General features: G+C 36.1%; 50 protein-coding genes and 2 tRNA genes. 51 read left to right on the top strand and 1 reads right to left on the bottom strand.

Annotated features, from left to right (window positions below; all coding sequences use genetic code 11):
- The first annotated feature begins 242 nt into the window (after positions 1–242).
- The 9 genes from ACODS7_RS15625 to rsmI all read left to right on the top strand — a co-directional run bounded on the left by ACODS7_RS15625 (position 243) and on the right by rsmI (position 6704).
- On the top strand, positions 243–422 hold the full coding sequence (locus tag ACODS7_RS15625) for a sigma factor G inhibitor Gin (RefSeq protein ID WP_000776279.1): 180 nt from the start codon (positions 243–245) through the stop codon (positions 420–422).
- A 71-nt stretch (positions 423–493) separates the two neighbouring features.
- A complete protein-coding gene (locus ACODS7_RS15620; protein WP_043935442.1) occupies positions 494–1915 on the top strand; it encodes an aminotransferase class I/II-fold pyridoxal phosphate-dependent enzyme in 1422 nt (473 codons plus the stop codon).
- Position 1916: 1 nt separating this feature from the next.
- Positions 1917–2543: a dTMP kinase gene (tmk, locus tag ACODS7_RS15615; protein WP_016079527.1), complete on the top strand. Its 627-nt coding sequence runs from the start codon at positions 1917–1919 to the stop codon at positions 2541–2543.
- A 35-nt stretch (positions 2544–2578) separates the two neighbouring features.
- Positions 2579–3562 (top strand): DNA polymerase III subunit delta', encoded by a 984-nt coding sequence (holB, locus tag ACODS7_RS15610; protein WP_016079526.1) that lies wholly within the window; start codon positions 2579–2581, stop codon positions 3560–3562.
- 5 nt (positions 3563–3567) lie between these two features.
- Positions 3568–4395: a PSP1 domain-containing protein gene (locus tag ACODS7_RS15605; RefSeq protein ID WP_000272429.1), complete on the top strand. Its 828-nt coding sequence runs from the start codon at positions 3568–3570 to the stop codon at positions 4393–4395.
- A gap of 14 nt (positions 4396–4409) precedes the next feature.
- The gene (yabA, locus tag ACODS7_RS15600) at positions 4410–4760 is read left to right on the top strand and encodes a DNA replication initiation control protein YabA (protein ID WP_000412063.1); all 351 of its coding nucleotides are present in this window, start codon (positions 4410–4412) and stop codon (positions 4758–4760) included.
- A gap of 82 nt (positions 4761–4842) precedes the next feature.
- Positions 4843–5583 (top strand): tRNA1(Val) (adenine(37)-N6)-methyltransferase, encoded by a 741-nt coding sequence (locus ACODS7_RS15595; protein WP_043935441.1) that lies wholly within the window; start codon positions 4843–4845, stop codon positions 5581–5583.
- Positions 5570–5860, top strand: coding sequence for a GIY-YIG nuclease family protein (locus ACODS7_RS15590; protein WP_043935440.1), 291 nt, complete (start codon positions 5570–5572; stop codon positions 5858–5860). The genes ACODS7_RS15595 and ACODS7_RS15590 overlap by 14 nt, the downstream gene beginning before the upstream one ends.
- Positions 5829–6704, top strand: a complete 876-nt coding sequence (gene rsmI / locus ACODS7_RS15585) for a 16S rRNA (cytidine(1402)-2'-O)-methyltransferase (RefSeq protein ID WP_043935439.1) — start codon at positions 5829–5831, stop codon at positions 6702–6704. The genes ACODS7_RS15590 and rsmI overlap by 32 nt, the downstream gene beginning before the upstream one ends.
- A gap of 20 nt (positions 6705–6724) precedes the next feature.
- Here the strand turns inward: rsmI and abrB are convergent, their stop codons facing one another.
- Positions 6725–7009, bottom strand: a complete 285-nt coding sequence (gene abrB / locus ACODS7_RS15580) for a transition state genes transcriptional regulator AbrB (protein WP_000843036.1) — start codon at positions 7007–7009, stop codon at positions 6725–6727.
- 491 nt (positions 7010–7500) lie between these two features.
- Between abrB and metG the strand changes: the two genes are divergently transcribed.
- The 42 genes from metG (at position 7501) to lysS (ending at position 47971) form a co-directional block, all read left to right on the top strand.
- Positions 7501–9483 (top strand): methionine--tRNA ligase, encoded by a 1983-nt coding sequence (metG, locus tag ACODS7_RS15575; RefSeq protein WP_243168579.1) that lies wholly within the window; start codon positions 7501–7503, stop codon positions 9481–9483.
- A 166-nt stretch (positions 9484–9649) separates the two neighbouring features.
- Positions 9650–10417 carry a TatD family hydrolase gene (locus ACODS7_RS15570; RefSeq protein WP_043935438.1) on the top strand — a complete coding sequence of 256 codons (768 nt, stop codon included), beginning with the start codon at positions 9650–9652 and terminating at the stop codon, positions 10415–10417.
- Positions 10418–10632: 215 nt separating this feature from the next.
- Positions 10633–11190: a ribonuclease M5 gene (gene rnmV, locus ACODS7_RS15565; protein ID WP_000692837.1), complete on the top strand. Its 558-nt coding sequence runs from the start codon at positions 10633–10635 to the stop codon at positions 11188–11190.
- On the top strand, positions 11187–12065 hold the full coding sequence (gene rsmA, locus ACODS7_RS15560; RefSeq protein WP_016079522.1) for a 16S rRNA (adenine(1518)-N(6)/adenine(1519)-N(6))-dimethyltransferase RsmA: 879 nt from the start codon (positions 11187–11189) through the stop codon (positions 12063–12065). The genes rnmV and rsmA overlap by 4 nt, the downstream gene beginning before the upstream one ends.
- Positions 12066–12175: 110 nt before the next feature.
- Positions 12176–13039, top strand: coding sequence for a sporulation peptidase YabG (gene yabG, locus ACODS7_RS15555; RefSeq protein WP_001173734.1), 864 nt, complete (start codon positions 12176–12178; stop codon positions 13037–13039).
- A gap of 226 nt (positions 13040–13265) precedes the next feature.
- Positions 13266–13526 carry a biofilm formation stimulator Veg gene (gene veg, locus ACODS7_RS15550; RefSeq protein WP_016079521.1) on the top strand — a complete coding sequence of 87 codons (261 nt, stop codon included), beginning with the start codon at positions 13266–13268 and terminating at the stop codon, positions 13524–13526.
- A gap of 91 nt (positions 13527–13617) precedes the next feature.
- Complete coding sequence (gene sspF / locus ACODS7_RS15545; RefSeq protein ID WP_002094215.1) at positions 13618–13797, top strand: acid-soluble spore protein SspF; 180 nt, start codon at positions 13618–13620, stop codon at positions 13795–13797.
- 196 nt (positions 13798–13993) lie between these two features.
- Positions 13994–14863, top strand: a complete 870-nt coding sequence (gene ispE / locus ACODS7_RS15540) for a 4-(cytidine 5'-diphospho)-2-C-methyl-D-erythritol kinase (RefSeq protein ID WP_140163885.1) — start codon at positions 13994–13996, stop codon at positions 14861–14863.
- 54 nt (positions 14864–14917) lie between these two features.
- Positions 14918–15766, top strand: coding sequence for a pur operon repressor (purR, locus tag ACODS7_RS15535; RefSeq protein WP_016079519.1), 849 nt, complete (start codon positions 14918–14920; stop codon positions 15764–15766).
- A 120-nt stretch (positions 15767–15886) separates the two neighbouring features.
- Positions 15887–16261 (top strand): RidA family protein, encoded by a 375-nt coding sequence (locus ACODS7_RS15530; RefSeq protein ID WP_016079518.1) that lies wholly within the window; start codon positions 15887–15889, stop codon positions 16259–16261.
- Positions 16262–16413: 152 nt separating this feature from the next.
- Entirely contained in the window at positions 16414–16707 is a 294-nt protein-coding gene (spoVG, locus tag ACODS7_RS15525) for a septation regulator SpoVG (RefSeq protein ID WP_000454041.1), read from the top strand.
- A 319-nt stretch (positions 16708–17026) separates the two neighbouring features.
- Positions 17027–18406 (top strand): bifunctional UDP-N-acetylglucosamine diphosphorylase/glucosamine-1-phosphate N-acetyltransferase GlmU, encoded by a 1380-nt coding sequence (gene glmU / locus ACODS7_RS15520; protein ID WP_000071039.1) that lies wholly within the window; start codon positions 17027–17029, stop codon positions 18404–18406.
- A gap of 18 nt (positions 18407–18424) precedes the next feature.
- Positions 18425–19378: a ribose-phosphate diphosphokinase gene (locus ACODS7_RS15515; protein ID WP_000107420.1), complete on the top strand. Its 954-nt coding sequence runs from the start codon at positions 18425–18427 to the stop codon at positions 19376–19378.
- Between the two features lie 72 nt (positions 19379–19450).
- Entirely contained in the window at positions 19451–20011 is a 561-nt protein-coding gene (gene pth / locus ACODS7_RS15510; RefSeq protein ID WP_080117268.1) for an aminoacyl-tRNA hydrolase, read from the top strand.
- A 70-nt stretch (positions 20012–20081) separates the two neighbouring features.
- On the top strand, positions 20082–20306 hold the full coding sequence (locus ACODS7_RS15505; RefSeq protein WP_000399438.1) for an anti-sigma-F factor Fin family protein: 225 nt from the start codon (positions 20082–20084) through the stop codon (positions 20304–20306).
- 105 nt (positions 20307–20411) lie between these two features.
- Positions 20412–23942: a transcription-repair coupling factor gene (gene mfd / locus ACODS7_RS15500; protein WP_243168578.1), complete on the top strand. Its 3531-nt coding sequence runs from the start codon at positions 20412–20414 to the stop codon at positions 23940–23942.
- Positions 23943–24078: 136 nt separating this feature from the next.
- Entirely contained in the window at positions 24079–24615 is a 537-nt protein-coding gene (gene spoVT, locus ACODS7_RS15495; protein WP_000648306.1) for a stage V sporulation protein T, read from the top strand.
- 230 nt (positions 24616–24845) lie between these two features.
- Positions 24846–26447 (top strand): putative polysaccharide biosynthesis protein, encoded by a 1602-nt coding sequence (locus tag ACODS7_RS15490; RefSeq protein WP_016079514.1) that lies wholly within the window; start codon positions 24846–24848, stop codon positions 26445–26447.
- A 12-nt stretch (positions 26448–26459) separates the two neighbouring features.
- Positions 26460–27920 (top strand): bifunctional methyltransferase/pyrophosphohydrolase YabN, encoded by a 1461-nt coding sequence (yabN, locus tag ACODS7_RS15485; RefSeq protein WP_016079513.1) that lies wholly within the window; start codon positions 26460–26462, stop codon positions 27918–27920.
- A gap of 14 nt (positions 27921–27934) precedes the next feature.
- Positions 27935–28210 (top strand): RNA-binding S4 domain-containing protein, encoded by a 276-nt coding sequence (locus ACODS7_RS15480; protein WP_001234876.1) that lies wholly within the window; start codon positions 27935–27937, stop codon positions 28208–28210.
- Positions 28211–28268: 58 nt separating this feature from the next.
- Positions 28269–28577 carry a sporulation protein YabP gene (yabP, locus tag ACODS7_RS15475; RefSeq protein ID WP_001059105.1) on the top strand — a complete coding sequence of 103 codons (309 nt, stop codon included), beginning with the start codon at positions 28269–28271 and terminating at the stop codon, positions 28575–28577.
- Entirely contained in the window at positions 28574–29227 is a 654-nt protein-coding gene (gene yabQ, locus ACODS7_RS15470; RefSeq protein WP_000059773.1) for a spore cortex biosynthesis protein YabQ, read from the top strand. The genes yabP and yabQ overlap by 4 nt, the downstream gene beginning before the upstream one ends.
- Positions 29224–29583: a cell division protein DivIC gene (gene divIC / locus ACODS7_RS15465; RefSeq protein ID WP_001208739.1), complete on the top strand. Its 360-nt coding sequence runs from the start codon at positions 29224–29226 to the stop codon at positions 29581–29583. Before yabQ ends, divIC begins: the two co-directional genes overlap by 4 nt.
- Positions 29584–29670: 87 nt before the next feature.
- The gene (locus tag ACODS7_RS15460) at positions 29671–30156 is read left to right on the top strand and encodes a S1 domain-containing RNA-binding protein (RefSeq protein WP_000021451.1); all 486 of its coding nucleotides are present in this window, start codon (positions 29671–29673) and stop codon (positions 30154–30156) included.
- A gap of 160 nt (positions 30157–30316) precedes the next feature.
- A tRNA-Met gene (locus ACODS7_RS15455) sits at positions 30317–30390 on the top strand.
- Between the two features lie 13 nt (positions 30391–30403).
- Positions 30404–30475, top strand: a tRNA-Glu gene (locus tag ACODS7_RS15450).
- 259 nt (positions 30476–30734) lie between these two features.
- The gene (gene spoIIE / locus ACODS7_RS15445) at positions 30735–33206 is read left to right on the top strand and encodes a stage II sporulation protein E (protein WP_001123551.1); all 2472 of its coding nucleotides are present in this window, start codon (positions 30735–30737) and stop codon (positions 33204–33206) included.
- A gap of 230 nt (positions 33207–33436) precedes the next feature.
- The gene (tilS, locus tag ACODS7_RS15440) at positions 33437–34867 is read left to right on the top strand and encodes a tRNA lysidine(34) synthetase TilS (protein WP_243168577.1); all 1431 of its coding nucleotides are present in this window, start codon (positions 33437–33439) and stop codon (positions 34865–34867) included.
- Positions 34864–35406, top strand: coding sequence for a hypoxanthine phosphoribosyltransferase (gene hpt, locus ACODS7_RS15435; protein ID WP_000981846.1), 543 nt, complete (start codon positions 34864–34866; stop codon positions 35404–35406). Before tilS ends, hpt begins: the two co-directional genes overlap by 4 nt.
- An 85-nt stretch (positions 35407–35491) precedes the next feature.
- Complete coding sequence (ftsH, locus tag ACODS7_RS15430; RefSeq protein ID WP_243168576.1) at positions 35492–37402, top strand: ATP-dependent zinc metalloprotease FtsH; 1911 nt, start codon at positions 35492–35494, stop codon at positions 37400–37402.
- A 244-nt stretch (positions 37403–37646) separates the two neighbouring features.
- A complete protein-coding gene (locus ACODS7_RS15425; RefSeq protein WP_016079509.1) occupies positions 37647–38435 on the top strand; it encodes a type III pantothenate kinase in 789 nt (262 codons plus the stop codon).
- 6 nt (positions 38436–38441) lie between these two features.
- The gene (gene hslO / locus ACODS7_RS15420; protein WP_243168575.1) at positions 38442–39317 is read left to right on the top strand and encodes a redox-regulated molecular chaperone HslO; all 876 of its coding nucleotides are present in this window, start codon (positions 38442–38444) and stop codon (positions 39315–39317) included.
- Positions 39318–39421: 104 nt separating this feature from the next.
- Positions 39422–40345 (top strand): cysteine synthase A, encoded by a 924-nt coding sequence (gene cysK, locus ACODS7_RS15415; RefSeq protein ID WP_016079507.1) that lies wholly within the window; start codon positions 39422–39424, stop codon positions 40343–40345.
- Between the two features lie 222 nt (positions 40346–40567).
- On the top strand, positions 40568–41965 hold the full coding sequence (pabB, locus tag ACODS7_RS15410) for an aminodeoxychorismate synthase component I (protein WP_016079506.1): 1398 nt from the start codon (positions 40568–40570) through the stop codon (positions 41963–41965).
- A 5-nt stretch (positions 41966–41970) separates the two neighbouring features.
- Positions 41971–42558 carry an aminodeoxychorismate/anthranilate synthase component II gene (gene pabA, locus ACODS7_RS15405; RefSeq protein WP_016079505.1) on the top strand — a complete coding sequence of 196 codons (588 nt, stop codon included), beginning with the start codon at positions 41971–41973 and terminating at the stop codon, positions 42556–42558.
- Positions 42552–43424 (top strand): aminodeoxychorismate lyase, encoded by an 873-nt coding sequence (gene pabC / locus ACODS7_RS15400; RefSeq protein ID WP_043935433.1) that lies wholly within the window; start codon positions 42552–42554, stop codon positions 43422–43424. The genes pabA and pabC overlap by 7 nt, the downstream gene beginning before the upstream one ends.
- Positions 43399–44259: a dihydropteroate synthase gene (folP, locus tag ACODS7_RS15395; RefSeq protein ID WP_016079503.1), complete on the top strand. Its 861-nt coding sequence runs from the start codon at positions 43399–43401 to the stop codon at positions 44257–44259. Before pabC ends, folP begins: the two co-directional genes overlap by 26 nt.
- Positions 44260–44622 carry a dihydroneopterin aldolase gene (folB, locus tag ACODS7_RS15390; RefSeq protein WP_016079502.1) on the top strand — a complete coding sequence of 121 codons (363 nt, stop codon included), beginning with the start codon at positions 44260–44262 and terminating at the stop codon, positions 44620–44622.
- The gene (gene folK, locus ACODS7_RS15385; RefSeq protein WP_016079501.1) at positions 44619–45134 is read left to right on the top strand and encodes a 2-amino-4-hydroxy-6-hydroxymethyldihydropteridine diphosphokinase; all 516 of its coding nucleotides are present in this window, start codon (positions 44619–44621) and stop codon (positions 45132–45134) included. Before folB ends, folK begins: the two co-directional genes overlap by 4 nt.
- Positions 45086–45289 (top strand): helix-turn-helix domain-containing protein, encoded by a 204-nt coding sequence (locus ACODS7_RS15380; RefSeq protein ID WP_000387030.1) that lies wholly within the window; start codon positions 45086–45088, stop codon positions 45287–45289. The genes folK and ACODS7_RS15380 overlap by 49 nt, the downstream gene beginning before the upstream one ends.
- Positions 45290–45312: 23 nt before the next feature.
- Positions 45313–46311, top strand: a complete 999-nt coding sequence (dusB, locus tag ACODS7_RS15375) for a tRNA dihydrouridine synthase DusB (protein ID WP_243168574.1) — start codon at positions 45313–45315, stop codon at positions 46309–46311.
- A gap of 160 nt (positions 46312–46471) precedes the next feature.
- Positions 46472–47971 carry a lysine--tRNA ligase gene (gene lysS / locus ACODS7_RS15370; protein WP_016079499.1) on the top strand — a complete coding sequence of 500 codons (1500 nt, stop codon included), beginning with the start codon at positions 46472–46474 and terminating at the stop codon, positions 47969–47971.
- Positions 47972–48323 lie beyond the last annotated feature (352 nt).

Below are 48323 nucleotides of genomic sequence, written 5' to 3'. Positions count from 1 at the left end.
AGCGCCGATGGTAGTTGGGACCTTGTCCCTGTGAGAGTAGGACGTCGCCAAGCAAGCGAAAACACGAGTCATTTGACTCGTGTTTTTTTGTATTGTTAAAAAGAATGGAAAAGAAGTAATGGTAATACAAACACGTTGCCCAAGAGTTAATCATATTATATAAGAGATGGGTGTATATTTTTCTGTGAATTGTTAAGGATTAGAAGTATAAAATAAGTTCACTTAAATAGGGAGGGAAGGTTATGAAATTACAAAGTGAAGTTTGTATTGTTTGTGAGACAAAAAGAAAAGAAGGCATATATGTTTATAATAATTTAATATGTTATGAATGTGAAAAGGATATGGTGAATACAGAGACAGATGATCCGAAATATATACATTATTTAAAGCAACTTCGAAAATTAGAAGTATCATATTTTTAAATAGGCATATGCCTATTATTTTTTTTGTTCTGTATAATAGATAGAGAATGAATAATAAGGAAGAGATGTAGATGAATCAAAATCATATGCCTTTATATGAGGCGTTAATAGAGTTTAAAGAAAGAGGGCCGTTATCCTTTCATGTTCCAGGTCATAAGAATGGTTTAAACTTCCCTCAGGAGGCAATAAGAGAGTTTAAAGATATTCTATCTATTGATGTAACTGAGTTAGCAGGACTAGATGATTTGCATAGTCCGTTTGAATGTATAGATCAGGCACAACAATTATTGGCTGAAGTGTATGATACAAAGAGAAGTTATTTTTTAATTAATGGTTCAACAGTTGGGAACTTAGCAATGATTTTGTCTTGTTGCGGGGAACATGATATTGTTCTTGTACAAAGAAATTGTCATAAATCAATTATTAATGGTTTAAAGCTAGCGGGAGCAAATCCCATTTTTTTAGATCCATGGATTGATGAAACTTATAGCGTACCAGTGGGAGTTCGTAATGAAATTATTAAGAAAGCAATTGGAAAATATCCAAATGCGAAAGCACTCATTTTAACGCATCCTAATTATTATGGTATGGGGATGGATTTAGAGGGAAGCATCGCTTTTGCACATGCACATAAAATCCCTGTTTTGGTAGATGAGGCACATGGAGCACATCTTTGTTTGGGAGAACCATTCCCGAAATCAGCGTTAACATATGGTGCAGATATTGTAGTTCATTCTGCACATAAAACATTACCCGCAATGACAATGGGTTCCTATTTACATATAAATAGTCACTTAGTAGACGAAGAGAAGGTTACTACGTATTTAAGTATGCTACAATCTAGTAGTCCATCGTATCCAATTATGGCTTCCTTGGATATAGCACGCTTTACAATGGCACGTATAAAAGAAGAAGGTCATGGTGAAATTGTTGAGTTTTTACGGAGATTTAAGGAACGGTTACGTTCTATTCCCCAAATCGCCATTTTAGAATATCCGTTGCAAGACGAGTTAAAGGTTACCGTGCAAACTCGTTGTCAGTTATCAGGCTACGAATTACAGTCCGTATTTGAAAAGGTCGGTATATATACAGAGATGGCTGATCCGTACAATGTTCTATTTATTTTACCCCTGCAAGCAAATGAGGGGTATATGAAGGTTATAGAGATGATTCGAGTAGCATTGCAACATCATGACGTGAAAGACAAGAGGGAATCTATTCGTTATACTTATAAAGATGAATTCTCTCCTTTGCCGTATACGTATAAACAACTAGAAGGATATGGAACAAAGATCGTATCTATAGAAGAGGCTGTTGGAATGATAGCGGCGGAAATGGTAATTCCGTATCCACCTGGAATTCCATTGGTTATATATGGAGAGAGAATTACTTCAGAGCATAAAGAGCAAATTATGTATTTAGAGAGAGCAGGAGCTCGTTTTCAAGGTAATACGAAATATATGAAAGTGTATGATATAGAAAGTAGGTTTTAGGATGAAGGGATTATTTGTAACAATTGAGGGCCCAGAAGGTTCAGGTAAAACAACGTTAATTAAAAGCTTATTGCCATATTTTGAACAAAAAGCACAAAAGGTAATGGCGACAAGGGAACCAGGTGGTATTGCAATTTCTGAGGACATTAGGACGATTTTACATAAACAAGAATATACGATGATGGAAGCACGTACAGAAGCGCTTCTTTATGCTGCTGCGCGCAGACAACATTTAGTAGAAAAAGTTATGCCAGCACTTAATGAGAACTATCTCGTGTTATGTGATCGTTTTATAGATAGTTCTTTAGCATATCAAGGCTATGCAAGAGGATTGGGTATGGATAAGGTATTTGAAATAAATCGTTTCGCAACAGAGGACTGTATGCCTAGTTTAACAATTTATCTAGACATTGAGCCTGAGGTTGGTTTGGCTCGGATTGAAAAAGATGCAGGACGCGAAGTAAATCGATTAGATATGGAAGATATCTCTTTCCATAAACGTGTGCGCGAAGGGTATTTAAAAGTTGTAGAACGTTTCTCGGATCGTATTGTATTGGTAAATGCTGATCAGCCGATGGAAAAACTTATAGAAGAAGTTGTTCAGATTATAGAAGATAAATTGTTATAATAGAAGGAAAGAATGAAATAAGTGAGGTATGCATTATGACGAAGACGTGGGAGCAGCTTTCTGCTATACAACCCATCGGTGTAAAAATGTTGATGAATAGCATTGCAAAAGAGCGTATATCCCACGCTTACTTGTTAGAGGGAGGGAAAGGTACGGGAAAGTTTGCGACAGCAATTCAAATGGCAAAGAGTTTCCTCTGTTCTCAGCGGAATGGAGTAGAGCCCTGTCATGTATGCACAAATTGTAAGCGAATTGATTCAGGTAACCACCCTAACTTACATATTGTAAAACCAGACGGATTATCTATTAAGAAGCAGCAAATTCATGATTTACAAGAAGAGTTTTCAAAAACAGGATTAGAGGCAAATAAAAAATTATATATTATTGAGCACGCAGATCGTATGACAGCAAATGCGGCAAATACACTTTTGAAATTTTTAGAAGAACCAAGTAGTGATACAACCGCTATTTTACTTACTGAACAAAGTCATCAAATTTTAAATACGATTTTATCTCGCTGCCAAGTTGTTACGTTTAGACCGTTACCTACGGAATCTTTAATTAGAAGATTACAGGATGAAGGTATTACAGCATCTTTATCGACACTTGCTGCCCAACTCACAAATAGTTTTGATGAAGCTTTAGCTTTATGTAGTGATGAATGGTTTGCACAAGCACGAGCTTTAGTGATAAAATTATGTGAAGCGCTCGAAAAAGATAAAACCTCTATTTTTTTTGTACAAGAAAAATGGGGAAAACACTTTGGAGAGAAAGAACAATTACAGCAAGGGTTAGATATGTTACTCCTTATTTATAAGGATTTATTATATGTTCAACTTGGAGAAGAAGATCGTCTTGTTTTTCATGAGCAGAAAGAGATGTTTGAATCGTTTTCCTATGCTCAGAAGCGCATTGTATCAGCTCTCTTTAATATATTAGAGGCAAAAAATAGAATCAACGCTAATGTAAATGCGCAGCTTGTGTTCGAACAGTTAGTGTTGCGGTTGCAGGAGGGATGACCGTTTTGTATGATGTAGTAGGTGTTCGCTTTAAGAAGGCCGGAAAGGTATATTACTTTGATCCAAATCAGTTCGATATCTCTGAAAATGAGTTTGTCATTGTAGAAACGGTAAGAGGTATTGAATACGGAAAAGTAGTTATTACCAAAAAGCAAGTTGATGAAAACGACGTTGTATTACCGCTAAAAAAGGTTATTCGTATTGCAAATGAAAATGATCGTACCATTGTTGAAGAGAACAAACATGCTGCAAAAGAAGCATATCAAGTCTGTCAACAAAAGGTAGTAGAGCATAATCTCGATATGAAACTTGTAGATGTAGAGTATACATTCGATCGTAATAAGATTATTTTCTATTTTACTGCGGATGGTCGGATCGATTTCCGCGAACTAGTGAAGGACTTAGCGGCAATTTTTAGAACAAGAATTGAACTAAGACAAATTGGTGTTCGTGATGAAGCGAAGATGCTAGGTGGTATTGGTCCATGTGGTCGTATGCTTTGTTGTTCTACTTTTTTAGGAGATTTTGAACCTGTATCCATTAAAATGGCAAAGGATCAAAATTTATCATTAAATCCTGCAAAAATCTCTGGTTTATGTGGTCGCTTAATGTGTTGCTTAAAATATGAGAATGATGAATATGAGGCAGCAAAGGAACAACTTCCTGATTTAGATCAACGTATACAAACCCCGCATGGTACTGGCCGTGTTATCGGATTAAATATTTTAGAAAGATTAATTCAAGTGGAACTAGTAGACAAGGAACGGATAGTAGAATATACGTTAGATGAGTTAGTGAATAAAGGGGTCGTTTCGAGTCAAACCACAGATTAATGAGGTGGGTGCTTGTGGAGAAAAAAGATATTTTTGAATCGGTTTCTAGTATGGAAGAGCAAATTGGACATTTATACAAACAGTTGGGAGAGTTAAAACAGCATCTTGCAGAGTTGTTGGAAGAAAACCAGCATATAAAAATGGAAAATAACAATTTGCGACACCGTTTTGAAGAAGTGCAGAATAAAGAAAAACAAAAAACTCAAAAACGTAAAGAAGTGAAGCCGAAAACAGATATTGGTGAAGGCTATGACAATTTAGCAAGACTGTATCAAGAAGGTTTTCATATTTGCAATCTACATTATGGAAGTGTACGTAAAGAGGGAGATTGTTTGTTCTGTCTGTCATTCTTAAATAAAAAGTGAAATTACCTTTCCAATTATAATTGGAAAGGTAATTTTTTATACATGAAATAGGGTAGGTTAAGGGTAAGAAAAGGAGCAGTATATGAATTTATATGAAGATGAACGTTTAGATTACTTATTAGCGCAAGACATGAAGATTATACAAAGCCCATCAGTATTTAATTTTTCTTTAGATGCTGTTTTACTGGCAGATTTTGCATGGGTACCAATTCAAAAGGGGAATTTACTTGATTTGTGTACAGGTAACGCAGTTGTCCCCCTTCTATTAAGTACAAGAACAAAAGGAAAGATTACTGGTGTGGAAATTCAAGAACGCTTATATGATATGGGAGTAAGAAGTGTTCAATACAATGGGTTGGAAGAAAGAATTCACCTCATACATGGAGACTTGAAAGATATGCCAGAGAAACTCGGGCGTCATCAATATGATGTTGTTACATGTAATCCGCCATATTTTCAAACACCTCAAACTTCAGAGAAAAATATGAATGAACATTTAGCAATAGCTCGTCATGAAATTATGTGTACATTAGAAGATGTTGTATCTGCAAGTAGTCAGTTAGTAAAACAAGGCGGGAAAGTAGCGTTTGTACATCGTCCAGGACGATTACTCGACATTATCACATTAATGCGTAAATATAAAATTGAACCAAAGCGTGTGCGATTTGTTTATCCTAAGATTGGAAAAGAAGCAAATACATTGTTAATTGAAGGAATTAAGGATGGAAATGCAGATTTGAAAATTTTACCACCACTCGTTGTATATGAGAACAATAACGAATATACAAAGGAGATACGTTCAATTTTATATGGAGAAGAATAAGCATTTTTTTTATGTAGTAGAGTGCTCTGATGGAAGTTATTATGCTGGATATACAAACCATATCGAAAAACGAATTCAGACTCATAATAGCGGCAAAGGAGCTAGGTATACACGTGCGAGGCTTCCTGTCGTTTTAAAATATGTAGAGACTCACGAAGATAAGCGTACAGCTATGCAAGCGGAGTATTATTTTAAGCAATTAACGAGAAAACAAAAAGAGGCATATATGCAAAAAGGAGAACGCTATGTGGCAACAAAAAAGCTTTCAACAAAATGAAAAGGGAGTTTTATATTTAGTACCAACTCCTATTGGGAATTTAGAAGATATGACATTTCGTGCAATCCGAATTTTAAAAGAAGTTGATTTAATTGCTGCTGAAGATACGAGACAAACGAAAAAACTTTGTAATTACTTTGAAATTGAAACACCTGTCACGAGTTATCATGAGCATAATAAAGAAGTAAGTGGAAAGAGAATATTAGAGAAGTTAGAGGATGGAAAGAATGTAGCACTTGTTAGTGACGCTGGTATGCCGTGTATTTCCGATCCAGGTTACGATATTGTTGTTGAGGCAGTAGCTGAGCAATATCATGTAATTCCGCTTCCTGGAGCAAATGCAGCCCTTACAGCATTAATTGCATCCGGTCTTGAAACAAAGCAGTTTTATTTCTATGGTTTCTTGCAGAGAAACAAAAAGGAACGGAAGATGGAGTTAGAAAAGCTTCGTTATGTACAAACTACAATGATGTTTTATGAAGCGCCTCATCGTTTAGATGATACTTTAATTTCGATGCAGGAAGTGTTGGGAAATAGAGAGATTGTATTATGTCGAGAGTTAACGAAAAAATTTGAGGAATTTATTCGAGGGACAATCGAAGAAGCAATTGAGTGGACGAAGCAAAATGAAGTACGTGGTGAGTTTTGTATTTTAGTAGCTGGTTCAACAGAAGAACCTGCTCCAGAAGAACAATGGTGGGAATCTCTTTCAGTATATGATCATATTGAACACTATATAAATGAAAAAGGTATGAATTCAAAAGAAGCGATTAAAACAGTCGCTAAAGATCGAGATTTGTCGAAAAGAGATGTATATCAAATCTATCATGTCGATAAAAAATAAGCTTCTCATAATTGAGAAGCTTATTTTGCTGTTTCGATATAATCTTGAAGTTCGTTTAAGATTTGCTCAGCGCCTTCTTTGCTTAAGATGATTTTACCTTCAGCTAAAGAAAGGTTACCGTCAGATACTTCACCAGTTACTTGGCAAGTCATGTTTGGTTTATATTTCTTTAAGATGATTTTTTCGTCATCAACATAGATTTCAAGAGCGTCCTTTTCTGCAATACCTAAAGTACGGCGTAATTCGATTGGAATTACTACACGACCTAATTCATCAACTTTACGAACAATACCAGTAGATTTCATAATTTTTTTCCTCCTAAATAAATAGTTTATAAGTTTCGAGTCTATTTTTAGATTCGTCATTTTTCGACAAAATACCCTATGGACATATGATACCAATCATTTACATTTCCGTCAATTCTTAAATTCTATATTTTTTAAAAAGATTTATAGATTTCTTATTTCTTATTTCTTATATATAATAGATTGAGAGGAAATTCCATAATTATTTACATTTTTTTCTGAAAAATTAACAAATTTAAGTGGAGATTGTATATTTTTTGAAATATGAGCAATAGATGATAAAGATATCGAGCATTAAGACCCAAAATTCAAAATTAGGTTGGCGTAAAGAAGATAAGTTAGATTCGGGCTGCTCGTAAAAGCCCGATTGATGTGGGCTAATAATCAGTGGGGATGAAGAAAAACCCCACTGATTAAAGTTTCACTTTATATATGAGTTTTTGATATACTGTTTATAAATACATATGAGGTTATTCGGGAGGTCCAAAACAATGACAGAGGAAAATAAGTCCTTTTATATTACTACCCCAATTTATTATCCAAGTGGAAAATTACACATTGGACATGCTTATACGACAGTAGCAGGAGATGCGATGGCACGATATAAGCGTATGCAAGGATATAATGTGCATTATTTAACAGGAACTGATGAGCATGGACAGAAGATCCAAAAGAAAGCAGAAGAGTTACATATTACGCCACAGGCATATGTTGATAATATTGTTGCAGGAATTAAAGAGCTTTGGGAGAAGATGGATATCTCTTATGATGATTTTATTCGTACAACTGAAGATCGTCATAAAGATGTTGTCGAAAAAATCTTTAAGCAATTAGTAGATCAAGGTGATATTTATCTTGATGAATATGAAGGTTGGTATTCTGTACAAGATGAGACGTTCTATACAGAGCACCAATTAGTAGATCCAATTATGGAAGGCGACAAAGTAGTTGGAGGAAAAAGCCCAGATAGTGGTCATGATGTAGAACTTGTTCGTGAAGAATCTTATTTCTTTAGAATGGGTAAATATGTCGACAGACTATTAAAGTTCTATGAAGATAATCCACATTTCATTCAGCCGGAGTCTCGTAAAAATGAAATGATTAATAATTTTATTAAACCAGGATTAGAAGATTTAGCAGTTTCTCGTACTTCATTTGACTGGGGGGTTCGTGTTCCTGGTAACCCAAAACACGTTATTTACGTATGGGTTGACGCATTATCTAACTATATTACGGCATTAGGTTATGGTACAGCAAATGAAGAGAAATATAAAAAATTCTGGCCTGCAGATGTGCATTTAGTCGGGAAAGAAATTGTTCGTTTCCATACAATTTATTGGCCGATAATTTTAATGGCATTAGATTTACCTCTTCCGAAGAAAGTCTTTGCTCATGGCTGGATTTTAATGAAGGATGGAAAGATGAGTAAGTCAAAAGGAAACGTAGTAGATCCAGTTACATTAATCGATCGTTACGGATTAGATGCATTACGTTATTACTTACTTCGTGAAGTTCCATTTGGATCTGATGGCGTATTCACACCAGAAGGATTTGTGGAGCGTATTAATTTCGACTTAGCAAATGACTTAGGTAATTTATTAAATCGTACAGTAGCTATGATTGATAAGTACTTTAACGGAGAAATCCCTGCATTTAAAGCAAATGTAACGGAATTTGATGAAACGTTAGTAATGTTTGCACAAGATACTTTGAAAAAAGTAGAAGAAGCAATGGAGAATATGGAGTTCTCTGTAGCGTTAGGATCTATTTGGCAATTGGTTAGTCGTACGAATAAATATATTGATGAAACGCAACCATGGGTATTAGCGAAAGATGAGAATGATCGTGAAAAGTTAGCTTCTGTAATGGCTCATTTAGCAGAAGTACTTCGTCAAACAGGTATTATGCTTATGCCGTTCTTAACAGTAGCACCAAGCAAGATGTTTGCTCAGCTTGGCCTTACTGAAGAAGCTTATAAATCTTGGGAAAGTCTATCTACAATTGGCTGCATTCCAGCTGGAACAAAAGTAGAAAAAGGAAACCCAATTTTCCCTCGTTTAGAAATAGAAGTGGAAGTAGAGTACATTAAAGAACAAATGAAAAGCTCTGCTCCTAAAGTAGAAGAGAAAAAAGAAGAAGAACCGAAGGCAGAAGAAATTACAATTGATGATTTCTTTAAAGTAGAATTACGCGTAGCTGAAGTACTATCTGCTGAACCTGTGAAAAAAGCAGACAAGTTGTTAAAAATTCAACTAGACTTAGGCACAGAAAAGCGTCAAGTTGTTTCTGGAATTGCAAAATTCTATTCGCCGGAAGACTTAAAAGGTAAAAAGGTTATTTGTGTAACAAACTTAAAACCTGTAAAATTACGCGGTGAATTATCGCAAGGCATGATTTTAGCGGGTGAAGAGAATGGCGTATTGTCATTAGCATCAATTGACCAAAATCTACCAAATGGTACAAAAATCAAGTAATTAAGACAAGAAAAGAGATGTTTCACGTGTAACATGTGTGAAGCGTCTTTTTTCTTTTTACACTCTCTATTTTTGCATTAAGATTGTAGTATTGTTATCGTTAAGTTATTAAAGAACTTATTTTTGTAGAATAAACTTGATTTCAATATAAAAGGAGTTATGTATTATGTTGTTTGATACACATTCACATTTGAATGCAGAGCAATTTGAAGAAGATTTGCAAGAAGTTATTGTCCGAATGAAAGAAGCGGGAGTTACTTATACAGTTGTTGTTGGTTTTGATGAAGTAACGATAAAAAAGGCGATGGAATTAGCTGAATCCTATGATTTTATTTACGCTGCGGTTGGATGGCATCCAGTTGATGCAATTGACATGACAGAAGAACATTTAGCTTGGTTAGAAGAACTTGCTTCTCATCCTAAAGTCGTTGCACTTGGAGAAATGGGCTTAGATTATCACTGGGATAAGTCTCCAAAAGAAATACAGAAAGAAGTATTTCGTAAACAAATTGCATTAGCTAAAAAAGTGAAATTGCCGATTATTATACATAACCGCGATGCAACTCAAGATATTGTTGATATTCTAGAAGAAGAGAATGCAGCTGAAGTAGGAGGCATTATGCATTGCTTTAGCGGCAGCGTAGAAGTAGCAGAGCGATGTGTTGATATGAACTTTTTAATTTCATTAGGCGGACCAGTTACATTTAAAAATGCTAAGAAGCCGAAAGAGGTTGCTACGGAGATTTCATTAGAGAAATTGTTAATAGAGACGGATTGTCCGTATTTAACGCCGCATCCATTTCGAGGGAAACGAAATGAACCGAGTTATGTAAAACTCGTAGCAGAAGAAATTGCGAATTTAAAAGGAATTTCTTATGAGGAAGTAGCAGAAGTGACAACCAAAAATGCAAAAGTTTTATTTGGTATTGAATAAAAAAGAATGGGGAAACCTGTTCTTTTTTGTTTTGAGAAAACACTAGTAGAAGTGATGAAGAAAATAAATGTGAATGATGAAGTGTTACAATAAGGACAGAGAACAAAGATTTTTCTATTCTATTTTTTAAAATATAAGAATGGGGAAAATAATAATGGAAAAGTCGTCATTTTTTTGTTTTACTAAGTAGAGACGAAACGAGTGTGGAGGCAAGCATGAAAATAAAAGAGATTATCGTTGTAGAAGGTAAAGATGATACAGTTGCGATTAAGCGTGCTGTTGATGCGGATACAATTGAAACGAACGGTTCAGCAATCGGTGATCATGTTATTGAGCAAGTTAAATTAGCGCAGCAAAAAAGGGGCGTTATTATTTTCACAGATCCGGATTATCCTGGAGAGCGTATTCGAAAAATTATTTCTGACAAGGTTCCCGGCTGTAAGCATGCCTTTTTACCGAAGGAAGAAGCGCTTGCTAAAAGGAAAAAGGGTGTTGGGATCGAACATGCTTCTAATGAGTCGATTCGCCGTGCTCTAGAGAATATACATGAAGAAATGGAAGCTTACACAAGTGAAATTAGCTGGAGTGATTTAGTCGATGCAGGCTTAGTGGGCGGAGAAATGGCAAAGAGCCGCAGAGAAAGAATGGGTAAGCTATTAAAGATTGGTTATACAAATGCAAAACAGTTACATAAACGATTACAGATGTTTCAAGTTTCAAAGGAATCATTTGGAGAAGCTTATAAGCAAGTAATACAGGAGGAAAAAAAATGAAGGATATCGCAACGCCAAATCGTACTAAAGACATCGTTGAAAAGTATGGATTTTCATTCAAAAAAAGTTTAGGGCAAAACTTTTTAATTGATACAAATGTATTAAATCGTATTGTCGATCATGCAGAAATTGATTCAGAAAGTGGTGCAATTGAAATTGGACCAGGTATTGGTGCATTAACAGAGCAATTAGCGAAGCGTGCTAAAAAAGTAGTGGCTTTTGAGATTGATCAAAGACTATTACCAATTTTAGATGAGACGTTAGCGCCATATGGTAACGTTACAGTTATTAATAAAGACGTACTAAAAGCGGATGTACATGAAGTATTTAATGAGCAATTTGAAGAAGGGCAAGATGTAATGGTAGTAGCTAACTTACCATACTATATAACAACGCCAATTTTATTTAAATTGCTTGAAGAAAAGTTACCAGTTCGTGGGTTTGTTGTTATGATGCAAAAAGAAGTTGGAGATCGTTTAGCTGCTAAACCTGGAACGAAAGAGTATGGTTCTTTATCGATTGCCATTCAGTATTATACAGAAGTTGAAACAGTTATGACTGTACCGCGTACAGTGTTTGTACCACAGCCAAATGTTGATTCTGCAATTATTCGCCTTCTAAAGCGCCCTAAACCGGTTGTAGAGGTGAAGGATGAAACGTTCTTCTTTGAAGTAGTACGAGCGAGTTTCGCACAGCGCCGTAAAACTTTAATGAATAATTTATCAAATAATTTAAATGGTTTCCCGAAAGATAAGGAGTTATTGGATCAAATTTTAACAGAAGTAGGAATTGATCCAAAGCGAAGAGGCGAAACGCTATCTATTGAAGAGTTTGCAACATTAAGTAATGCATTAGTTATTCATAAATTATCATAAGAATATGCAAGGGACAGTTCAACTTGAACTGTCCCTTTTGTCACCTTTCGCCCTCTAAATTCATATTTTAAAAACAGGTAAGATGGCCTAATGAGTTTGGAGGTAGGAGAATGGCTTTACATGTTGGAGAATTAGTGGAACGATATTCTCATAAGAGGGATATTCTTTTTCGTATTATAGAAATAAAAGGCGAGATAGCTATATTGTTTGGAGAGGAAATTAGACTGGTGGCGGATGCGCCACTTGAAGATTTAATTAGTATAGATCAACGAGAACATAAAAAAAGGGTGAAGCGTGAGAAAGAAACAATGGAGCGCACGTATCGTTTGTTTCAACAAGATTATGTATTAATGAAACAAAGGCATGAACATACTTCAACTGGTGGATACACAAGTGAGGTGAATTATTTTCAAATGCCGGGACGTGTATTGCATATAGATGGAGACCCTTTATATTTGCGCAAGTGTTTAGACTTATATAATAAAATTGGCGTTCCTGTACAAGGTATTCATTGTAAAGAAACGGAGATGCATGAAAAAGTAGTAGATTTAATAGATCACTTTCGCCCAGACATTCTCGTTATTACAGGGCATGATGCATATACAAAATCAAAAGGAGTGAAGGGAGATTTAGCAGCATATAGGCATTCAAGGCATTTTGTACAGGCTGTTCGAGAAGTGCGAAAAAAATATCCATCATTGGATCAACTTGTTATTTTTGCTGGGGCATGTCAATCTCACTTTGAGGCACTAATTCGTGCAGGTGCCAATTTCGCTAGTTCACCATCTAGAATTAATATTCATGCACTAGATCCTGTATATGTAGTTGGTAAAATTAGTTTTACTTCATTTATGGAGAGAGTCAATGTATGGGATGTCGTACGTAATACAATTACTGGTGAAAAGGGACTAGGCGGCATTGAAACGAGAGGGATTTTACGAACGGGATTACCTTTTCAACATTACGAAGAGTAAGCAGGATACATATGTATCTTGCTTTTTTGTATGGAAGGATTTAAATGAATTTGGATAAAAAGAGGCAAGAACGTACAGACTACGTAATGATACTTTTACAATATAGTATTTCTTCTATCTATTCAAACGCAGGATGATATTAGCTGTGAATCGCGGTTAATAATTAGGATAGATATATCGTGTTTTAAGTGTTCAATCTAAATTACAGCGAGGTGTAGCGAAGTATATGTCAAAACGTTTAGATGAAATTAAAAGCGAATTAGATCACCATCTTGGACAGCGACTTATGTTAAAAGCAAATAGTGGAAGAAGAAAAACTGTAGAGCAATCAGGTGTACTAGCAGAAACATACCGTTCTGTTTTTGTTGTACAATTGGATCAACAAGAAGATGCGTTGCAACGTGTATCTTATAGTTACGCAGATGTTTTAACAGAGACAGTAGAGTTAACATTTTATGGAGACCCTCATAGTGAGGTCATTTTATAATTCGCATATCATTACATATATTCCCATAAATGAAAAGCTATATTATTTTGCATACTAACTATACCGTAGCAAAATAAGGAGGGACTCTGCATTGAGTAGACGAAGAGGTGTCATGTCAAACCAATTTAAAGAAGAGCTAGCAAAAGAGCTTGGCTTTTATGATGTTGTTCAGAAAGAAGGATGGGGCGGAATTCGTGCGAAAGATGCTGGTAACATGGTGAAACGTGCTATAGAAATTGCAGAACAGCAATTAATGAAACGAAACCAGTAGTTGTAAGATACTTTCTATGCTACGGTGGCCGAGGAGACATTCCTCGGCTTTTTGTACTCTAAGAGGTGCCATCATTTTACATAAGTAGTTTCATTCTGAATGCTTTTCGTTATAATTAGGGAAGTGTCATCGTCTTACTATAAATTTATGGTAAAATAAACGATAAAAGATTGAGTACATAGAGTGGGTGAATAGATTGAAGCTACTAGTGAAAGCACCAGCAAAGATTAATCTGTCGTTAGATGTACTGGGAAAAAGACAAGACGGATATCATGAAGTGAAAATGATTATGACAACCATTGATTTAGCAGATCGTCTAGAACTAACGGAATTAGCAGAAGACCGTATTGAAATTTTATCCCATAATCGGTATGTCCCAGACGACCAACGGAATTTAGCTTATCAGGCAGCGAGATTATTAAAAGAGAAGTTTAATGTAAAAAAAGGTGTATCTATTACTATTGAAAAAACGATTCCAGTAGCAGCTGGATTAGCAGGTGGAAGTAGTGATGCAGCAGCGACATTACGTGGTCTTAATAAATTATGGAATTTAGGGCTTACAATTGATGAGTTAGCAGAGCTTGGCGCAGAAATTGGATCAGATGTGTCGTTCTGTGTATACGGCGGCACAGCAATTGCTACTGGAAGAGGAGAGAAAATTGAGCATATAAAGACTCCGCCTTCTTGTTGGGTTATTTTAGCGAAACCACATATAGGTGTATCTACTGCTGATGTGTATGGAAATTTAAAGTTAAATCGAGTTACACATCCAAATGTAGATAAAATGGTTGATGTCATAAATTCTGGGGATTATAAAGGGATTTGTGATACTGTTGGTAATGTTTTAGAAGATGTAACATTTGGAATGCATCCTGAAGTTGCCCGTATTAAATCACAGATGAAGCGATTCGGAGCGGATGCTGTATTGATGAGTGGAAGTGGTCCAACTGTATTTGGACTTGTACACCATGATTCGCGAATGCATCGCATTTATAACGGATTAAAAGGATTTTGTGAACAAGTCTATGCGGTACGTTTATTAGGAGAGCGAGAAACGCTTGAATAAAGACGTATAATACGTTATGATTTGTTTAGAATATTCGTGATTTGAGGTGAGAGTATGAAAATTAGAAGAAGTACAAGATTAGTCGATATGACTTATTACTTGCTACAAAACCCTCGTCGGCTAGTATCTCTCACTTTTTTTGCTGAAAGGTATCAATCGGCTAAGTCTTCCATTAGTGAAGATTTAGTTATTATTAAGCAAACGTTTGAACAACAAGGGGTCGGCACATTGCAAACGATACCAGGAGCAGCAGGAGGAGTGAAATATATACCGTATATAAGTGAAGAAGAGGCAGATCTAATTATTGATGAGCTTTGTGGCTTATTTGAAAACCCAGATCGTATTTTGCCTGGCGGTTACTTATACATGACAGATTTATTGAGTAATCCTCGCCATATTAATGGCGCGGGTCGTTTGTTTGCTTCTGTTTTTGCTAGACAACCAATTGATGCAGTTATGACTGTGGCAACGAAGGGGATTCCACTTGCTTATGCAGTGGCAAATTACTTAGATGTACCAGTTGTAATTGCAAGGAAAGATAATAAGGTAACAGAAGGTCCGACTGTTAGTATTAACTATGTGTCGGGTTCCTCTAAACGAATTCAAACAATGACATTAGCAAAACGCAGCCTTCCAGAAGGATCGAATGTTTTAATTATTGATGACTTCATGAAAGCTGGCGGAACGATTCAAGGTATGATGAGTATGTTAGAAGAGTTCAAGGCTAATGTTGTTGGTATTGGTGTATTAGTAGAATCCACAGATATTGAAGAACGACTAATTAATAATTTTGTATCATTAATTCGTCTATCGGAAGTTGATGTGAAAGAAAAAACGATTCAAGTGGAAAAGGGGAATTATTCTCTTGCACCATTTGATGAAGGGCTTGTAGAGGCTGAATAAAGGATAGAGCAGATAGCTCTATCTTTTTTTATTTTATTTATAGATTATAAAATAGATGGACAAACTGCCTTTCGTACACTATTTTTAAAGAGTAAAATAAATAATAAAAGGGTGAAAAGTATGAAAGTTGTTCAAACAAGCAAGGCACCACAAGCAATTGGACCTTATTCGCAGGGGATTATTGTAAATAATATGTTCTATAGCTCAGGACAAATTCCATTAACGGCAAATGGGGAGCTTGTAACAGGAGATGTAACAGTACAAACAGAACAAGTATTTCAAAATTTACAAGCGGTATTAGAGGAAGCAGGTGCTTCATTTGATACAGTCGTAAAAACAACAGTATTTTTAAAGGACATGGATGATTTTAGTGCTGTGAATGAAGTATATAGCTCTTATTTCTCTACTCATAAACCAGCTCGATCTTGTGTACAAGTAGCAAAATTACCGAAAGATGTTTCCGTTGAAATTGAAGTAATCGCCCTAGTTAAGTAACCTTTTGTAAGCGATAACCTCTACTAATCTCTATATTCAACTACATTAAAAATTTTTATCTTAAAAATTTTTAAAAAATTAAAGGGAAAATAGAAAATTTGTGGAATTTATACAAATATATCGCTTATTTAGAAAAGGGTGGTGAACACAAGATGGAAGTGACTGACGTAAGATTACGCCGCGTAAACACAGAAGGCCGCATGAGAGCAATTGCCTCTATTACTTTGGACCATGAATTTGTTGTTCATGATATTCGTGTAATTGATGGTAATAATGGATTGTTTGTAGCAATGCCAAGTAAACGTACTCCAGATGGAGAGTTCCGTGACATTGCACATCCGATTAATTCTGGTACACGCTCTAAAATTCAAGATGCGGTTTTAACAGAGTATCATCGTTTAGGCGAGTTAGAAGAGGTTGAGTTTGAAGAAGCAGGTGCTTCGTAAAATTCGAATGAAAAGGGCTTTGATAAAAAGTCTTATAATTTTGTAGCAAACTCCTGTAAGCATTTACAGGAGTTTGTTTTTTTTTTTTTTTTGCTTTATATTCGGAAATTTCATAATCCATTAACATAAAAAGAAGAAACTACTAATTTTTTCAAAATCATTTTAAATAGTATAGCTTATTTCTTAAAAAAGATACTAAAGAGTAAAACATCTTATAAGAATTATGGTAAAATTTAATAGTTAAAATGTGTTTCTTGAAATATATGATGATTTAGGATAATATCTTTAATGGATAAATAGGTTGCGATGGAGGGTCTATATGTCAAACAGATTTGCAGTGATTCTAGCTGCAGGTAAAGGCACACGTATGAAGTCTAAGCTATACAAAGTGCTGCATCCTGTATGTGGAAAACCTATGGTACAACACGTAGTCGATCAAGTATCTCAATTAGGATTGCAGAAACTTGTAACGGTTGTTGGACATGGTGCTGAAATGGTACAAGAACAGCTAGGGAACGTAAGTGAGTTTGCATTACAAGCAGAACAACTTGGTACAGCACATGCTGTAGATCAAGCTGCAAGTGTACTTGCAAATGAAGAAGGAACAACTTTAGTTATTTGTGGTGATACGCCGCTAATAACTGCTGAAACGATGGAAGCATTACTTCAGCAACATAAAGAAGCAGGAGCAATGGCTACGGTGCTAACAGCGTACATAGAAGAACCTGCTGGATATGGCCGTATTGTTCGTAATGAGAATGGTCATGTTGAAAAGATTGTTGAGCATAAAGATGCAAATGAGAAAGAATTAGCTATTAAAGAAATCAATACAGGTACGTATTGTTTTGATAATAAGGCTTTATTTGCTTCACTTTCTAAAGTTTCAAATGATAACGTGCAAGGTGAATATTACCTTCCAGATGTTATTGAGATTTTAAAAAATGAAGGTCATATCGTATCAGCTTATCAAACAGAGCAGTTCGATGAAACGTTAGGTGTTAACGACAGAGTCGCTCTATCGCAAGCGGAAATTATTATGAAAAACCGTATCAACCGAAAGAACATGGTAAATGGTGTTACAATTATTGATCCAAGTAACACTTATATTTCTGCTGATGCAATTATCGGTAGTGATACAGTTCTTCATCCAGGAACAATTATTGAGGGGAACACTGTAATTGGTTCTGATTGTGAAATTGGACCGCATACAGTAATTCGTGATAGTGAAATTGGAGATCGTACGACAATTCGTCAATCTACTGTACATGATAGTAAACTTGGTACAGAAGTATCGGTTGGTCCATTTGCACATATTCGCCCAGATTCAGTTATTGGAGATGAAGTACGCGTTGGAAACTTCGTGGAAATCAAAAAGACTGTCTTTGGTAATAGAAGTAAAGCTTCACACTTGAGTTATATCGGGGATGCACAAGTTGGAGAAGACGTGAATCTTGGTTGTGGTTCAATTACGGTGAACTATGACGGTAAGAATAAATTCAAAACTGTGATTGGTAATGGGGTATTTATTGGATGTAATTCAAACCTTGTTGCTCCAGTAACAGTTGAAGATGGTGCTTATGTGGCAGCAGGCTCTACAATTACAGAGAATGTTCCATCAAAAGCATTATCGGTAGCACGTGCACGTCAAGTTAACAAAGAAGACTATGTTGATCAATTGCTGAATAAGAAAAAATCATAATGTGGAGGGTTAATCTAGATGTCGACTCAATATCTAAATTCTAATTTGAAAGTATTCTCTTTAAACTCTAATAAGGAACTTGCTGAGCAGATTGCAAAGCATATTGGAGTAGGGCTAGGAAAATGTTCTGTTGATCGTTTTAGTGATGGAGAAGTTCAAATTAACATTGAAGAAAGTATCCGTGGTTGCGATGTATTCATTATTCAATCTACAAGCTTCCCAGTAAACGAACATATCATGGAATTACTTATTATGATCGATGCATTAAAACGTGCATCTGCGAAAACAATTAATATTGTTATTCCTTACTATGGTTATGCGCGTCAAGACCGTAAAGCGCGTTCTCGTGAACCAATTACATCGAAACTTGTAGCAAACTTGCTTGAAACAGCAGGTGCAACTCGTGTAATCACTCTAGATTTACATGCTCCACAAATTCAAGGGTTCTTTGATATCCCAATCGACCACTTAATGGGTGTACCGATTCTGTCTGATTACTTTGAAACAAAAGGTCTTAAAGATATCGTAATCGTGTCTCCTGATCATGGTGGTGTAACTCGTGCAAGAAAAATGGCAGATCGTCTAAAAGCGCCAATCGCTATTATTGATAAGCGTCGTCCTCGCCCGAACGTATCAGAGGTAATGAACATTATCGGTAATATTGAAGGCAAAACAGCAATTTTAATTGATGACATCATTGATACAGCTGGTACAATTACATTAGCAGCAAACGCTCTTGTTGAGAACGGCGCTTCTGAAGTATATGCTTGCTGTACACACCCAGTATTATCTGGCCCAGCAATTGAGCGTATTCAAAATTCAAATATTAAAGAGTTAGTTGTAACGAACTCTATCGTATTACCGGAAGAGAAGAAAATCGACAAAGTACATGAACTTTCAGTTGCTCCATTAATCGGAGAAGCAATCATTCGTGTATACGAAGAAGAATCTGTGAGTGTATTATTCAATTAATTGGATAGAATGAGACGTAACCAAAATTGGTTACGTCTTTTCGTATCGAAAAAAGAAAGTAGTGGTACAAGAATGAAATTGATAGTAGGACTTGGGAACCCAGGTAGAGAATATGAATTAACAAGGCATAATATTGGATTTATGGCCATTGATGAACTTGCGAAGCGTTGGAACATTTCTTTGAATGAACAAAAATTTAAAGGTGTATTTGGTGCAGGGTTTGTTAATGGAGAAAAGGTAATCTTATTAAAGCCGCTAACATACATGAATTTATCTGGGGAAAGTATTCGTCCACTCATGGATTATTATAAAATTGATGTTGAGGACTTCGTTGTTATGTACGACGATTTAGATATTCCTGTAGGTAAATTACGTCTTCGCATGAAAGGTAGTGCTGGTGGACATAATGGTGTAAAGTCAACGATTTCGCACCTAGGAACACAAGAATTTCAACGTATCCGTATGGGAATTGATCGCCCCAAAAATGGAATGAAGGTAGTCGATTATGTATTGGGACGCTTTACATCTGAAGAGACTCCGGATGTTAACTATTCTATTGAAAAAGCAGCGGATGCATGTGAAGAGTGGCTAAATAAGCCTTTTCTCCAAATCATGAATACTTTCAATAGTTAAAAATGAGATTGGGAATATTTATCTTTTGTTTTACCCATACTAGTAGTAATTGAATTTTTAGGAGGCTAGTATGGAAGGGTATTATTATTGCAGACATTGCGGAGGTAATGTAGGCTCCATTAACGCAGAAAAAGTATATAGCGACGTTTTATTTCAACTAACAGAGCAAGAAGTAGTAGAGATGATTCATTTTCATGAAAATGGAAATATATATATAAAAACGATTTGTGAATCGTGTCAAGAAACGCTCGCATCTTATCCTGAGTATTATGAATATGAAAAATTTCTGCAATAAAATGTTGTCGCTTTGGCGTGTCCAAAGCATTTTTCTGTTTTCCTTTTCCAAAATATTTGCATAAAATAGAATGACTTGCTCTTTATGTTGAGAGGAGTTTTAAAAATGATAGGTTTATTAGAGCAATTTTATAAAAATGAAGAGATACAATCGGTTATTAATGGATTAGAAGATGGGTTAAAGGAACAACTTATATCAGGGATGGCAACATCTTCTCGTTCATTATTAATGGCGGCTTTATATAAAAAAACAAAAAAATCACAATTAATCGTGACACATAACTTATACCAAGCACAAAAAGTACATGAAGATTTAGTGGCGTTACTTGGTGAAAAAGATGTGTGGCTATATCCAGTGAATGAACTGATAGCATCGGAAATTGGGGTTGCAAGTCCGGAATTGAAGGCGCAACGTATAGAAGTGTTAAATCGCTTGGCTGCGGGAGAGAATGGAATCATTGTAGCGCCAGTGGCAGGATTGCGTAGATTTTTACCAATAAAGGAATTGTGGAAGCAAAAGCAAATTGAAATCAATCTAGGGCAAGAGATTGATTTAGATGCGCTCTTGTACACTTTACATCATATTGGCTATGAGCGTAAGTCGATGGTAGAAGCCCCAGGGGAGTTCAGTTTGCGCGGGGGAATATTAGACATTTATCCTTTAACTGAAGAACTACCATTTCGTATTGAATTTTTCGATACAGAAGTCGATTCTATTCGATTATTTGATGTCGATGAACAGCGCTCTCAAGGTAAAAAAGAAAGCGTTAGGTTTGGTCCGGCAACAGAATTTTTATTTTCACAGGAAGAATTAAAATCAGGAATTCAGCATCTTGAAGAAGGTCTGACTAAGACGATGCAAAAACTTTCTGATGATAAATTAAAGACTACAGTGCTTGAGACGGTAAGTCATGAAATTGAGATGTTGAAAAACGGGCAAAGTATAGAACAGATGTTTAAATACTTATCTATTTTCTATAAAGAACCTGCTAGTCTGATAGATTATTTACCAGAAGACGGTGTTGTAATTTTAGATGAGATTTCCCGTATTCAAGAAACAGCATCACATCTTGAAACAGAAGAGGCGGAATGGTATATATCACTTCTCGGTGAAGGAACGATTATTCAAGATTTATCTTTCTCTCACGCATTCGAGGGATTTCTTCATCATAAAAAAAGAAGTTTTGTATATTTAACGTTATTCTTACGTCATATCACACACACACATCCGCAAAATATTGTGAATGTAACATGTAAAACAATGCAAGATTTCCATGGGCAGATGAATTTGTTAAAAACAGAAATTGATAGATGGAATGAAGGGCATTTTACGACTGTTGTACTTGGAACAGATGATGAACGTGTGAAAAAATTACAACATATTTTAAGTGATTATGATATTGAGGCAGATATTGTAGAAGGCACAGATATCTTATTACCTGGAAGGTTACAAATTGCTGTAGGTGATTTACATGCAGGGTTTGAAATGCCGATGCAAAAGTTTGTTGTCATTACTGAAAAGGAACTTTTCCATAAGAAAGTTAAAAAATCACAACGTAAACAAAAGTTATCGAATGCTGAACGTATTAAAAGTTATTCGGAATTAAAAGTTGGGGATTATGTAGTTCACGTAAATCATGGTATAGGTAAATTTTTAGGTATTGAGACATTAGAGATTAATGGTGTTCATAAAGATTATTTAAATATTAAATATCAAGGTAATGATAAGCTATACGTTCCAATTGAACAAATTGATCAAGTCCAAAAATATGTAGGGTCTGAAGGTAAGGATCCGAAAGTTTATAAATTAGGCGGAAATGATTGGAAAAAGGTTAAAACGAAAGTTGAAAAATCTGTACAAGACATTGCGGATGACCTAATTAAACTATATGCTGAGTGCGAAGCTTCAAAAGGCTATGCATATACGCCAGATACGGCAGAACAACAAGAGTTCGAATCATCTTTCCCATATCAAGAGACAGAGGATCAGTTACGTTCTATTGACGAAATTAAAAAAGATATGGAACGGGGACGCCCGATGGATAGGCTCCTTTGTGGTGATGTAGGGTATGGAAAGACTGAAGTGGCTATTCGTGCGGCATTTAAAGCAATTATGGATGAAAAACAAGTTGCAATTTTAGTACCGACAACGATTCTTGCGCAGCAACACTATGAAACAATTCGAGAGCGTTTTCAAGATTATCCAATCAATATAGGATTATTAAGTAGATTCCGTACGAGAAAACAACAAAATGAAACGATTAAGGGCTTAAAGGATGGCACAATAGATATTGTAATCGGAACACATCGTATTTTATCTAAAGATGTTACTTATAAAGATTTAGGGCTTCTTATTATTGATGAAGAACAAAGATTTGGCGTGACGCATAAAGAAAAAATTAAACAATTGAAGGCGAATGTTGACGTATTAACATTAACGGCAACTCCGATTCCACGGACGCTTCATATGTCTATGCTTGGTGTGCGCGACTTATCTGTTATTGAGACACCACCAGAAAATCGTTTCCCAGTCCAAACGTATGTAGTAGAGTATAATCCAGCATTAATGCGAGAGGCGATAGAGCGAGAGCTTGCAAGAGGCGGTCAAATTTACTTCCTATATAACCGTGTAGAGGATATTGAAAGAAAAGCAGATGAAATTTCGATGTTAGTTCCAGATGCTCGCGTAACGTACGCACATGGGAAAATGAACGAAAGTGAATTAGAGTCTGTTATGCTATCATTTTTAGAAGGGCAGCATGATGTTCTTGTAAGTACAACAATTATTGAGACGGGTGTAGATATTCCGAATGTAAATACGTTAATTGTATTCGATGCAGATCGTATGGGATTATCACAGTTGTATCAGCTTCGTGGGCGTGTTGGACGTTCTAATCGTGTTGCGTATGCATACTTTGCTTATAAACGTGACAAAGTGCTCTCAGAGGTTGCAGAGAAGCGTCTGCAAGCAATTAAAGAGTTCACGGAACTTGGATCTGGTTTCAAAATTGCGATGAGAGATTTATCTATTCGTGGAGCAGGTAATTTGTTAGGGGCAGAACAGCATGGATTTATTGATTCTGTCGGATTTGATCTATATTCTCAAATGTTAAAAGATGCAATTGAACAGCGTAGAGGAACAGATGGGGCTGAAAATACAGTTAATGTTGAAATTGACTTAGAGGTAGATGCATACTTACCAGACGCTTATATTTCAGATAGTAAGCAAAAAATTATGATGTATAAACAATTTAGAGGTGTTTCTACAATTGAGGATATTGAAGAACTGCAGGAAGAAATGATCGATAGATTCGGTGATTATCCACAAGAAGTTGGTTATTTATTACAAATTGCAAATATTAAAGTGTTGGCAATGAAAGAACAAATTGAGTTAATCAAGCAAAATAAATTTGAAGTAACATTCCTGTTTTCGGAACAAGCAAGCCAAAATATTGATGGTGGAAAATTATTCATGCTCGGAAATAGTTTTGGGCGTATGATCGGTCTAGGAATGGAAGGATCACAATTGAAAATTGTTATGAAAACAAATGGCTTAGAGACATCGAAGTGGTTAACAATTGCTGAAAATTTATTAAAAGGCTTACCAGATGTGAAAAAAGAAGTAATAAATGCCTAAAATAAGATAAAAAAATACAATTCGGCGTGCATAGAAGAACTAATGTGTAAAATACTATGTCTAACAGTTGGTGATTTTTACATGAACAGGTAAATTCACCACTTTGATCATCAGTAGAAAGTGAGGCAGCATTAGAATGAAAGCAACTGGAATCGTACGTCGAATTGATGATTTAGGCAGGGTAGTAATCCCGAAGGAAATTCGTAGAACTTTACGTATTCGAGAAGGAGACCCACTAGAAATATTTGTTGATCGCGATGGAGAAGTAATTTTAAAGAAGTATTCTCCAATTAGTGAACTAGGTGATTTTGCAAAAGAATATGCTGAGGCTTTATATGACAGCTTAGGACATAATGTGCTTGTGTGTGATCGAGATTCTATCATCGCAGTATCAGGCGTATCGAAAAAAGAATACTTAAATAAAAGTGTTGGCGATCTAATCGAAAAAACGATGGAAGAACGAAAGTCTGTTATTATGACGGACGAAAGTGATATTTCTATTATCGATGGTGTAACAGAAAAGGTTCATTCTTATACAGTTGGACCGATTGTTGCAAATGGAGACCCAATTGGAGCCGTCATTATTTTTTCAAAAGAAGCCATTATAAGCGAAATCGAGCATAAAGCGGTTAATACTGCTGCCAGTTTCTTAGCGAAACAAATGGAACAGTAAGGGTATATAGATTTTAGAAGTAGTAATCTTTCCTAATTATGATATTTCTTTTTGAGAAATCAATTATTTGGAGATACATGTATATTGAATGAAGGTAGCACTTTGCTACCTTTTTTCGTTGAATATTTTTAACGCGTAGGGACCTATTATTACCCGTGGTGGTAAGGGAGTTTGTGTTTTTCTTTATGATATAATACGAGAGGTGAGAATAGAAAAAGGAGTTTTCTTGTATGGAAGCGAAGAAGTATCAAGCCTTTTGGCGTGGGGCTATTATATTAACGATTGCAAGTTTTGTTACAAAGGTATTAAGCGCCTTTTACCGTATTCCATATCAAAATATAGCGGGGGATATTGGTTTTTATATTTACCAACAAATTTACCCGTTTTATGGATTTTGTTTAATTTTAGCTACTTATGGGTTTCCTGTTATCATTTCAAAAATGGTTGCAGAACGACTAGAGCGGGGAAAACAAAAAGAAGCAGAAGAAATTATTTGTGTATCTTTTTGGTTTTTATTAGGAATTGGTTTTATAGGCTTCTTTACATTGTTTTTTGGGGCCGAAACAATTGCGATAGCTATGGGTGATATGCATTTAGATAAGTTACTACGTGTTATTTCATTTTCATTCTTATTGATGCCATTTTTGTCTGTAGCAAGAGGTTATTTTCAAGGGTTCAATAATATGATGCCAACGGCTGTTTCGCAAGTAATAGAACAAACAATTCGGGTTTCCATTATTGTATTTTTATCGCTATTCCTAATTGCTCACGGATTTGATTTATATACAGTTGGTGCAGGGGCTATGTTAGGCTCAATTGCGGGTGGACTTATTGGGATTATTGTACTTATGTTGTATATGCGTCGAGATTTTCGTTCCATATTTTTTAAAAGTGTAGCGAGAATTAAGGGTAAAAGGAGGATAATTAAAATCCTTTTTTGGCAGGGATTAGCGATTTGTGTTAGTAATTTAGTGCTTATTTTTATACAGATGGCTGATTCAATGTCCTTGTACACCTTACTTATTGGTGCGGGAGAACAGGCTGAAAGTGCAAAAGTATTAAAGGGTGTTTATGATAGAAGTATTCCGCTAATGCAATTAGGTACTGTTGTGACGACTTCTTTCTCGTTATCACTTATTCCAATTATTACAGCGGCGAAGGAAAGAGGAGATCTTTCCTTTATTCAAGAAAAGGTAAAGTTAGCGATGAAAATAACATTTGTTATTGGATTTGCAGCAGCTATTGGGCTAACTTGTATTATTCAACCTACGAATATTATGTTGTTTGAAAATAGTGATGGATCAGATGTTTTATCTATTTTATCTTTATCTATTTTATTTAGTTCATTGTCAATTACGACGGCTTCTATTTTACAAGGGCTGGGACAAACATTTAAGCCAGCATTATTTGTTGTATTTGGAGGTTGCTTAAAGTTAGCGTTAAACTATATATTCATGCCTTATTTTGGTGTGAAAGGGGCAGCTTTTGCGACTTTATGTGCGTTAATTATAATTTCTGGACTAAATAGTTTGTTGCTTATGAGAGCTGTATCAGGGTCACTTATTAATAAGCGAAATATGTTAGGGATAGTAATTAGTGGTATCTGTATGGGGTTTGTATTAATGATGTTCACGCGTGTGTTGCAGATGTCTGGATTAGTAATTGATACGGAACATAGAGCGAGCGCGACGATTGAATCTTTGTTAGGTGTAGCCATCGGCGGATTGACATATATGTTTTTTATTTTAAAATTACGTGTATTTACAAAAAAAGAATTAGGAACCGTTATGAAACAAGAGAAAAAAGAAGGTTCATTGAAGAAGAGTGGATAGAGGTGACAGGTTGTGAGTGGAATCATTACTATTTTAGGTTTAGGTGCTGGTGAATTAGATCAGCTAACGATGGGTGTATATCGAAAAATAAAAGAAGCAGACCATCTGTTTGTTAGAACGAAGGAACATCCAGTTATAGAAGAATTGGAGAAAGAAGGCGTACAATATACGGCTTTTGATGCTGTATATGAAGCACATGATACGTTTGAAATTGTATATGAAACAATTGCGAATAAATTGCTAGAACAAGCTGAGGATACAGACGTTATCTATGCTGTTCCGGGGCATCCACTTGTAGCAGAAAGAACAGTTCAGCTACTGTTGGAAAAAGGTAAAGTTTCAAATATTGAAGTGCGAATTGAAGGTGGGCAAAGTTTCCTTGATCCTATGTTTGCAAGCCTAAAAATTGATCCGATTGAAGGATTCCAATTACTTGACGCTACATCATTTGAAAGAGGGCAATTAGAATTACGTCAACATTTAATCTTTTGCCAAGTATATGATGCATTCGTTGCATCTGATGTGAAATTAACATTAATGGAGATGTTGCCAGATGATTATGAAGTGTATATCGTAACAGCTGCAGGAACTTCATTTGAACAAGTAAAGAAGGTACCGTTGTACATGCTGGATCATGAAACGGAATTGAATAATTTAACGAGTGTGTATGTGCCGCCAGTTCAGGAGCGTGCGTCCTTGTATCAACAGTTTGATGTCCTTAGAGAAATTATTGCAGACCTTCGTGGTCCAAATGGTTGTCCGTGGGATAAAAAGCAAACACATCAATCATTAAAGAAATATTTAATTGAGGAAGCTTATGAAGTGTTGGAAGCAATTGATGAAGAGGATGATGATCACTTAGTAGAAGAATTAGGTGATATATTATTACAAGTTATGCTTCATGCTCAAATCGGAGAAGATGAAGGTTGGTTCTCTATAGATGATATCATTCGAACTCTATCTGAGAAAATGGTTCGTCGCCATCCGCATGTATTTGGAAATACGGATGTAAGCAATGCTGATGAAGTGATCGCAAATTGGGAAGAAATTAAAAAACAAGAAAAAGGATTTGTGAAAGAATCTGTTTTAAATGGCGTTCCAAAAAGTTTGCCGCAGTTACTACGCGCCTATGAAATTCAGAAGAAAGCTGGTAAGGTTGGATTTGATTGGGTTGATGTGCAACCGATGATAGAAAAAGCTTTGGAAGAATGGCAAGAATTCCAACAAGAAGTTACAAACATGGATGAGGAAAAGATGCTAGGTGAATTTGGTGATTTACTATTTGCATTTGTTAATATAGCCCGTCATTACAAAATAGATCCAGAAGAGGCATTACGTTCAACTAATGAGAAATTTACTAATCGTTTTTTATACATGGAGGCAAAAGTAGCTGAAATGAATAAAGAGATGAAAGATTTATCATTAGAACAGTTAGATGTTTTATGGGAAGAAGCGAAACAAACAGAGCGTTAATAGGGGGATTTACTATGCGTCTAGATAAGTTTTTAAAAGTGTCACGCTTAATAAAAAGAAGAACATTAGCGAAAGAAGTAGCTGATCAAGGAAGAATATCTATTAATGGTCAAGTGGCAAAAGCGAGTTCTGATGTGAAAGTAGCTGATGAATTAACAATTCGTTTTGGTCAAAAAATAGTGACTGTAAAAATAAATGAATTGAAAGAAACAACTAAAAAAGAAGATGCTGCAAATATGTATAGCTTAGTTCGCGAAGAAAAAGTAAAAGCGGAAGAAGGCTTGTTCTAAAATCGTGTATCCCCTCATACATTACTATTAGCTAGTAAAAACCTATGGGGGGATTTACGTGAATAATGGTTACTCACCTACGTCTTCTAATCAACAAAATGTTTCTGTAGAGCATGATATTATTATGCGTGGCAGGCGTGTAATTGATATTACTGGTGTGAAGCAAGTAGAGAGTTTTGATAGCGAGGAGTTTTTACTCGAAACCGTAATGGGTTTTTTAACGATTCGTGGTCAAAATTTACAAATGAAAAATTTAGATGTGGAAAAAGGCATTGTGTCGATTAAAGGGAAAGTTCATGAGATGCTGTATATTGATGAAAATCAAGGAGAAAAAACTAAAGGTTTCTTTAGTAAGTTGTTTAAATGAGCTTAACAATTCAGTTGTATACAATGCTTTCAATGATTGGAATGGGTGCTTGGATTGGAGCATCTTTAGATACATATCAACGTTTTTTAAAGCGTCAAGAGCGTAAACGTTGGCTTGTATTTATACATGATATATTATTTTGGATTGTCCAAGCATTATTCGTCTTTTATGTATTGCTTCTCGTAAATGAAGCTGAACTACGTATATATGTGTTTTTGGCATTATTATGTGGTTTTGCGGCATATCAAAGCTTACTGAAAGCACTATACATGAAGCTGTTAAATTTTCTCATCTATATTTTTATGCAAACAACATATTTTTTTGTTCGAATTATACAGCTACTCATGATAAAACCTGTTATTATTATAGCGCAGCTATTTATTGCATTTATATTATTCTTATTTCGTATACTGCTTTCAATTGGACATGTGTTATGGAAAATGGTGATTTGGATATTACTTTTCATATGGAAAGTTTTTTTCTGGCCTGTTCGATTTATTGCTTCGCTCATATGGAAACTTCTCCCTAATCGTGTTAAACTTTTTATAGTGAAACATATAGGGTTCCTGCAATATATAGCAAAATTGAAGGGGCATATCTTCCAACTATGGGAGCGTATAAAAAAGAAGTTAGGGGGACCTCGGAAATGAGGGAACTGAGACAAAGAACAATCGAAAAGCAGAGTCCAAATCCTGTTAAAGAGCATATAATACAAACGGATGAGAACAGGAAGCGACTTTATCGCCGTTTAGCGGTTTTTCTTGTCTTTACTTTTACAATTATTGCGAGCATTAGTGTAACGTTTTATCAACAAAACAGTTCCATTAAAGCAAAAGAAGCAAAAGTTAAGGACATGAAAAAAGAACTGGATTCATTAACGAATAAAGAAAAAAGTCTAAAAGACGAAGTTCAAAAGTTAAATGATGAAGAGTATGTATTAAAGATTGCTAGAAGGGATTATTTCTTCTCTGGTAAAGGGGAGATAATTTTTCCTGTTTCTAAGTAGAGTATGTCTTATTGACACTATATTTTAGGATTATATATAATAAAGTAAAATTTGACTTTTTAACCACTAAGGAGGAGCATTTTTTTTATGTCAATCGAGGTAGGCAGCAAGTTACAGGGTAAAGTAACAGGTATTACAAATTTTGGGGCTTTTGTGGAGCTGCCAGAAGGCTTAACTGGTCTTGTTCATATTAGTGAAGTTGCTGATAACTATGTAAAAGATATTAACGATCACTTAAAAGTGGGCGACCAAGTAGAAGTAAAAGTTATTAATGTTGAAAAAGATGGAAAGATTGGTTTATCTATCAAAAAAGCGAAAGAACGTGAAAAAACAGAAGGAGATCGTCCACGCGGTGAATACCAACGCGGTGGTGATCAACAACGTTCTGGACGTCCACAACGTAATAATCGCTCTTTCAACAGAGATAATCGCGGTGGCGGTAACGACCGAGCTCCAAAAGAAACATTTGAGCAAAAGATGGCACGCTTCTTAAAGGATAGCGAAGATCGCTTAACTTCTTTAAAGCGTAACACAGAGTCTAAACGTGGTGGCCGTGGCGCGCGTCGCGGATAATAAGGCCGTTTAGTTTTTAACATATAGAGAGGTACCCAGAGTGATGGCTCAGGGTGCTTTTTTATATGTTAAAATATATTTTTAAATTTTTTTTTGAGATGTGTTGACTTTAAATAATATCTGATGTAAGATACTAATTGTCCGTTAAATAAGACGACATGGCGGTGTAGCTCAGCTGGCTAGAGCGTACGGTTCATACCCGTGAGGTCGGGGGTTCGATCCCCTCCGCCGCTATATTTAATTTAACGGCCCGTTGGTCAAGTGGTTAAGACACCGCCCTTTCACGGCGGTAACACGGGTTCGAATCCCGTACGGGTCATCTAAAAAGATCATGCAAATTTGCATGATCTTTTTTTGTTGAATAAATTAAGATATACAACACTTCTACAAAATCACCCTATATTTTCTGAATATTTAATTAAAAATTCAAAAATAACTTACATACTGTGTATATCTGTAGAGTTATTTCGAATAAAAAGTCGAACGATTATAAAAGTGAAAACTGTTGTTTTGACAAAAATCCCAACAATCATCTTTTATAATGACAGTAATTAAACTATGCAGGTGGTGTTAAAAATATGCCTAAAGCAGGAAGGAATACTATGAATACAAGTGCATTGGCAATGAATGAGAGTCAGCTTGGAGGAATAAAGTGGACGAGTAAGTTGCGAATGAAATTTGAGCAAGTTTTCTTTAGATGGGGATTTATTATTGTTGTTATTGGTTTTCTTTTGGGACGAGCATATATATTAACAAATATTTTACCTTTTGCACTTCCGTTTTTTGCTGCTGTTTATGTTATGAAGCGGGATAAGATGCCGTTAGCATTTTTAGCTCTAATGGGAGGAGCTCTTTCAGTCTCGATAGATAATTTGTTTTTTACTTTTGCATCTATCTTTACTTTCTTCATTTATAATATCTTCTTTAGTAGATTTACACGTAAAACCGTTGGACTTGTTCCATTTCAAGTATTTATCTCCGCATTAACCGCACACTTAGTTGTTGTATACTTTGCACAACAAACTGTCACCATGTACGATTTACTCGTTAGTACCATTGAGGCTGGGCTTAGTTTCGTATTAACTATGATATTTTTACAAAGTGTCCCGCTTTTAGTGGAAAGGAAAGGAAAACAACAGGCATTAGAGACGGAAGAAATTGTTTGTTTGATTATATTACTAGCATCTGTTTTAACGGGTACAACAGATTGGTTTGTATATGATGCTTCTATTCAACATATTTTTACAAGGTATTTAGTACTAGTATTTGCATTTATTGCGGGTGCTGCTACAGGATCTACAGTGGGGGTCGTAACAGGATTGATATTAAGTTTAGCAAATGTGTCTAGTTTGTCTCAGCTTAGCCTTCTCGCTTTTTCTGGATTGCTTGGTGGGTTGTTAAAAGAAGGGAAGCGTTTAGGTGTTAGTTTAGGGTTATTAATAGGGACAAGCTTAATTACATTATATGTAGACAAGCAGACGAATATTGTAACAACTTTAATTGAGTCAGGTGTAGCGATTGCGATCTTCTTATTAACGCCAAAGCTTGTTTTGGATCGTATTGCTAAATTTATGCCAGGTACACAAGAGCATTCGCAAGATCAACAACAATATTTAAGAAGGATGCGTGATGTTACAGCAAACAAAATCAATCAATTTGCAAATGTATTTGCTGCTTTATCTAATAGCTTTTCTGTATATGGGTATGTAGAGGAAGAAGATAAAGAGACAGAAGCAGATTTGTTTTTGAGTACAATTACTGCGAAAACATGTCAAACATGCTTTAAAAAGGATCAATGCTGGGTAGTGAATTTCGATAAAACGTACGATTATATGAAACAAATAATGAGTGAAACGGAAGAAGGAACCCTGCAACATAATCGTAAATTAGTTCGTGAGTGGGACAAGCATTGTGTGAGAGGGAAAAAAGTGACAGATTTAGTAGCGGGTGAATTAGATCATTTCTATGAGGGACAAAAATTACGAAAACAAATGAAGGAAAATCGTAGAATAGTTGCGGAGCAACTATTAGGTGTATCAAAGGTTATGGAGGATTTTGCTAAGGAGATACAACGAGAGCGTGAAAATCATCAAGTGCAGGAAGAGCAGATTATGCAAGCGTTCCGTGATTTTGGTGTCGAAGTAGAGCATGTTGATATTTATTGTTTAGATAGAGGAAGTATTGATATTGAAATGTTGATTCCAGTTGCATCTAATGAACATGGTGAATGTGAAAAGTTAGTTGCACCGATGCTTTCGGATATCCTTAAAGAAAATATTGTCGTTAAACATGAAGAAAAGTCTTCTTATCCAAATGGCCACAGTTTAATATCATTTGGTTCGGCGAAGACGTACTCTCTTGATACAGGATTGGCTACAGCTGCAAAAGGTGGTGGATTTGTTTCGGGTGACTCTTATGCGATGATGGATTTAAGTGTTGGTAAATATGCACTTGCGATTAGTGATGGTATGGGAAATGGGCAAAGAGCTCATATGGAAAGTAAGGAAACGGTGAAATTATTACAAAAAATACTCCAATCGGGTATTGATGAAGAAATAGCAATTAAGTCTATCAATTCAATTCTTTCTTTGAGAACGACGGAAGAGATGTTTACGACATTAGATTTAGCTATGGTAGATTTACGAGATGCGAGTGCAAGGTTTTTAAAGATTGGATCAACACCGAGTTTTGTCAAACGCGCGAATAATATTTTGAAAATTGAAGCAAGTAACTTGCCGATGGGAATCATCGAGGATGTTGAAGTTGATGTGGTGGGTGAACAATTAAAAACGGGCGATATCCTTATTATGATGAGTGATGGGATTTTTGAGGGAGCACAGCATGTAGAGAATCATGAATTGTGGATGAAACGGAAAATTAAAGAATTGCAAACCGAAGACCCGCAAGAAATTGCTGATATCATTATGGAAGAAGTGATTCGCTCTTGTGATGGTTATATAAATGATGATATGACTATTGTAGTGGCAAAAGTGAAGAAAAATATGCCGAAGTGGGCTACGATTCCGATTGTAGGAATGCAGGCGCAGTAAAATGTAAGTGGAATGTTTATCTATAATTTGATTTTAAAAACCTAGGTGAATACCTAGGTTTTTTTGTGGGAAAAGGTAATGTTATTAATTTTGTGAATACACACGGAGGATGTAAAATAAAAATGTAATTTTTGTATATCTTTTTTTTGCACAATGTTTGTAAAAGTTGTACCATTATAAACAAGGTGACTAACGTTGCTGTTCTTGTTTAATGAAAGGTGATTGCGAAGTTGAAAGATACATTTGTTGAAAAAGTAGATGACTTTGTAAAGCAGCATGATGTATTAAAGAATGATTCAACGATTGTTGTGGGAGTTTCTGGTGGTCCTGACTCGTTAGCCCTTTTATATTATTTATTAGAAAAAAGAGCGGAAAAACAGTTGGAAATTGTAGTGGCTCATGTGGATCATATGTTTAGAGGTGAGGAATCTCATGAGGATTTACAGTTTGTGCAGGGCCTTTGTGAAGAACTAGGAATTATTTGTGAAACGATAAGGATTAATGTATCACAATATCAACAGCAATACGGGATGAATGCACAGGTTGCTGCTAGAGAATGCAGATATGCATTTTTGGAAAGAATAATGAAGAAATATGATGCAAGATATGTTGCACTTGGACATCATGGAGATGATCAAGTAGAGACAATTTTAATGCGTCTTGTAAGAGGGAGTACTCCGAAAGGATATGCAGGAATTGCAGTGAAGCGTCCTTTTCATAATGGGTATTTAATTAGGCCGTTACTTGGGGTAACGAAGGAAGAAATTGTTGATTACTGTAATAAGCTAAATTTAATTCCGCGTATAGATCCGAGTAATAAAAAGGAATTATATACAAGGAATCGATTACGTAAATATGTCCTTCCTCACTTAAAAGAAGAAAATCCACAAATGCATGAGAAATTCCAAAAATTTAGCGTGCAAATGCAAGAGGATGAGGCTTATTTGCAGGAATTAGCTTTTGAGAAAATGAATAAAGTAATTACAAAAAAAAGTGATAAACAAATTAGCTTATCAATTCCTGACTTTGAATCCATGTCTATGCCTTTACAAAGAAGAGGGATTCAACTAATATTAAACTATCTTTATGAATATAAGATTCCATCTTCTCTTTCTTCTATACATATTGACAAGGTGATTGAGTTTTTTAAGCGGACACAACCTTCAGGTTCACTTGATTTTCCAGGTGATTTGAAAATTGTTCGCACATACGAGGAGTGTAGCTTTAGATTTAAACAAGAAATTGCCTCTCCTTTTTTACAAGATTTATCAGTACCCGGGACCATTACAATATTGAACGGGGATGAATTTGTAACAGAGGTGAGCGAAGATATACCAAGTAACATGAATGAAACAGTATTTGTTGCTAAGTATAATGATATATCATATCCACTTCGTATTCGTTCTAGAGAAAATGGAGATCGCATGTCAATACAAGGTATGGATGGCACGAAAAAGATAAAAACTATTTTTATCGAAGCGAAAGTACCGAAAGAAAAAAGGGAAGAATGGCCGGTCGTTTGTGACGCAAGTGGGAACATTATTTGGGTACCCTTGTTGAAGCGATCTGCATTTGCAATTTCGAAAGAGATGGCAAAGAAGGATAAATATATGATTATTCACTACAAAAGCAAGGAGTCTTCCGGGAGGATAATGAAATGATGAATCAAGATATCGAAAAAGTATTAATTTCTGAAGAACAAATACAAGAAAAGGTGCGCGAACTAGGTGCAGTTATTGCAGAGGATTATAAAAACACAGTACCTCTTGCAATTGGTGTATTAAAAGGCGCAATGCCATTCATGGCAGATTTATTAAAGAGAACAGATACATATCTTGAAATGGATTTTATGGCTGTATCTAGTTATGGTCACTCTACAGTTTCAACAGGCGAAGTGAAAATTTTAAAAGATCTTGATACTTCTGTAGAAGGTCGCGATATTTTAATCGTCGAAGATATTATTGATAGTGGTCTTACACTAAGCTACTTAGTAGACTTATTCAAATATCGTAAAGCGAAGTCTGTAAAAATTGTTACATTATTAGATAAGCCAACAGGCCGTAAGGTTGATCTGAAAGCGGATTATGTTGGATTTACTGTTCCACATGAATTTGTAGTAGGATATGGATTAGATTATAAAGAGCAGTACCGTAATCTTCCTTATGTAGGCGTATTAAAACCAAGCGTTTACTCAAATTAATTAAATACAGGCTTTACAATTGTATAGGAAAGTTTTTCTATGTTACGATTTACTATAGTGTTTATGCCGTGAGAGGAGGTTAGGAATGAATCGTATCTTCCGTAATACCATCTTTTATTTACTGATATTCTTAGTAGTAATTGGAATCGTGAGCTATTTTAATGGTTCGACACAAAAAACGACATCAGTTAGCTACGACAAATTCATTACTAAACTAGAAAGCGGTGAAGTGCGTAATGTGCAACTTCAACCGAAAAATGGTGTATTTGAGGTAAAAGGACAATTCAATAAATCTAGCCAAGGAGAACAATTTGTTACTTATGCACCAAATACTGAGGAATTACAAAAGAAAATCAATGATAAAGCGAAAGGTGCCGAAGTTAAGTATCAACCAGCAGAAGAAACAAGTGCTTGGGTAACATTCTTTACTTCAATCATTCCGTTTGTCATCATCTTCATTTTATTCTTCTTCTTATTAAACCAAGCTCAAGGCGGCGGTAGCCGTGTTATGAACTTCGGGAAAAGTAAGGCGAAGTTATATAATGATGAAAAGAAAAAAGTTCGTTTCAGAGATGTTGCTGGGGCGGATGAAGAGAAACAAGAACTTGTTGAGGTAGTTGAATTCTTAAAAGACCCTCGTAAGTTTTCTGAAGTTGGTGCCCGTATTCCGAAGGGTGTCCTATTAGTTGGACCTCCAGGTACAGGTAAAACTTTATTAGCACGTGCTGTTGCAGGTGAGGCTGGCGTTCCATTCTTCTCTATCAGTGGTTCTGACTTTGTAGAGATGTTTGTCGGTGTCGGTGCATCACGTGTACGTGATTTATTTGAAAATGCAAAGAAAAATGCTCCTTGTATCATTTTCATTGATGAAATTGATGCAGTAGGTCGTCAACGTGGCGCAGGTCTTGGTGGTGGTCATGATGAGCGTGAGCAAACATTGAACCAGTTACTTGTTGAAATGGATGGATTCGGTGCAAACGAAGGTATTATTATCATTGCTGCGACAAACCGTCCAGACATTCTTGACCCAGCGTTATTACGTCCAGGTCGTTTTGACCGTCAAATTACAGTAGATCGTCCAGATGTAAATGGTCGTGAAGCTGTACTGAAAGTACATGCGCGTAATAAACCGCTTGATGAGCATATTAATTTAAGAGCAATTGCGACTCGTACACCAGGATTCTCTGGTGCGGATCTTGAAAACTTATTAAACGAAGCTGCTTTAGTAGCTGCACGTCGAGATAAGAAGAAAATTGATATGAGTGATATCGATGAAGCAACGGATCGTGTTATCGCAGGTCCAGCTAAGAAAAGTCGTGTTATCTCTGAAAAAGAACGTAATATCGTTGCTTTCCATGAAGCGGGCCATACTGTAATTGGTGTTGTTCTTGATGAAGCTGATGTCGTTCATAAAGTAACAATTGTCCCTCGTGGTCAAGCTGGTGGATATGCGGTAATGCTTCCGAAGGAAGATCGTTACTTCATGACAAAGCCAGAGTTACTTGATAAAATCACTGGTTTACTTGGTGGTCGAGTAGCTGAGGAAATTGTATTTGGTGAAGCAAGTACAGGTGCTCACAACGACTTCCAACGTGCGACTGGTATTGCAAGACGTATGGTTACGGAATTCGGTATGAGTGATAAGCTTGGACCGATGCAATTTGGTAGCTCACAAGGTGGTCAAGTATTCTTAGGAAGAGACTTCCATTCAGAACAAAACTACAGTGATGCAATCGCACATGAAATTGATGTGGAAATGCAAACAATTATTAAAGACTGTTATGCTCGTGCAAAACAAATTCTTACTGAAAAACGAGATAAGCTTGATATTATCGCGAAAACGTTACTTGAAGTAGAAACATTAGATGCAGAGCAAATTAATCATTTATATGATTATGGCAGATTACCTGAGCGTCCAACATCTTCAGATGATGTGAAAGTAAACATCAATATGAAGAAAGACGATGAAGATAAAGAAGATAAAGAAGATAAGTAAGAAATGAAGGAGTGACTATTGTCACTCCTTTTTTGTTTGTTAAGATTTTTATTAATTATTATTGAGAGTTTAGTGGATAAAGTAATTTAAGTAAAACTGGTATTAAAAATTGAAATAGAGAGCAATCTTTTTGTAAAATGATGAGGATAGGAAAGCTGATTATATAGGTATGTGTGATATGATGTTTTTATAAGTTTTATACATACTACACAAATATAGATTAAATAAGATAAGTGGTGAGAATATGATTTTTGTATTGGATGTAGGGAACACAAATGCTGTACTAGGCGTGTTTGAAGAGGGGGAACTTCGTCAGCATTGGCGCATGGAAACAGATCGTCATAAGACAGAAGATGAATATGGAATGCTTGTAAAACAGTTACTTGATCATGAGGGTCTTTCGTTTGAAGATGTGAAAGGTATTATTGTGTCTTCGGTCGTACCACCAATTATGTTCGCTTTAGAACGTATGTGTGAAAAATATTTTAAAATTAAACCGCTTGTAGTAGGGCCTGGAATAAAAACGGGGCTAAATATTAAATATGAAAATCCGCGTGAAGTAGGCGCAGACCGAATTGTAAATGCAGTAGCAGGAATCCACTTGTATGGAAGTCCGCTTATTATTGTTGATTTTGGTACGGCTACTACATATTGTTATATTAACGAAGAAAAGCATTATATGGGTGGAGTTATTACGCCAGGAATTATGATTTCAGCAGAGGCTTTATATAGTAGGGCGGCAAAACTTCCTCGTATTGAAATTACAAAACCGAGCAGTGTTGTTGGGAAGAATACAGTAAGTGCGATGCAATCAGGTATTCTTTATGGTTATGTAGGACAAGTGGAAGGTATTGTTAAGCGTATGAAAGAGGAAGCTAAACAAGAACCGAGAGTTATTGCAACAGGTGGATTGGCGAAATTAATTTCAGAAGAATCGAATGTAATTGATATTGTAGATCCATTTTTAACGTTAAAAGGCTTGTATATGTTATATGAGCGTAATGCAAATTTACAGCATGAGAAAGGTGAATAAATACGTATGAAAGATTATTTAGTAAAAGCGTTAGCGTTTGATGGAGAAGTACGTGCGTATAGTGTACGTACAACAAATACAGTAAGTGAGGCACAAAGACGCCATGATACATGGAGGACAGCTTCGGCGGCACTTGGTCGTTCTTTAACTGCAGGTACAATGATGGGTGCGATGTTAAAAGGTGATCAAAAGTTAACGATTAAAGTAGAAGGTAATGGACCGATTGGCCTTATCTTAGTGGATGCTCATGCAAATGGAGAAGTACGTGGCTATGTAACGAATCCACATGTTGATTTTGAAGGAACAGAACAAGGGAAATTACGTGTATATCAAGCGGTAGGTACAGAAGGATTTGTAACAGTAATTAAAGATATTGGTATGCGTGAGCCGTTTATCGGTCAATCTCCAATCGTTTCGGGAGAACTAGGGGAAGATTTCACGTATTATTTCGCAGTTTCTGAGCAGACGCCTTCTTCTGTTGGTGTGGGTGTCCTTGTAAATGGAGATGACAGCGTATTAGCGGCGGGTGGATTTATCCTTCAAATTATGCCGGGCGCACAGGAAGAAACAATTTCATTCATTGAAGATCGTTTGCAAAAAATCCCGCCTGTATCAACATTGATCGAACAAGGTCTTTCTCCAGAAGAGCTACTATACGCAGTCCTTGGAGAAGATAAAGTAAAAGTATTGGAAACAATGGATGTTCAATTTAATTGTACTTGCTCACGTGAACGTATCGAGAGTGTGTTAATTAGTTTAGGTAAAACAGAGTTAGAGCAAATTCGTGAAGAAGAAGAAGAGACAGAAGTTCATTGTCATTTCTGTAATGAACGATACAAGTTCTCTAAAGAAGATATTACAAATTTAATTGAGAATTTGTAATAAGGGGATTAACCCTCCAAAGAGATTGACAAACAGGGAATTTTCTGACAAAATCTAAATATAGATAAAACCAATAAAAATACTCGGTGTTAGGAGTGACAGGAATGCGAGTGGCACAATCAGTTTCAGAATTAATCGGGAAAACGCCGATCGTTAAGTTGAACCGCATCGTAGAATCAGATAGCGCAGATATATACTTAAAACTAGAGTTTATGAATCCGGGGAGCAGCGTTAAAGATCGTATTGCACTAGCTATGATTGAAGATGCTGAAAAAAAGGGATTGTTAAAAGAGGGCGATACAATCATTGAGCCAACAAGTGGTAACACAGGAATTGGTTTAGCGATGGTAGCGGCTGCTAAAGGATATAATGCAATTTTAGTAATGCCAGAAACAATGAGTATTGAGCGTCGTAATTTATTGCGTGCTTACGGTGCTGAATTAGTATTGACTCCAGGTCCTGAAGGAATGGGTGGAGCAATTCGTAAAGCAACTGAATTAGCAAAAGAGCATGGTTACTTTATACCGCAACAGTTCCAAAATCAATCAAATCCACAAATTCATCGTTTAACAACAGGTCCAGAAATTGTTGAACAAATGGGTGATCAATTAGATGCGTTTATTGCAGGTATTGGTACAGGTGGAACGATTACTGGTGCTGGTGAAGTGCTGAAGGAAGCATATGAAGGTATTAAAATTTATGCAGTAGAACCTGCAGATTCGCCAGTATTATCTGGTGGGAAACCGGGTCCGCATAAAATCCAAGGAATTGGGGCGGGATTTGTTCCAGAGACATTGGATGTAGAAGTATATGATGAAATTATTCAAGTGAAAACAGAGCAAGCATTTGAATATGCGAGAAGAGTGGCTAAAGAGGAAGGTATTTTAGTTGGTATCTCTTCAGGCGCAGTTATTTATGCAGCAACAGAAATTGCGAAAAAGTTAGGTAAGGGGAAAAAGGTACTTGTTATTATCCCAAGTAACGGCGAACGTTATTTAAGTACACCACTTTATCAATTTGAATCATAATTAAACGCGATTGAAAAAGCATCCTTGAAAAAGGATGCTTTTTCTTTTTGGATTGGAAATAGGAAAAGAGTGAATGACTAGAAAACTTCATGTAAAATAAGAGGTAGTATAATTAATTTATTTTCACTAGCCTTCGAGTATAATCAATCTCTATATAAATAACTTATGTAGTTTGAGCTGGTTCATCTAAGAGGGTGGGATAAAAGAAGACGGGGTGTTGATATGCAACGAAGAAAATCTTTAGCGCTTTCTATTCCATATCAGTTAGATTTCTTTAAGCAATATAAATTTCTTTCTCAGGGTAAATCACAACATATTTTGTTAGAAAGCGGCCGTGGCGGTCGTTATAACATTGTAGGGCTGAACCCGGTAGCGGTAATCCGAGGGAAGGATGAAACGTTACATATAAGTGAAAGTGGTAAGGAAACAATAAAACGAGGGAATCCATTAGATTTAATGCAAGAATATATGGAGCAATGGAAAACAGACTATAATCCAGAGTATCCGCCTTTTCAAGGTGGTGCAATTGGCTATTTCAGTTATGACTGTATCCGTTATATTGAAAAGCTGCCTTCTCTTGCGGAAGATGATATTAATATACCTGACATCTTCTTTTTATTATTTGACGACGTATTTGTCTATGATCAAAAAGAACAAGTGTTATGGATTATTACGCATTATGTAGATAAATATGAAGAGGCGAAAGAACGGTTAAATGAGTGGAAGAGTCTTTGGGCGACAGAAGCGCCTGAAGTGACCGTGCCTTTTGAAAGTCCTGAAAAGAAAAGTGAAGCAGTTGCTTTTACTGAAGCAAGCTTTATGAAGGCAGTTGAATGTATTCAAGAATATATTGGTGCTGGTGATGTGTTCCAAGTAAACTTGTCGACGAGACAAGAAAGAACGTTACAAACACACCCACTAGAAATTTATACAAGTCTTCGTGAAATTAATCCATCGCCATATATGGGTTACTTGGAGCTTGGAGATTTTCAAATTGTTAGTGGATCGCCAGAGTTGTTAATTAAGAAACAGGGAACCGAAGTAAGTACAAGACCAATTGCTGGAACAAGATCTAGAGGCGCGGATGAGCAAGAGGATGAAGAATTAGCAAGAGAATTAATTGAGAACGAAAAAGAAAGAGCAGAGCATGTAATGCTTGTAGATTTAGAACGAAATGATTTAGGGCGCGTTTGTAAATATGGCACTGTAGAAGTCGATGAATTTATGGTAATTGAAAAGTATTCACATGTTATGCATATCGTTTCCAATGTGCGTGGTGAGGTGGAAGAAGATAAGGATGCTTTCGATTTAGTGAAAGCTGTATTCCCTGGTGGAACAATTACTGGTGCCCCGAAAATCCGTACGATGGAAATAATTGAGGAATTAGAACCTGTCCGTAGAGGGATTTATACAGGTTCAATCGGTTGGATTGGTTATTCTGGGGATACAGAATTGAATATTGTAATTAGAACACTTCTTGCTAAAGATGGAAAAGCTCATGTACAAGCGGGAGCGGGAATTGTAATTGATTCAAATCCGGAAAATGAATATAAAGAGTCGTTAAAAAAGGCGATTGCTTTATGGCGTGCAAAAGAACGTAGCGAAGAAACGGTTAGGTGAGAGAAATGATATTAATGATTGATAATTATGATTCCTTTACATTTAATTTAGTGCAGTTTCTTGGAGAACTTGGACAAGAGCTTGTTGTTAAGCGTAATGATGAAGTGAGTATTGCAGATATTGAGAATATGAAACCAGATTTTCTAATGATTTCGCCAGGTCCATGTAGTCCTAATGAAGCGGGGATTAGTATGGAAGTTATTAAATACTTTGCTGGGGAGATTCCGATTTTTGGAGTTTGTCTTGGGCATCAATCGATTGCGCAAGTATTTGGTGGAGAAGTTGTTCGTGCAGAGCGATTAATGCATGGAAAAACGTCGCTTATGCATCATGATGGGAAAACGATTTTCTTAGATGTTCCTAATCCATTTACTGCAACGCGTTATCATTCCCTGATTGTTAAGAAAGAGTCATTGCCAGATTGTTTAGAGGTAACATCTTGGACAGAGGAAGGGGAAATTATGGCGATTCGTCATAAGACACTGCCGATAGAGGGTGTACAATTCCATCCGGAATCTATTATGACTTCTCATGGGAAAGAGTTGTTGCAGAATTTCATTCGTAAATACAGTCCAAGTGCGACATTATGTTAATTTACGTAAATGGCCAGTATGTAGAAGCAAGTGAAGCGAGAATTTCTCCTTATGACCATGGCTATTTATATGGGCTGGGGGTTTTTGAGACATTTCGTATTTATAATGGTCATCCTTTTTTGTTAGATGATCATTATAACCGTTTAATAGGTGCGCTAGATACATTGCAAATTAAATGGACAATGACAAAAGATGACGTGATGCTTATTTTGAAGAATCTACTCGCTAAGAATGAATTGGAACATGCGTATGTACGTTTTAATGTATCGGCGGGTGTAGATGAAATAGGATTGCAAACGGAAATGTATGAAGAGCCTTCGGTTATTGTTTTTATAAAACCTTTAACAGCTCCAGAAGATGTAGTAGAAAAAGAAGGGGTTATTTTAAAACAAGTGCGAAATACACCAGAAGGAGCATTTCGTCTGAAGTCTCATCATTATTTAAATAATATTTTAGGGAAGCGTGAAATTGGAAATGTTGTGAGCAGGGAAGGTATTTTCCTTACTGAAGCAGGTTATGTTGCAGAGGGTATTGTTTCGAATCTCTTTTTTGTGAAAGGTGATGTTTTATATACACCTTCGTTAGAAACAGGAATTTTAAATGGTATCACTCGTGCGTTTATTATAAAAAGTGCTGAAGAATTGAATATAGAAGTAAATGAAGGTTTCTTTACAAAAGATGAATTACTTTCAGCAGATGAAGTCTTTGTAACAAACTCAATTCAAGAAATTGTTCCGCTTTATCGTATAGAAGCGCAGGATTTCCCGGGGAAAGTGGGAGTGGTTACAAAAAGTTTAATGTATCTTTATGGAATGCAGAGAGAGAAATTGTGGAGCAGAAATGAATTACGAAGAGGAGATGTGTAGTTTGAAGTGGGATTATGATTTACGCTGCGGCGAATATACATTGAATTTAAATGAAAAGACATTAATTATGGGGATTTTAAATGTAACACCAGATTCGTTTTCTGATGGTGGGAGTTACAACGAGGTAGATGCTGCGGTACGTCACGCAAAAGAAATGCAAGGTGAAGGTGCTCATATTATTGATATTGGTGGCGAATCTACTCGCCCGGGTTTTGCTAAAGTATCAGTAGAAGAAGAAATAAAGCGAGTTGTCCCGATGATTCAAGCAGTTTCAAAAGAGGTGAAATTGCCTATATCTATCGATACATATAAAGCTGAAGTTGCAAAGCAAGCAATTGAGGCTGGTGCTCATATTATTAATGATATTTGGGGAGCGAAGGCGGAGCCGAAAATTGCTGAAGTCGCAGCCCATTATGATGTACCTATCATTTTAATGCATAACCGCGATAATATGAATTATCGTAATTTAATGGCCGATATGATTGCTGATTTGTATGACAGTGTTAAAATTGCTAAAAATGCTGGTGTGCGAGATGAGAATATTATTTTAGATCCAGGTATCGGTTTTGCTAAAACACCTGAGCAAAACTTAGAGGCGATGCGTAATTTAGAACAGTTAAATGTGCTAGGTTATCCGGTTCTCTTAGGTACTTCGAGAAAGTCCTTTATTGGGCACGTATTAGATTTGCCAGTAGAGGAACGTCTTGAGGGAACGGGAGCTACTGTTTGTCTTGGTATTGAAAAGGGCTGTGAGTTTGTTCGTGTCCATGATGTGAAAGAAATGGCGCGTATGGCTAAGATGATGGATGCAATGATTGGTAAGGGGGTAAAGTAATTGGATAAAATTTATATCCATGATATGGAGTTTTATGGTTATCATGGTGTATTCCCAGAGGAAAATAAATTAGGGCAGAGATTTAAAGTTGATTTAACGGTGGAAATAGATTTAAAACGCGCGGGAGAAAGTGATGACTTAGAGCATTCGGTCAATTATGGAGAGCTTTTTGAATTATGTAGAATAGTTGTCGAGGATAGAAGGTATAAGCTTGTAGAGAGTATCGCTGAAAATATTGCCTCAGACATATTAAAGCAATATGGAAGTATTTCACGGTGTACAATTAAGGTAATTAAACCGGATCCGCCGATACCGGGCCATTATCGCGCTGTAGCAGTAGAAATTACGAGAGAACGTCCATGAATAATATAGCGTACATTGCATTAGGGTCAAATATTGGAGAGCGTTATACGTATTTAACTGAAGCGATTCAGTTTTTAAATAAAAGTCCGTATATTCAAGTTGATGATGTTTCGTCAGTGTATGAAACTGATCCAGTTGGCTATACTGACCAAAGTTGTTTTTTAAATTTAGTTATAAAAATTTCTACCAATTTATCACCGCAAGAATTATTGAAAGTAACACAAAAAGTAGAAAATGACCTAGGAAGAAAAAGGGAAATTAGGTGGGGGCCAAGGACTATCGACCTTGACATTTTACTTTATAATCAAGAAAATATTGAAGCAGAGAATCTTATTGTTCCGCATCCGCGGATGTTTGAAAGAGCTTTTGTTATCGTTCCGTTGTTAGAGATTAACCAAAATATAAAACAAAACATTTCACGTTCACAAGTAGAAGAAATGAAAAGGCGAGAGGGAGTAACGGTATGGAAGCAGAAAAATGGGGAAGACGCATTCGTGCTTTTCGAAAGCTAAAAGGCTACACGCAAGAAGGTTTTGCTAAAGAATTAGGGGTATCTGTATCTGTTTTAGGTGAAGTTGAGAGAGGGAATCGATCGCCTTCTCAAGATTTTGTAGTAGAAGTTGCTAAGGCATTAAATGTTTCGATAGATGAATTAATGCCAAAGTGACTGTGCAGGAAGGAGTAGGTTGATTGTTAAAGATTGCAAATATTGAGATGAAAAATCCGGTTGTATTAGCACCGATGGCGGGAGTGTGTAACTCTGCATTCCGTTTAACAGTGAAAGAATTTGGTGCAGGTTTAGTTTGTGCTGAAATGGTAAGTGATAAGGCAATATTGCTTAATAACAAAAGAACATTAGATATGTTATATATCGATGAGAGAGAAAAACCATTAAGTTTACAAATTTTCGGTGGAGAGAAAGAAACTCTTGTAGATGCTGCGAAATACGTAGATAAATATACGACAGCAGACATTATTGATATTAATATGGGTTGCCCAGTACCGAAAATTGTTAAATGTGATGCGGGGGCAAGGTGGCTTTTAGACCCAAATAAAATATATGAAATGGTAGCTGCGGTTGTAGATGCTGTTGAAAAGCCGGTTACGGTTAAAATGCGTATCGGTTGGGATGAAGAACATATTTTCGCAATAGAAAATGCTAGAGCTGTTGAGCGTGCTGGTGGACAAGCTGTGGCGGTTCACGGACGTACGCGAGTGCAAATGTATGAAGGAAAAGCGGATTGGGATATCATTAAACAAGTAAAGCAAGTTGTAAATATCCCAGTTATCGGAAATGGTGATGTCGAAACACCGCAAGATGCGAAGCGTATGATTGATGAGATTGGTGTAGATGGTGTTATGATTGGCCGTGCAGCTCTTGGGGATCCATGGATGATTTATCGAACGGTAAAGTATTTAGAGACAGGTGAATTAATGCCGGAACCAACAGTGCGTGAGAAAATTGATGTATGTATGTTACATCTAGATCGCCTTATCGATTTAAAGAACGAAAATGTTGCTGTAAGAGAGATGAGAAAGCATGCAGCTTGGTATTTAAAAGGTGTTCGTGGTAATGCAAGTGTGCGTAATGGCATCAATACTTGCAACACACGTGAAGACCTTGCGAATGTATTAGGTGAATTTGTAGAAGAAGTAGAGGCGAAACAACAAACAATTTACGTTGGTTAATAGGGGGACGGAGAAGATTGACATTCTTCTACACACTTCCTATAATTACGTGAAAGAAAGAAGAACTGCCAGTTAGTTGCTGGCAGTTTTTCTAGTTGAGTAGAAAATGCTATACTGTATATATTGTAAAAATTAATAGAGCTGGAGTGATATCAATATCATGGATAACATGAACCACGAAGAATTAAACGACCAATTGCTTGTTCGTCGTGAAAAGCTACATAATTTACGTGAGCAAGGAATCGATCCGTTCGGTAAAAGATTTGAACGCACAAATTCAACAACCGACTTAGTAAGTCTATATGGAGAATTCTCTAAAGAAGAATTAGAAGAGAAAGGAATCACTGTTTCTATCGCTGGTCGTATTATGACAAAACGCGGTAAAGGAAAAGCTGGATTCGCGCACATTCAAGATTTACATGGACAAGTTCAAATTTACGTTCGCAAAGATACTGTTGGAGATGAAGAGTACGAGTTATTTACGACAGCAGATTTAGGTGACTTAGTAGGTATTGAAGGTAAAGTGTTCAAAACAAACGTTGGAGAACTTTCAGTAAAAGCAACAGGATTTACGCTTTTAACGAAATCTCTTCGTCCATTACCGGATAAATATCATGGATTAAAAGATGTTGAACAACGATACCGTCAACGTTACTTAGACTTAATTACAAGTATGGAAAGTCGTGAAACATTTGTTACTCGTAGTAAAATCATTCGTGAAATGAGAAGATATTTAGATGATAACGGTTATCTTGAAGTAGAAACGCCTATGATGCACGCGATTGCAGGTGGAGCGTCTGCTCGTCCTTTCACTACGCATCATAATGCGTTAGATATGGAATTATATATGCGTATCGCAATTGAACTTCATTTAAAACGTCTTATTGTGGGCGGATTAGAAAAAGTTTATGAGATCGGCCGTGTATTCCGTAATGAGGGTGTATCAACTCGTCATAACCCTGAGTTTACGATGATTGAATTATATGAAGCGTACGCTGATTATAATGATATTATGAAACTAACAGAAAATATGGTTGCTCATATTGCCAAAAAAGTATTGGGTACAACAACAATCCAATATGGTGATTATGAAATTAATCTAGAACCAGAATGGACACGTCTTCATATGGTAGATGCGATTAAGCAACACTCTGGAGCGGATTTCTGGAATCCAATGAGTGTAGAAGAAGCGCGTGAGCTTGCAAAAGAACATAATGTAGAAATTAAAGATACAATGGAAGTTGGTCATATTATAAATGAATTCTTCGAACAAAAAGTAGAAGATAAATTAATCCAACCAACATTTATTTACGGTCATCCGGTAGAAATTTCGCCACTTGCGAAAAAGAATGACGAAGATCCACGATTCACAGATCGTTTCGAATTATTTATCGTTGCACGTGAACATGCAAATGCATTCACTGAGTTAAATGATCCAATCGATCAAAAAGAACGTTTTGAAGCGCAATTAAAAGAGCGCGAACAAGGTAATGACGAAGCTCATATGATGGATGACGATTATATTGAAGCTCTTGAGTACGGTATGCCTCCTACGGGTGGGTTAGGAATTGGTATTGATCGTCTAGTTATGTTATTAACAAATGCACCATCTATTCGTGATGTATTATTATTCCCTGCTATGCGCCATAAACAAGACTAAGCTTTGGAGATTTCTCCAAAGCTTTTTTTATTTGAGTATGAGTTGCGTGGGTATAATAGATCTTGATGGTGCGAGAAATTATATTTATATAGAAGAAATGTGCTGTTTTTATACTTTTTTACTAAGTTAAAAATTTTATTAGAAAAACTATTGCATTTTAATAATTAAACTGGTATATTTATATCCGTTGCCACGAAAGGTAACAAGCAAAACAAACGAAAAACAACTTATTGAAAAAAGTTGTTGACGAAAATATAACAAAATGTTATATTGATAAAGTCGCTTATGAGCGACAACGTAGTTCTTTGAAAACTGAACGAAACAAACAACGTGAAACGTCAATTTTTATTTT

Source organism: Bacillus sp. FG16 (assembly GCF_057809515.1).
The sequence above is the reverse complement of the archived record's forward strand: the minus strand, read 5'-3'. Positions and strand labels throughout refer to the sequence as shown.

Bases quoted from the DNA above. Each gene is read 5' to 3' on its own strand.
- ACODS7_RS15570 (WP_043935438.1), top strand. From the start codon at position 9,650: ATGTTGTTTGATACACATTCACATTTGAATGCAGAGCAATTTGAAGAA.
- ACODS7_RS15620 (WP_043935442.1), top strand. From the start codon at position 494: ATGAATCAAAATCATATGCCTTTATATGAGGCGTTAATAGAGTTTAAA.
- cysK (WP_016079507.1), top strand. From the start codon at position 39,422: ATGCGAGTGGCACAATCAGTTTCAGAATTAATCGGGAAAACGCCGATC.
- rsmI (WP_043935439.1), top strand. From the start codon at position 5,829: ATGTGGCAACAAAAAAGCTTTCAACAAAATGAAAAGGGAGTTTTATAT.
- ACODS7_RS15380 (WP_000387030.1), top strand. From the start codon at position 45,086: ATGGAAGCAGAAAAATGGGGAAGACGCATTCGTGCTTTTCGAAAGCTA.
- yabG (WP_001173734.1), top strand. From the start codon at position 12,176: ATGGCTTTACATGTTGGAGAATTAGTGGAACGATATTCTCATAAGAGG.
- abrB (WP_000843036.1), bottom strand. From the start codon at position 7,009: ATGAAATCTACTGGTATTGTTCGTAAAGTTGATGAATTAGGTCGTGTA.
- rnmV (WP_000692837.1), top strand. From the start codon at position 10,633: ATGAAAATAAAAGAGATTATCGTTGTAGAAGGTAAAGATGATACAGTT.
- spoVG (WP_000454041.1), top strand. From the start codon at position 16,414: ATGGAAGTGACTGACGTAAGATTACGCCGCGTAAACACAGAAGGCCGC.
- tmk (WP_016079527.1), top strand. From the start codon at position 1,917: ATGAAGGGATTATTTGTAACAATTGAGGGCCCAGAAGGTTCAGGTAAA.
- ACODS7_RS15590 (WP_043935440.1), top strand. From the start codon at position 5,570: ATGGAGAAGAATAAGCATTTTTTTTATGTAGTAGAGTGCTCTGATGGA.
- ACODS7_RS15595 (WP_043935441.1), top strand. From the start codon at position 4,843: ATGAATTTATATGAAGATGAACGTTTAGATTACTTATTAGCGCAAGAC.
- ACODS7_RS15505 (WP_000399438.1), top strand. From the start codon at position 20,082: ATGGAAGGGTATTATTATTGCAGACATTGCGGAGGTAATGTAGGCTCC.
- ACODS7_RS15530 (WP_016079518.1), top strand. From the start codon at position 15,887: ATGAAAGTTGTTCAAACAAGCAAGGCACCACAAGCAATTGGACCTTAT.
- ftsH (WP_243168576.1), top strand. From the start codon at position 35,492: ATGAATCGTATCTTCCGTAATACCATCTTTTATTTACTGATATTCTTA.
- spoVT (WP_000648306.1), top strand. From the start codon at position 24,079: ATGAAAGCAACTGGAATCGTACGTCGAATTGATGATTTAGGCAGGGTA.
- veg (WP_016079521.1), top strand. From the start codon at position 13,266: ATGTCAAAACGTTTAGATGAAATTAAAAGCGAATTAGATCACCATCTT.
- ACODS7_RS15425 (WP_016079509.1), top strand. From the start codon at position 37,647: ATGATTTTTGTATTGGATGTAGGGAACACAAATGCTGTACTAGGCGTG.
- pth (WP_080117268.1), top strand. From the start codon at position 19,451: ATGAAATTGATAGTAGGACTTGGGAACCCAGGTAGAGAATATGAATTA.
- folK (WP_016079501.1), top strand. From the start codon at position 44,619: ATGAATAATATAGCGTACATTGCATTAGGGTCAAATATTGGAGAGCGT.
- purR (WP_016079519.1), top strand. From the start codon at position 14,918: ATGAAAATTAGAAGAAGTACAAGATTAGTCGATATGACTTATTACTTG.
- ACODS7_RS15490 (WP_016079514.1), top strand. From the start codon at position 24,846: ATGGAAGCGAAGAAGTATCAAGCCTTTTGGCGTGGGGCTATTATATTA.
- glmU (WP_000071039.1), top strand. From the start codon at position 17,027: ATGTCAAACAGATTTGCAGTGATTCTAGCTGCAGGTAAAGGCACACGT.
- metG (WP_243168579.1), top strand. From the start codon at position 7,501: ATGACAGAGGAAAATAAGTCCTTTTATATTACTACCCCAATTTATTAT.
- divIC (WP_001208739.1), top strand. From the start codon at position 29,224: ATGAGGGAACTGAGACAAAGAACAATCGAAAAGCAGAGTCCAAATCCT.
- hslO (WP_243168575.1), top strand. From the start codon at position 38,442: ATGAAAGATTATTTAGTAAAAGCGTTAGCGTTTGATGGAGAAGTACGT.
- ACODS7_RS15460 (WP_000021451.1), top strand. From the start codon at position 29,671: ATGTCAATCGAGGTAGGCAGCAAGTTACAGGGTAAAGTAACAGGTATT.
- spoIIE (WP_001123551.1), top strand. From the start codon at position 30,735: ATGCCTAAAGCAGGAAGGAATACTATGAATACAAGTGCATTGGCAATG.
- ACODS7_RS15515 (WP_000107420.1), top strand. From the start codon at position 18,425: ATGTCGACTCAATATCTAAATTCTAATTTGAAAGTATTCTCTTTAAAC.
- pabA (WP_016079505.1), top strand. From the start codon at position 41,971: ATGATATTAATGATTGATAATTATGATTCCTTTACATTTAATTTAGTG.
- mfd (WP_243168578.1), top strand. From the start codon at position 20,412: ATGATAGGTTTATTAGAGCAATTTTATAAAAATGAAGAGATACAATCG.
- ACODS7_RS15480 (WP_001234876.1), top strand. From the start codon at position 27,935: ATGCGTCTAGATAAGTTTTTAAAAGTGTCACGCTTAATAAAAAGAAGA.
- pabB (WP_016079506.1), top strand. From the start codon at position 40,568: ATGCAACGAAGAAAATCTTTAGCGCTTTCTATTCCATATCAGTTAGAT.
- rsmA (WP_016079522.1), top strand. From the start codon at position 11,187: ATGAAGGATATCGCAACGCCAAATCGTACTAAAGACATCGTTGAAAAG.
- lysS (WP_016079499.1), top strand. From the start codon at position 46,472: ATGGATAACATGAACCACGAAGAATTAAACGACCAATTGCTTGTTCGT.
- hpt (WP_000981846.1), top strand. From the start codon at position 34,864: ATGATGAATCAAGATATCGAAAAAGTATTAATTTCTGAAGAACAAATA.
- pabC (WP_043935433.1), top strand. From the start codon at position 42,552: ATGTTAATTTACGTAAATGGCCAGTATGTAGAAGCAAGTGAAGCGAGA.
- ACODS7_RS15625 (WP_000776279.1), top strand. From the start codon at position 243: ATGAAATTACAAAGTGAAGTTTGTATTGTTTGTGAGACAAAAAGAAAA.
- folP (WP_016079503.1), top strand. From the start codon at position 43,399: ATGAATTACGAAGAGGAGATGTGTAGTTTGAAGTGGGATTATGATTTA.
- yabQ (WP_000059773.1), top strand. From the start codon at position 28,574: ATGAGCTTAACAATTCAGTTGTATACAATGCTTTCAATGATTGGAATG.
- holB (WP_016079526.1), top strand. From the start codon at position 2,579: ATGACGAAGACGTGGGAGCAGCTTTCTGCTATACAACCCATCGGTGTA.